Genomic DNA, 57671 nt, shown 5'->3' on the forward strand with positions numbered 1-57671 from the left:
TAAAATGCAGAAAGATTTACTCTATTTATCCACCGACAGCAAGCAGATTATATTGCCTGCAAGCGGACACTATATTAATCAGGATCAGCCAGAAATCATAGAAGAAGCTGTAAATGATATGGTTAAAAAAATTACGGTTAAGTAAAAAGATCGTTATTTTCTCTTCACACTATCAGGGCGGCTTCAGGTTAAACTTTAATATATTTTCAATAGATTTTTAAGATTAAAATATTAAATTTGATAGAATTAATCGGTAGTTTATGAAGTTAATTGAGTTAGCTAAGGAGCTTAATGTTTCGGCAGAAGCCATCAAACAGTTTATCCAGGATTTTGATCTTGAACTGGGGGTCTGTATTAGTACCAACTTTGAAGTGAAGGAAGATTTTGAAAAATTTGCCCGTGAGAACCTGGATTTTTTAAAGCTTTATGAAAAAGATCTGGACAAAAATAAAACGGTGGAACAGATCGCTGAGGTGATCCATCAGCCCAAAGAAAAAGTGGAAGAAGCTATTAAGGAAAACAATTCCAATATTTTTGATAATGGCTTTTTCCGGTCATCAGTTTCAAGTTACGGGATTGATAATAAACTTGGTGGAAATTATCAGTTTGTTTATGATTATTTCGGACAGAAAACGAGTCTCCAGCATAGGGATTTTATCGGGTACAGAGATTTATTCTTTTATATATCTGGGGTTTTGGAGCCATTCCTGAATCCTCAGCAGATCAAAGACTGGGGTATTCATAAGCCGGCGGGAATTGTTCTGTACGGGCCTCCGGGAAGCGGGAAAATATTTTGGGCGACTAAAATTGCCGAGATTATCGGATATCAATTCAAAGAAGTCAAAAAACATTACTTGGGAACCTCCTTCATAGACGGAAATAAAACCAATTTCAATGATTTTCTGCTCACGATGATGAAAGAAGAAAAAGTCCTGCTTTTCCTGGATGATTTTGATGAGATCATGATGGAGAGAAAAGCGGAAACAGATCTGGCTTCCTGCAATCTGGAAACCCAGGAACTCATCCTGCATTATATCGGGAAATTTGAAAAAGAAGAGCTGCTGATGGTAGGTTCCGCCAATTCTGTTTCGGAGATTGATGAAGAAATTCTTGCTCCGGGAAGATTTGATGTCATGATCCCTGTATTTCCACCCAATGCAGCAGAGCGTTCGGAAATCATTCTGTATGCGATGACCAGAGAGCTTGAGGAAGATTCCCTTCTTTATAAGATTCTAAAAAATAACAAAGCTGATAAAGTTCCGTTCTGGCATGAGATCTCGTCCAAAATGAAGGCATTCAGCAATACCATGCTCATTGATTTTACACAGAGTCTTAAAAAACGACTTAAAAATCAATATCGGAAAACTAAAAATGAAAATCTTAAGATCGATCAGAATCTTTTGAATGCAGCGCTAAGGGATGCCGCCGGAAAGCTTACCGAAGAATACCTGGACCAGGTGGCAAGATTCCTGGCAGATGCTGTTATCAATAATTTCGACGAATTCAAAATCAGAATTCAGGCTCTGAAAAAAGAACTGGATACTTATAAAGCTGTTGAAGAACCGAGAAGGGCAATCGGGTTTCAGCATAATGGGGAAGAAGGTGATGGCGGTGCGCAGGGGTGAGTGTGGTGTGGGAGGGTTTTTGAGTTGGAGAGTTGTAGGGTTGGAGAGTTGGAGAGTTGTTTGGGGTTTAGTTTAAATTCTAGTTTCAGTCTAAATCGGATGTCTGAAATCCGGCATCTGAAATCTTCACGCTTTCTCATGAATATCAATACTTTTTATATTGTACAAAAATGAACAGCATCTGGGAACTGGAAACCTTTTACAGAAAAAGAGATATCGTCATTATCGGGGCCGGATTTTCCGGGCTTTGGACTGCTATATCCATTAAAGAGAAATATCCGGAAAAGTCGGTTTTAATTATTGAAAGAAATACCGTTCCACTGGGAGCTTCAACCCGGAATGCCGGTTTTGCATGCTTTGGAAGCCTGACGGAAGTGATCGCCGATTCTCAGAAAATGGGGTGGGAAAAGACACTGGAGTTGGTTAGGATGAGATTTGAAGGTCTCCGGAAGATCAGAAAATATTTTAAGAATAATGAAATAGATTTTGAACTGAACGGAGGATATGAAATTTTAAACAATGATGAGCCTTTACAGCAATTAGATACAGTAAATGAAAAAATGAAAGCAATAACCGGCCTAGCGGAAACCTATTTTCTTAACCAGGAAAAAATCAAACAATTCGGTTTTGGAAAATCTGAATTTCTGATTGAAAATCCCTGTGAAGGAAGTCTGCATTCCGGGAAATTATTGCAAAAATTATTAGAAAAATGCCATGAATTAAAAATTGAATTCCTTTTCGGAACAGAAGTCGGAAATATTGTTGAAACTTCAAATGAAATTGAAGTTCAGCTTTCAGAAAGTCTTTCCATTAAATCCAGTCAAATTATTCACTGTACCAACGCTTTTGCATCAAAATTTTTAAAAAGGGAAGAAATAATTCCTGCCCGCGGACAGGTTATTTTGACAGAACCGGTTGAAGGATTGAAGCTTAGAGGCACATTCCATTATGATGAAGGATTCTATTACTTCAGAAACCTTGGAAACAGAGTTCTTTTGGGTGGCGGACGGAATCAGGACTTTAAAACGGAAGAAACAACAGCTTTTGAGACCACAGAATTTCTACAGAAGCATTTGGAAAGCTTTTTAAAAGAAGTTATTTTACCCGGGCAAGACTTTAAGGTTGCACTTCGTTGGTCAGGAATTATGGCTATGGGTTTAGAAAAAACACCCATTGTGAAACAGCTTTCAGAAAGACAGTTTTGTGCCGTAAGGCTTTCAGGAATGGGAGTGGCACTGGCTCCGGAAATAGGAGAAATGATGGCTGGGATGGTGTAGATTTTAGACATCAGACATCAGACATCAGACATCAGACATCAGATTTTAGGTTTTAGTTTGAGGTTAAGCGAAGGTTTAAACTGAGATTTATAAGACTGTTTCATTTAAAGTTTCATAAATAAATTGAATTGATGAGGTGTTAAAAATGTATAAATACACAATTTTTTTATCCGTATCGACAATTCCGTTAGCTGTATTGGGCATATTTTTTGCGGGTGGAGGGCATGGAAATTATTTTTTGCTTTTACTGCTCTTTCCCTTTAGTCTGCTTGGAACACTCTTTAATGAAGGAATTTCTTTTATTTTTATAATTATAGGCTTGTTGCAACTTCCTATCTACGGCTTCCTGCTGGATAGATTTACAGTAAAAAAAGCATTTCCCATTATTATAGGGATTCATATTATCTTTATGATTTTTCTTTTTTTATTGAAAAGAGATGAGCTTTTCTAGTTAAGTGTTTTCCCACCAGTGCATAATTTCATTTGTTATTTTTTTTGAATTAAATTCATCCCGATAAAGGCCATAACCCACACATAATTCTGATTCTATGATGCACTGTATTTTCGGCATATCTGCTCCTTTTTCTAATTGCTGAAGTACTTTTTCTGCAAGATGGGCGCAGAAGTTTTTATTCATTCCCAAGGTTATGTTCATTGATATAATGAACTTTTTTAACAGTTCAAAATTTGTGTTGTGATCATTAATTAAAATATTCATGTAGTTTATATCCATACAATACCATTTTTAAGTGAGACAAATATAGATTTAAATGGTAAATCTGATAAAAATTTTAGACACTGGATTTCAGACTAAGACTTAGATTAAAATAATTATTGAACTCTATTCTCAAACCCTACAACTCTCAAACCCGAATCCCGCACCCCGAAACTCTAAACCCTCAAACGCTCCAACTCTAAAACCCTCCCACACACAAACTCAAACTCTCAAACCCCAAAAAAATCCGTATTTTTGTATAAAATAAAAAATTCGTGATCAACAACGACCAGATAAAAGAAGTTCAGTCCAGAATAGGAGACTTATATAAATACCTTCAGATCGAAAAAAAGAAGATAGAAATAGCGAATGATGATGAAAAAACAGCTGCTCCCGAATTTTGGGACAACCCAAAAGAAGCGGAAGTATTTCTGAAGCAGCTCCGTTCCAGAAAAAGATGGGTAGAGGATTATGAAGAAATTACTACCCAGTTTGAAGACCTGCAGGTGCTGGCAGAATTTGCCAGAGAAGATCCGGATTCTGAGAAAGAGCTGGATGACACATTTCCAAAGCTTGTTGAAAAAATAGAAGACCTGGAATTTAAAAACATGCTTTCCAATGAAGGGGATGAACTTTCTGCCGTTCTCCAGATCACAGCAGGAGCCGGAGGTACGGAAAGTTGTGACTGGGCTTCGATGCTGATGAGAATGTACACCATGTGGGCCGAAAAGCAGGGCTATAAAATCCGTGAGCTTAACTATCAGGAAGGGGAAGTAGCCGGAGTGAAAACCGTTACACTGGAGATCGATGGTGAATATGCCTTCGGATACCTGAAAGGGGAGAACGGGGTACACAGGCTGGTAAGGATTTCTCCTTTTGACAGCAATGCCAAGCGGCACACAAGTTTCGTTTCAGTATACGTTTACCCTTTGGTGGACGATACCATTGAAATTAACATCAATCCTGCTGATATTTCCTTTGAAACCATGAGGTCTTCCGGAGCCGGAGGTCAGAACGTAAACAAGGTAGAAACTGCCGTACGTCTTCGCCACGCACCCACAGGAATTATTATTGAAAACTCCGAATCACGTTCGCAACTTCAAAATAAAGAAAAGGCAATGCAGCTCCTTCGTTCAAGACTTTACGAAATGGAACTTGAAGCCCGTATGAAAGCAAGAACAGAGATAGAAGCCAATAAGATGAAAATAGAGTGGGGAAGCCAGATCCGGAACTACGTGATGCATCCGTATAAGCTGGTAAAAGATGTCCGTTCCGCTCATGAAACTTCAGATGTGGATTCCGTAATGAACGGGAATATCACACCATTCCTGAAAGCCTTCCTGATGGCCGATGGTACGGCTGTTTCAGACGATGATATGGACTTGTAAAATATCATGTCCGTATTTTAGTTAAAATCTTATAATTAATTTTTGTTTAAGACTTTTTACGCTTACTTTTGTTGTTAATCGTTATATATGGAAGATTTCAATAGCTGGAGAGATTTGATGAACCCCGAATTTTATATCAAAATGGGTGGGTTCTGGCTTATTTTATTTATTGTTTTTGCTGAGACAGGTCTGTTTGTAGGATTTTTCCTGCCGGGAGATTCATTGCTGTTTGTTTCAGGAATTTATGCTGTTGAAATTATCAAAGAGACTTTCGGCTCTACAGGGAGCGACTTTTTAGATACAACTATTCTGGCTTCCTGCGTAGCGCTTGCTGCCATTATTGGAAATGAGGTGGGCTATTACTTTGGTGTGAAAACAGGTCCTGCCTTATACAAAAAGCAAGATACCATGCTTTTTAAGAAAAAATACCTTTATCAGGCCCACGATTTTTTTGAAAAACACGGGGCACTGGCAATTATTATGGCCAGATTTTTACCGGTGGTGAGAACCTTTACTCCAATTGTTGCAGGTATCGTAAAAATGGACAAAAAAGAATTCCTGAGAGATAATGTTATCGGGGCAGTTCTCTGGTCATTCGTCCTGATCTTTGCCGGACATTATCTGGACAAACTTTTCCAGGAGCAGTTCGGAATCAATTTAAAAGAGAAACTGGAACTGATCATTATTATCATTGTTCTGGTAACGACGCTTCCGGTAATCATCAAATTTGTTTTCGGGAAGAAAGAAGACTTCTCTAAATATGAAAACAAGGATCCTGAATAAGACTGCAAATTTGTTTAAACCATTAAGCAGAATTTAGGAATAAAGTATAATTAAGATAAATCATTCTGATTTTTAAGGCTTTTAGAGGCTTATAACTTATTATCTTAATGGTTCAAAAATAAAAGCTTAAACAAGCTTTACAAAAAAAGAAAAATAATCTGCTTCCGGCAGGTTATTTTTTTACCCATTCCAGAATGTTCGGATAAATAATACTGTCTCTTTTCATTTTGCTGAAAAACCTCGGAACGTGGCCTGTTCTTTCCATAAAAATGAATTTGTGAGGCACATTCTGTTTTGTAAGCGCAGAATCCATGGACAATCCCTGATGCTGATTCACCAGAAAATCATTATTCCCCTGGAATAATAGCGTGGGAACGTTGGATATATTGGCAACCGGGCTCGCTTCTTTAAAGGCTTCAGAGATATTTTTACGGTCAAATTTTGTTCCTACCACCTTCTGGAAAGTGGGAGAAGTATATTTTGAATAAAATGAATTAAGGTATTCCGGACTGTAAAAATCCGTCGGACCACTCATGGAAATGATCTTTTTAACCTGTTCAGGATGTTTGTATCCGTAGAGCAGGGCAAGGTGTCCGCCGGCACTTTCCCCAAGCAGAATATAATTATCGGGTTGAAGTTCTGCTTTTTCGGCCAGGGAATTAAACTTTTCAATGGCAGCACCAATATCTTCCAGTTGCTGCTTATAAGTAATATTTTTGTGTTTTGAAACCAGCCTGTAATTCATATTGATGCTCGGGATCTTGTTTTCAAAAAGCATTTTCTGAACCTGGATCATATGTTCCTTCTTTCCGAGAGTCCAGGCACCTCCATGTACGATAAGAACTACAGGCGCATCCTGTGCATAATCTAATGGAAGAAAAACATCCATTTTATGTCTTTTATGCTCGCCGTATTTTAAATTATATATTTTCTGCTGTCCGCCGGTGCCTACCCAGACCCTGAATTTTGTATTACATGACTGCAGCATGAAACTAAGGCATCCTACAACAAAAAAATGGTATCTGAGAACAAGCTTTTTCATAAGATAAAATTAGGCAAAATGTAGATGGAAACCGAAGATAAAAACGTGATTTTTATGACCCTAGTTAATGATTCTGTGCCTCCTTTTTAGTTAGCTTCCATTGGTTGCCAATATATGAGAATGTATAAAAATAATGACCTCGGGGAATATTTCTTATTTCAACAATTACGATATCCTTATTGGCATAAAGACCAAAATCTACTTTTAATCTCGTATTATAGGGGTGGAATTCAGCTTTCTGCTTATTCCCGCGATAATAATATACCATTACATTTCTTGCCGGTTCAGAAGCTTGCGGAAATTTTTCTATAAAATCATAATAGCCTTCCTGTTTGTAGTCATTTAAGAGAACATTATTAATTGGCATTCTTCCAAAGTCATAAGTGGGAAAAAGATTTTTCTTTAGTTTTTTGGCAGCATAATCAAACGTATCTTTTGTCCAGAAAAGCTGGTCGAGAAATAAACTTTTACTGAATTCTAAAGTAGACATCGAAGCACAGTTGCTTATGTTATCATTGATAAAAGTACTGGTATGTATACTTACTGATATATTGTTTTTGGGGAATAATTCTTTTGGAATACTGTTGAATATGACCATTCTCAACGCTTCAAACTTTTCTTTTTCCCGGGTATGTTTTTGTTTAAATTCTTTTAAAATATTATCCTCCTTTTCAAAAAACTCTTTACAATCATCTGAAGCGCATCCATTAGCCTCAGGAACACCGGGAACCGCAGGACAGGCATCGTCTTTATCCGGGATACCATCGCCATCAGTATCCGGCCACGGACAACCGTTATTTTCAGCATTACCTTTTTCGTTGACACATCCATCTTCCTTATCAATAACACCGTCACCGTCATTGTCTGGCCACGGACAGCCTTTAATTTCTGAGAAACCACTTTCTTTCGGATATTTGTCCAGATAAAAAAAAATACCGTCCTGATCTTCATCCGAAAGGCAGGTCTTTTTAGAATATTGTTTTTTACATTTTCTGAACTCTTCTTTATTTTTTATTTCCTGAGAATATAAGCAGAGTGCTGAAAACAGTAAAAATATAAAATATCGTTTCATTTTTTAATCCAGATCTGTTTATTGTTTCTCTCCTGTTTTCATTTTCTGCCAGCATTCTTATTATAATGCTTACAGTGCATGGTATTTTATTTTTTAAACAGGGTAAAAGTAAGCAGAGTTTTGTTCAGATAAATGCATCATCATCAGAAATATTTAAAATTAATATCCAGAAACAAATAAAAACAGATTATAATAATTATTTTTGCCCGACTTAACATAGATTAAAAAAATATTAAAATATGGCATCTGGTTTTTTTGCAATTTTAGATGATATTGCGGCACTAATGGATGATGTGGCGGTTACAAGTAAAATAGCTACACAGAAAACGGCGGGTATTCTTGGAGATGATCTGGCTGTGAATGCAGAGAAAGCCACAGGTTTCCTTTCTTCACGGGAAATTCCGGTTTTGTGGGCAATTACAAAAGGCTCGTTCATCAACAAACTGATCATTCTGCCTGTTGTTTTTTTGCTCAACTGGCTGTATGCTCCGGCAATTAATTATGTATTGATTCTCGGAGGATTATATTTAGCTTTTGAAGGTGTTGAAAAAATTATAGAATTTCTTTTTCACCGCGAAAAGGAAGGTCATGAAGTTGTGGAAGAAATTGTAGAAGATGAAAAAAGTGACGAAGAGATAGAAAAATCGAAGATAAAATCGGCAGTTACTACAGATTTTATTCTGTCAATTGAGATTGTAATTATTGCTTTGGGAACAGTTTTGGAAGAAAGCCATCCTTTCATTACACAGATTTTAGTAACGAGTTTAGTAGCATTCATTGCGACCGTAGGAGTTTATGGAATTGTTGCTTTGATCGTAAGAATGGACGATGCAGGATTTAAATTAATCAAAAAAAGTAATGATAAAGGATTCTTCGGAAAGCTTGGGCATCTATTGGTGAAAGCCCTTCCTATCGTTATTAAAGCTTTGGGAGTTATCGGTACGATTGCCTTAATTATGGTAGCCGGCGGAATTTTTGCCCATAGAGTAGAATTTCTTCACCATGTTTTACCTTCCTGGTCTTCTAATGAGATTCTTACTATTTTAAAAGAAATTATTCTTGGCCTTGTAGGAGGTTTATTGGCTGTAGCGCTTTTTACGATCGGAAAGAAAACGTATTCACTTGTGGCTAAAAAGTAAATCTGGATAACATGATAAAACAAAGCCGTATCACATCTGTGAATACGGTTTTTATGTTTTTTTACACAGAAGATAAAAGGCTGGTTTAACTTGTACTGTCACTTGGGTAAAGGTATATTTGCAAAAAAAAATAAACATGACAAAAAAAATATTCTATGTAACCTTTTTATTTTCCTCATTATTTTCAAATGCGCAGACCCTGGATACTACTTTCGGTACGAATGGATTCAATTTCACTAATCCGTCAACAGTTTTTGACAAATCAGGTGATTTCCTCATAGAGGCAGATAACAGCATGATTGTGCTCGGAAATGTAGGTCCAGGATCAAAAAGAGCTATTTATAAAGTAGATGCCAATGGAAATCTGGATACATCATTTGGAACCGGAGGGGTACAGATTACTCAGAATCAATCTTCCCAGTATAAAATCATTAAATTAAGTTCGGGTAAATATTTAACGATCGGAAGTGTAGGCCATACAAACAACCAGAATTTCTTTATTGAAAGATTCAATACAAACGGTACTTTAGATACAACGTTTGGAATCGAAGGCGGACTTGCTGTCAATATGGGGTATCCTGCTAATGTGGAAACCATTGATGTTGCTTTCAGTGCCGTAGAATTATCAGATGGAAAAATCATTGTATGCGGTGGGGCCGAATATGGATATCCAAAAAGGAGATCATGCCTATTAAAATTGAATCAGGATGGTTCCGCAGATACAACCTTTGGGACTAATGGAAAACTTTATTTTACCATTAACACCGGAGTATCTCAGGAAAGAGTAAATGCCCTAAGCATTCTGATAGCTAATAATAAACTTATTGTTGCCGGAATAGGAAGAATTAATGATACCACTGACAATGTAAACGGGCCTGGTGATATTTATGTGGTAAGATTAAATATGAACGGGACTATTGATACAACTTTCGGAACCAATGGCAAATTGATTTTCAATCTTGGGAATCCCTTTGAGTTTGGAAATATGATTCAGGATCCTAACGGAAATTTTTATATCGCAGGCTCTGCCTTCAATAATGGTATCAGAGACTCCTGGGTGGCAAAAATAAATTCTGAAGGCCAGTTTATCAACAGTTTTGGAACCGCAGGTATTGTAAAACGGAAGGTGGTCAACATCCCGAATGTTACAAGTGAAGTACCGAACTCTATACTTTTGGGTAATAATGGGATCTATGTAGGAGGTACATTTTATTTTACAGGAAGTTATTTGGATTATGACTGGATGTTTCTGACCAAATTTAATTTTGACGGAACTCCCGACCTGTCATTTGGAACTAACGGATTATTCAGACTCCCAACCTCTAATTCTGTCCGAAGATTATCCGCGATGAAATTTGACAGCAATAAAAAAATCCTGATTTCTGGAGATTCCACTCATGATGACAGACAATTTGCGCTGGCCAGAATTACTATAAATAATGAATCTCTAAGTACAGGTGAAGTAGCGGGGAAAACAGAACTCTCATTCTATCCAAACCCTGTGACAGATTTCCTGTATATTGATTTAAATTCTGAAAGTACGCCGGAAAATTTATCCTTATACAGCATGGATGGAAAGCTGATTAAACCCCTGGAATATATCCGACAGGGGGATAAATTGAAGGTTGACCTTCAAAACTATGTGTCCGGAACGTATTTGATTCACATAAAATATGATAAGAAAGATCAGACTCTAAAGATTATAAAAAAGTAAACTTAGAATAAAAGCAGGTTTAAATACTTTTGAAACCTGCCGTCAATGTTTTACTTATATCAAAAAAAAGAGGCTTTTTAAAGCCTCTTTTATATTTTAATTGAATAAATCTTTCACTTTATCAAAAAAAGTTTTTTCCTTTCCGGAAGGTTCTGCAACCATTTCTCCGCTTAACATCTGCTTTTCAAAGAAATCTTTCTGTTCTTTCGTCAGTTTTTGCGGCGTCCATACATTAATGTGGATGAACATATCACCTTTTCCATAGCTGTCGATGCTTGGGAGGCCTTTCCCTGCCAGTCTCAGGATCTTTCCGGACTGTGTGCCCGGATCAATGGTAATTTTCACTTTACCGCCTACCGTAGGAACCTCTTTCTTAGCTCCTAAAGCTGCTTCTGCGAAAGAAATATACAATTCCTGGTGAAGATTATCTCCCTCTCTCTTAATCGTTTTATCTACTTCCTCTTCAATGATCACCAACAGGTCTCCGGGAATTCCTCCAAATGGAGCATCATTTCCTTTTCCTCTTACATTCAGCTGGATACCGTCTCTTGCACCGGCAGGAATATTGATAGAGATTTCCTCCTCATCTTTGATTAGTCCCTGTGCATTGGCTCCTGCTGGAATTTTATCGGCTACTTTCCCGATTCCCTGACAGGTTCCACAGGTAGTCTGTGTCTGCATCTGTCCGAACATCGTGTTCATAACCTTTAGCTGAACACCGGAACCGTTACAGGTAGGACATATTTTTGAAGTGGCACCTTCCGCCATCTTCATTTTTTTTACTTTGATGGTTTTCTGGGTTCCGTTTACCATTTCTTCAAGGCTCAGCTTGATTCTGATTCTTAAATTAGAACCCTTCACCTGCTGACGTCCCCCGCCATTTCCACCAAAACCTCCGAAGCCGCCACCGAAAATATCTCCAAACTGGCTGAAAATATCCTCCATGTTCATACCTCCGCCGAAGCCTCCGCCTCCGTAACCGCCATTACCACTCATTCCGGCATGGCCGAACTGGTCATATCTGGCACGTTTCTGGTCGTCGCTCAGTACTTCATAAGCCTCTGCAGCTTCCTTAAATTTTTCTTCAGCCTCTCTGTCTCCCGGATTTTTATCTGGGTGATATTTGATGGCCATTTTTCGGTATGCCTTCTTTATCTCGTCGGCCGATGCAGATTTACTGATCTCAAGAACTTCGTAATAATCTCTTTTTGACATGTTGATTATAATTGATTACTGATAAATAATAACTGTTGCGTATGGCTTAAAGCCTGCTGCCAATCAATTATCTATCATCATTTATCATTTATTTAATATTAGTTTCCTGTTACTACTTTTGCAAAACGGATCACTTTATCACCTAAAATATATCCTGTTTCTATAACATCTACGATTTTGCCTTTCAGATCTTCAGACGGTGCCGGAATTTGAGTGATCGCCTCATGGAAGTCTACATTGAATGTATCCCCTGCATTAACTTCCATAGGTTTTAAGCCTTTTTCTGTAAGTTTGTTTTTGAATTTCTGATAGATCAGCTCCACACCCTGAAGGTCAGATGTATTTCCGTTTTTAGCAATTTCTTTTAAAGCTCTTTCGAAATCATCCAGAACTCCCAACATAGAAACCATCATATCCTGATTGGCATACTGGAAGAATTCCATCTTCTCTTTCGCCGTTCTTTTTTTATAATTTTCGAATTCAGCGTATAATCTGATGTAACGGTCTTTCTCTTCTGCCAAAAGTTCCTCTGCAGAAGGTGCTGCTGTCACATTTTCCCCAGACACTGCTTCGTCCTGAATGTTGTTTACTTCCTGATTATTGATGCTTTCTTCGTTAATATCCTGATTTTCCATAATTCAATATTTATTTAAATAGTTGTTTGACAAAGAACCTGCCAAATACAAAAAATGGACATTAAGGCAGAAAAATAGATAGGTAATTGATTTGTGAATGGTCAATTTTGCTTCGCAATTGAATAGTCAATTGCTGTATGTTATAAACTTCACTATTGACGATTCACTATTGTTTTATTGTGAATGGTCAATTTTGCTTCGCAAGTGAATGGTCAATGGCTGTCTGTTGTAAACTTCACCATTGATGATTCACCAGCCACTGTTGTGCATTTTTTTATTGTGAATGGTCAATTTGCTTAGCAAGTGAGTGGTCAATGGCTGTATGTTGTAAACTTCACTATTGACGATTCACCAGTACTTTTATTATGAATGGTCAATTTTGCTTCGCAAGTGAATGGTCAATGGCTGTCTGTTGTAAACTTCACCATTGATGATTCACCAGCCACTGTTGTGCATTTTTTTATTGTGAATGGTCAATTTGCTTCGCAAGTGAGTGGTCAATTGCTGTATGTTGTAAACTTCACTATTGACGATTCACCAAGTCAATTGCTGTCAGTTGTAAAATTCACCATTGACGATTCACCATTCACTGTTGTTTTATTGTGAATGGTCAATTTGCTTCACAAGTGAAATGGAATAATTTGTCTGGGAAAAATTCACAATTCACCATTGATAATTCACGTTTTACTACCCGGAAAAAGTCTGGTAAAGCAAGTACAGGTTTAAAATAATGATCACAAAAGAAATAATCCAGACCCCTATTTTCATTACGGGCTTATTTACAAATTCCCCCATTTTGGCTTTGTCATTGGTAAACATCACCAAAGGAACCACGGCGAAACTCAGCTGCATGGATAAGATGACCTGGCTTAAAACCAATAAATCCGTTGTTCCCTGTTCGCCGTAAATAATAGCAACGATTAAAGCCGGGATCACGGCAATGAGTCTTGTGATCAGCCTTCTCAGCCATGGTTTTAATCTGATGTTTAAGAAGCCTTCCATCACGATCTGCCCTGCAAGAGTTCCCGTCAGGGTAGAATTCTGTCCTGATGCCAGTAGAGCAATGGCGAAAGCAATACTTGCCATAGAAGCCCCGAGAATTGGAGTCAGCATTTTATATGCATCATGAATGTCTGCCACATGCTTGTTTCCTGTAGTATGGAAGGTTGCGGCTGCTAAAATAAGTATGGCTGCATTGATAAAGAAAGCGAGCATCAGTGAGACTGTACTGTCCAGCGTTGCAAATTTTATCGCTTCTTTTTTGCCTTCTCGGTCTCTTGAGTAATCTCTCGTCTGAACAATACTGCTATGGAGATATAGATTATGGGGCATAACCGTAGCCCCCAGGATTCCGATAGCGATATAAAGCATTGCGGGATTTTGAATGATTTCCTTTTGAGGAACGAGCCCGCCAAGAATTTCATTGAAAGCCGGCTGTGAAATTGCAATTTCATAAATAAAGCATGCTAGAATAATAAAAATAAGTCCGCCAACAATACTTTCTATCCATCTGAAGCCTTTAGCCTGAAGCAAAAGAATGATCAGGACATCCACTGTTGTGATCACAATTCCCCAGGTAAGAGGGATGTGAAACAACAGGTTTAATGCAATGGCAGAACCGATGACCTCGGCGAGATCACAGGCGGCAATGGCTATTTCACAGAATATCCATAAAATAAAATTGGTGGTAGGGCTAAAGTGATCACGGCAGGCCTGTGCCAGATCTCTTTCGGCAACAACACCTAATTTTACAGATAAATGCTGCAAAACCATTGCGAAAATATTTGAAATAAGAATCACGGAAAGAAGGGTATACCCGAACTGGGCACCTCCGGCAATATCCGTTGCCCAGTTCCCCGGGTCCATATATCCTACAGCGATCATCAGTCCGGGCCCGGCAAAGGCTAGGTATTTTCTCCAGAAATTACCTTTACGGGGTACTTTTATAGATGAATATACCTCCGGGAGGGAATGGGATGTTTTATCTTTACGCCAGGCGTTATTTAATTTAAGATTCATAAATGTTAGAAATGACTAACAAATTTAATTAAATAAATATAAATGTGAAAGCAAAGGGATAAAAAAAATCCCGAAAACTAATTTCCGGGATTCTATTTTTAAAGATTTTAAAATCTATTTGGCAAATCTTACAGACATTCTTCTGTCTGCGGCTCTTTCTGCGTCAGAAGCTTTAGCATCTACTTTCGCAAATTTGCTTCCGTAACCTTCTGCTCCTAAAACCTGATTTCCAACGCCTGCTTTTGCTAAAGCATTTTTGATGAAATCAGCTCTGGACAGAGACAGTTTTACGTTGGCAGCTTCATCTCCTACTTTGTCAGTATACCCTCCGATTTTGATTTTTGCATCCGGGAATGCTTTCAAAATTGCTACCAGATTATCAAGCTGTCCCTGGGAACCTGCTTCAAGTTCAGTAGAGCTTCCCATTTTGAAATTTACATGGTCAAAATCATACCATTTATCTTTTAATGCTGCATCATCAGCTGCATTTTTATAATTTCCTGATTTCAGGAAGGTAATCATCTGGTCTTCCATACCGCCTTTATAGCCTTTCAGCATAACACCATTAAGATCAATATTTTCATCAGTTCTGGCTGCCGGGGCTGTAGCTGTTGAAGTATCTGCAGGCATGGTGGTGGCTGTATCTGTTTTTACTCCTGTAGAATCAACTACTGTAGTGGTAGTGGTTGTTTCTTTCTTTTCACACTGCTTCCATATGAAATAAGCAGCAGCGATTAAAAGTAAAAGCGGAAGCAACCATTTCCAGATTGAACCTCCGCCTTCATTATTATTTCTGTCAGGATCGGTCCCTGCAGATGTTGTACTTCTTGTAACTTCTATTTTCGGCTCCTCACTTACAGCTGGTCTAATGGTATCATTGTCGTTATCAAATTTATACCCTTTTGCCCAGTCCCCAATATTCAGAGATGCCAGGGAAAGTCCTGCCGGTAAAAGTGAAGACACGATCCCTTTTTGCTCGCTTAACAGGTTTGAAATCCCTGATTTATCTAAGTTATTATCAGCAACATATTTTCCGATAGAACCTACCGTAGCTCCTGTTACCAGATTCAATAGTGAACCGGATGAGTTATTGCTGATTCCTGCATAACTAGCAATAGCATTTACTATTCCACTGATCTTATCTCCAAAAATAGAGGTCAGCAGACTGGAAATGATAGGGCTGGTGGATGCACCACTTAATAAATTTCCTAAAATTCCGCTTGAAGAAGCATTGCTGATTGCATCCAAAACTTCCGGGTTATCAGAATTGTTTGCCAAGCCTCCCACAACTGCAGGAAGCATACCTCCAATTGCTTTTGAAATACCAGACTCGCTTTCTCCAAACTGAGAAGCTGCTTGCGAAACTAAAGCGGGACCTAACTGTCCTTTAATTAAATCAATGACATTTAAAGACATAATAAATTATTTTTAAGATTAATGTTAAATAAATTTAAACAAAAATCTGTCCAAAGTCACTTTTTTTGGATATTTATTTAATTTCCGGCAGTAATTTTGAAAATCAGCAAAAAATTTTAGTAAGCTTTTGCGAATAATACGCGTCTTGCAGAAGGTTTCCCGGTAATCAGAGAAATGCCCTCTTCAATATCATCATCTAAAGGAATACATCTGATTGTAGCCTTTGTTTCCTCTTTGATCTGCTCTTCTTCTTCAGCGGTTCCGTCCCAGTGTGCATAAATGAATCCTGCTTTTTCTTCAAGAACTTTCTTGAATTCTTCATAATTATCCACTTTTGTAATATTGTCTTTTCTGAAGCTTAATGCTTTTTCATAAAGTTCTTTCTGAATAGTCTGCAATAATTCTTCGATGTAAGTGTCAATCCCTTCAATAGAACGAACTTCTTTTGTAAGATTGTCTCTTCTTGCGATTTCCACGGATTTGTTTTCCAGATCCTTAGGTCCCAGGGCAATTCTTACCGGTACACCTTTTAATTCATATTCTGCGAACTTCCATCCCGGTTTGTTATGCGTATCGTCATCAAATTTTACTGAGATACCTTTTATTTTTAATTTAGCCACAATATTAAGTGCCACTTCGCTGATCTGTGCCAGCTGCTCTTCTCCTTTGAAGATGGGAACAATAACCACCTGGATCGGAGCCAGCGTAGGAGGAAGTACCAATCCGAAATCATCGGAATGGGTCATGATCAAAGCTCCCATCAGACGCGTGGATGTTCCCCATGAAGTAGCCCAGGCATATTCAATTTTACCTTCTTTATTGGTGAATTTTACATCGAAAGCTTTCGCGAAATTCTGGCCTAAGAAGTGAGAGGTCCCTGCCTGAAGTGCTTTTCCGTCCTGCATCAATGCTTCAATACAGTACGTTTCGTCAGCTCCTGCAAATCTTTCAGACGGTGTTTTTAATCCTTTAACAACAGGCATCGCCATGAATTTTTCTGCAAAATCGGCATATACATCATTCATTTTTTCAGCTTCTTCCACTGCTTCATCTTTGGTGGCATGGGCTGTGTGTCCTTCCTGCCAAAGGAATTCTGCTGTTCTGAGGAAGAGACGTGTTCTCATTTCCCAACGGACAACGTTAGCCCATTGGTTAATCAGGATCGGAAGGTCTCTGTAAGACTGTATCCAGTTTTTGTATGTATTCCAGATAATGGCTTCGGAAGTAGGACGTACGATAAGCTCTTCTTCTAATTTGGCATCCGGATCTACAATAAGTTTATGTGGATTGTTGGGGTCTGTTTTTAATCTATAGTGGGTAACTACTGCACATTCTTTAGCAAAACCTTCTGCATTTTTTTCTTCTGCCTCAAACAGGCTTTTGGGCACAAAAAGCGGGAAATAAGCATTAACGTGACCTGTTTCTTTGAACCTTTTGTCCATTTCATCACGCATTTTTTCCCAGATTGCATAGCCGTATGGTTTGATCACCATACATCCTCGCACTCCAGAGTTTTCAGCTAAGTCAGCTTTTACCACCAACTCATTATACCATTTGCTGTAATCTTCGCTTCTTGAGGTTAATTTTGCCATTATTTTTTTAATTTTTTTAACTTTTGTACATTATTGTAATCTAAAAATAAAAATCTATTTTTGATAGATTTTTCTACCGGTGTTTTGGTACATTTTTGGTACAGATTGCAAATATAATTTAAATTAAAAATCTTTACGTTATCATGAAAAGAAATATACATAAAAATTTGCTCGGTCTGTTAAAATCCAAAGGGATTTTGGCAATATCAGGCGGATTACTGCTTGTGTCCTGTGGCGCCCAGATGGGTGGATATACAGAGACCGATGGGGTATACTATGACCCTAATAAAGATACGCTGCCAGAAGGTGTGATCATCAATGAAGGTGGTAACAGGGTAGGGGAAAACTACGATTATTACCAGGACTCTAATGTAATCCAGAATGCTGAAGCTAATTCTAGAGAACAGGACAACAGATACAGTACATGGAGCGATAATAACTGGAATACGAATGCTACCGATTCAGACTGGGGTGCATTTGCCGGAGCTCAGACTAACTATTACGATAATTCCTGGGGCTCTCCCTGGGGATGGTACGGTGGTTACAGCCCTTACTGGGGGATGAACCGCGGCTGGGGAATGAATATGTCCTGGGGCTGGGGTGGATCGTTTGGATGGGGAGGATCATTCGGCTGGGGAAATCCTTACTGGGGATACGGCTATTCTCCTTATTGGGGCGGATATTATGATCCGTTCTGGGGTGGCGGTTACGGTTACCCATATTGGGGCGGTTACGGTGGTTACTGGGGTAATAGCTACAGACCGGTTCATAGAAGAAGCGGTGGCGGAGGATTCAGTAATCCCGGGCTGTCAAATGCTGTGTACAGAACCAATACCTATAGAGGCGGTTTCAGAAACAGTGGAAACGGTTTCCGAAATACATCAACCAATAACGGTTTCCGAAACGGAAGTACAAACGGAGGCTTCAGAAACGGTTCATATAACAACGGCGGTTTCAGACAGGGAAATACAAACGGCGGTTACAGAACACAGCCACAATCAGGCGGATTCCGTAATTCAGGTTCTCAGCCAAGACCTAATTATAATTCTCAGCCTAACTATAATAATGGAGGTTTCAGATCCAATGACAACGGAGGTTTCAGATCAAGCGGAGGTTCTTCAGGCGGTTTTAGAAGCGGAGGCTCTTCAGGTGGCGGAGGTATGAGATCAGGCGGTGGAGGCGGCGGCTTCAGAGGCGGCAGATAATTTCAAACTTAATAACTATTAAAAAAATAATGTTAAAAAAATCTTTAGTATTAATGAGTGTTTCTGCTGCATTTTTTGCACAGGCACAGGATGTTTCTATATTGAGAAATACTGTAGATGTTTATTCCAGTAGTCCTATGGTGGGTTCGTCAAAGTTTAATGCAATGGCAGGAGCTAACGGAGCATTAGGAGGTGATGCCAATTCACTGCTGACCAACCCTGCAGGTTTGGGGGTGGCTATTTCCGGAGAAGTTTCCGGAACGGTATCTATTGCAGGAAATAAAAATAAAAGTACATGGGGAGGATCTTCCATTGATTACAGCAAAACCAATACTGATCTTGGAAATGTGGGAGGTGTAATCGCTTTCCCTTTGATGACTGAAACAGGCTGGAAGTTTATTAATATCGGGATCAATTATTCCAATCAGTCATTGGATAATTATGTAGAATCTCCGGGAAGCAGTAATGTTATCAAGGATTTTGATGCTAATAATAGTTCATCATTCGCAGGACATGCCTATAACAGATACGGAAATCTTTCAAAAACAAGCTTTGGTGTTGGGGCAAATTATAATCATAATTTATATATAGGTGCAGGATTGAATTTCTTCAGTGCATCTATTGACCAGTATGATACGGCGGCTTTTCAGTCACTGAGTAATGGTTCTTTGGAATATTTCAACAGACAGAATACACCGATGTTGGAAAGATCTTCCGGCTTTTCGGCATCTTTAGGGGTGATCGGCAAGCTTAGTCCTAATTTCAGAATCGGAGGTGCTATAGAAACTCCAACGTTCTGGCGTATAGACAGAACTTACAGCTTCTATAATGATCCGAATTATGGTGACGGCAGCGGAGCCGAATCAAGAGATCTTACAACACCGCTTAAAGCGACAGTGAGTGCCGCATTTGTTGCCAGCAAAAACTTTTCATTAAACGTAGATTATACTTTAGGATTAACAAGACCTAAATATAAAGTAGTATCAGGTGCTGAAAGCGAACTGAACAGCTTCTTTAAAGACAATTATAAGAACCTTTCAGAAGTAAGAATAGGTGCCGAGTACAGATTGAAGCAGTTCAGATTAAGAGGTGGTTATTCTTACATGTCTAATCCTTTTGATGCTTTAACAGTGACTCAGGTAAATCCGGATGCCTCCACGTCTGACCAGTCATACAGCAATATGATGCTGAATAACAGAAACCTGGCCTCATTCGGTTTGGGTTATGATTTCAAATCATTCTATATAGACGCATCTTATCAGTATGTGACGTCTACCTACAGCAACCCTTTCTTAAGAGGTATTGAAACAGGAAACCCTTCTACTGATACGGCGTATTATTCTGATACAAAAATCATGTCATCAGACTATTTTGCTGTTTCGGAAGTGAAAAATAACAGGAATAACTTTTTTATTACATTCGGCTGGAAATTCTAATCCAGATGGTGTAATGAGTGATTAAATTGAAGGCTCCGGATTTTAATCCGGAGCTTTTTTATTGTGTTTGATAAAAGATTAATGAGAATGTCCGGCAGCCGGATGATGGTGAAAAAGATGCATGACCAGTGCCAGTGAAACACCAATAATTACCAAGCCGATCTTCATCCAGTCGATGTTGTGATTCTTATTGCTTTCAAAAATGATCACAGAAGAAATGTGAAGAAATATTCCACCTACAATAGCCAGAAAATAAGGCTGCAGGTCAGGATTGAAATAATTTCCAAGCAGCATTCCCATTGGAGAGGCAAGAGCAAACAAAGCTACAATCAGCATTGAAGGATATGGTGAAGTTTTGGACTCTTTTTTTCTGTTGAATAAAAAGGCTCCAAGAATAAATGAAATAGGAAGATTGTGAAAGACAATTCCCAGAAGATAAGGCGATAGCTCGTGCTTTTCATTAGCTAAAGGAATTCCTTCTATAAAAGCATGTACAAACAACCCTACCATCAATGCAACAGGAAGGATATTGTGCTCACTGTGGTGATGAAAATGCCCGTGTTCGAAACCTTTGGTTAAAGCTTCCAGGATCATTTGGAGCAGTACACCCGCAATCACGAAAATTCCGAGGCTGCTTCCGGCTTCAGAAGTGTATACCTGCGGAAAAACCTCATTCAGGCAGATGGTGATCAGAAATCCGGCACTGAGTACCAACAGATTTTTTGCCAGCTTTTCTTTTTTTCCGAAATGCTTGCCGAGGAATACTCCTGTAATAACACTTAATATCAGTAAGATAACTGTTATCATGCTTTTTTCTTAAATAAATTGATGCAGCGTGTTGAAACTTCACGGTCAAATTCATTCAGCTGATAGTCGCCCCAGATGTTTACTTTTTCAAAGCCGCAGTCTGCTGCATAGGAATTGATAGCCTCCAGAGTATGAAGCTTTACTTTTTCAAAGAAATGGAAAGGCTTCCCGTCCGCTTCAAAACGGATGTCTTTAACGATATGTCTTCCTTCGATCTTTTTCAGGATTTTAAAATCAATATCGCCTCGGGTTATGGTAGTCTCAGGAATTAAGTTTTTTCTTACATATTCTTCATTCAGATAATCCAGAACAAAATACCCTCCCGGCTTTAAGACATTATAAACTGACTCGAATACTTTTTTGTCATCACTTTCGTTATCAAAGTATCCGAAACTTGTGAACAAATTGAATACAGCATCCATAGGATCTGCATCAATCGGGTTCCGCATGTCGTGAACATTAAAAATAAGTGTCTGGGTTTCAAACTGTTTATCGAATTCAATGCTCTGTCTGGAAAGATCAAGTCCCAATACATCATATCCCAGTTTATTCAGAAAAACGGAGTGTCTTCCTTTACCGCAAGCCAGATCAATAATCTTGGATGAAGGGGGTAACTGAAGGTGTTCAGTAAGCTTCGTAATGAAATTTTCGGCTTCCGTATAGTCCCTGTTACTGTAAAGAAGATGATAATAAGGTGTATCAAACCAAGATTCAAACCATTCCATAATGCAAAAATAACTAAATTTGTGCGGTTAAAAGCAAAGTATTTAAATAATGAAATACCAAAAGATCCGATTAACAGCAAAATTAGACTTGTAATCTTTTCATTATTAAATCATTAAATCTTTTAATAAATATTTATGGACACAGAAAATCTAAAGATTCAGATAAAGACATTCTTCGGACTGGAGCAGATCCTTGCGGAAGAAATTAAAAAATTAGGCGGGAAAAACGTTGAAATTAAAAACCGTGCGGTCAATTGTGAAGGCGACCTCGGTTTTCTTTATAAAATTAATTATTCTGCAAGAACGGCATTGAAAATTTTAATTCCAGTTTTTGAATTTAAGGCATTTAATCAGCATCAGTTTTACAATAAGCTTTCTGCCATTGCATGGGAAGAATATATGGATGTAGATCAGTCTTTCGCGATTGATTCCACTGTGAACTCCGAAACATTCAAGCATTCACAGTTTGTGACTCTGAAAATGAAGGATGCTATTGTGGACTATTTTCAGGATAAATTCAAAAGGCGTCCCGATGTAGAAACGAAAAGTCCTGATATCAAATTTCACCTGCATATCGACAGGGAATTGGTCACTATTTCTTTAGATTCTTCAGGAGATCCTTTATTTAAGAGAGGTTACAGGAAAGAGCAGGGTGAAGCGCCTATCAATGAAGTGCTGGCAAGCGGAATGCTGCAGCTGGCGGGCTGGGACGGAAAAGGAAACTTTTTGGACCCAATGTGTGGTTCAGGAACGCTTCTTATTGAAGCTGCCATGATTGCAATGGATCTTCCTGCCCAGATCTTCAGAAGAAGGTTTGCTTTTCAGAACTGGGCGAATTATGATGCGGATCTTTTTGCCAAGATCAAAGAAGTACGGGTAAACAGAGTGCGCGAATTAACCGGGAAGATTGTTGGATATGATATTGATAACAGAATGCTGAATGCGGCCAGAACGAATATCGAAGCAGCAGAAATGGAAGATGTGATCCAACTGAAAACACAGGATTTCTTTGAATCCAAAAAAGAGCTTTTCCCGCTGCTTATGGTTTTCAATCCGCCTTATGATGAAAGAATTTCTATTAATGACGATGATTTCTACAAGAAAATAGGAGATACGTTCAAGACAAATTATCCTAATACATTAGCCTGGCTGATCTCTTCCGACCTGGAGGCGGTGAAAAAAATAGGCCTGCGTCCTTCCAGAAAGATTAAACTTTTCAACGGAAAGCTGGAAACAAGATTTCTTCAGTACGAAATGTATGAGGGCACGAAAAAGCTGCATAAGATTGAAAAAGATTAATCAATTCCAAATAAAACCTTCCCATTATGGAAGGTTTTTTGTTATGTGAATATTTTTAATTTCTCTTTATTACGACTTTGAAAAGATAGCTTCATCGAATCAACGAAGTTGATTTTGTCTTTGCCATCTCAAATATGAAATAATACTAATAATCTTTGCGTAAAATTTATGCCCGCAGATTTAGCAGATTACACAGATCTTTATATTTTAATTGATCAGATTAAAGCAGAGGGAACAAGTCCATATTGCTTTTTGAAGGTATAAGAGAAATGGGAGAGATCTTCAAAACCTACTTCCAGAAATACATCCGAAGGCCTTTTACGCTTCTCTTTTAAATGATAATAAGCCAGTTCAAGGCGCTTTTGGGTAAGCCACCGCTGAGGTGTGGCCTGAAAAACCTTTCTGAAATCCCTGTTGAAAGTGGAAAGGCTTCTTCCCGTAAGGTATCCAAATCTTTCCAGAGACATATTGAACATGTAATTCTTTTCCATGAATCCCACCAGATCAATTTTTCCCGGTTCTTCAAAGTCGGTCAGGACAGCATCTATATCTTTATCGATTTCCCTGAGGATGCTTATGGCTTCTGTAATTTTTAAGGAAGCAATGTTTTCCGGGAAAGGTCCTTTCATCTCAAAATAAGGGACCAGGGAAGCCAGACAGCTTTTTAATAAAGGATGACTTTGGAAACTGTGAATTTTGGATTCCAGGCAAATGGTTTTATGGCCCGATTCAATGGAAGCATAAAACTGTTTCAGTCTTTCTGTGGTGAGATGCATCACTACAGCTTTATGCGGAACCCCGTCTTTAGGATAATTGATGATCGTGGCGAGATGATTTCTCGGAATCAGGAAAATATCTCCCGCTTTGAACAGATATGTTTTATCAGCCTGGATAATTTTGGTTTCTCCGGAAATAAGCCAGACCAGCATATGGTATTCAAAAACCGCTTCTGTTTTGAAGAGCTTGTCGTCGTAGGTGGAAAGCTTGATGTCCGGGGTGATGTACTGTATCTGGAAATCCATGATCTGTAGTTTATAGGTACAAATGTATTTAAAAATGGATTATTCTGCATCGAATTTGAAGCCCAGCATTTCTTCGCTTAATTTCCATAACCTTTGCATTCTCCCTGTCAATGAAATAAGGCTTCACGCCACGGATTGTTGCCGGTTCATCATATCTGTACTCTATCTGTTCAAAATCTATTCCTCTGATGATTTCCTGAGCTGTTGACGCTGCATTAAATCCTGAAATGATCGGTTGTTGTAAATTATTAAGTCTCATTTTTAATTGTTTTAAAATTTTCTTGAGACAAAGTTATGGAGGGAATAGGTTTTTGGTGTTGTTTAAAGTGTCAATTTATTTTGTTTAGAGTTTCAGTTTAAATTACTCAATAAATAATTTATGCATATACAAGTCTTATTTCTTCAATGTCTTGTTTCTTTATATCTAAGAGCGTTGTATGTAATTCTTCAATAGATTCCTGTAAATTCTGGTCTGTTATTATTCCTTTATTTATTGGATATAAAGAAAGTGAATTTTCTTTCTGATATTTTATGACCTCTTCATATTGCATATTTACCATTTTATTTATATCATTATTTGGATTAAAAATCAAGTGGTCAAAATAATTTTTATTATCCCTGATTTTATTTTGTAATTCTGAAGTCTTATCAATTAATAATTCTGTTTTTATCCAATAGCCATCTGGATCCAAACCATTTTTAAATTCTTCATCATAATCCTCTAATTCAAACTCCATTTCAGGATGGTAAGTTTTTTGAAAAATACTTAAGTCAATATTTAATATTTTTTCAACTTGTGATACAATACTTTGCTCTTCATATCCTCCAATTTGTTCAAAAAAGTACGACAAGACTTCCGGAAAGTTAAAATATTCAGATTCTTCAGTTTTAGGCTCAATGCTATAATCTAATCCCATAAGCTAGTTTTGAAATTTTTTAATTTGTGTTGTTAAATTTTTATAGGATATAAATGTAAATAATATGAAATAATTTTATTTTGCAAAACAACTTAAATTATTTCTTTAATATCGTGAGAAATACATGGTTATCAATTAATAATTTATTTTATATTGAAAAAATTCCGAAAAAGTATTTAAACAATTAAAAAAAGAATTTTGAAATTATTTTTATTAAATTTTAGCTGTTTTTACACGTAATAGAAAAATATTGAAATGTTATTTATAAAGTTTCGTTATATATTCATGAACAAGTTTGCGCATTCATCCGTGAATAAGTAATTTTGAAAAATTTTCAATTTGAGACCTACCATTTCCATTATCGTTGCTATTTTCAACCGAAAGGACGAACTTTTTGAGCTGCTGAATTCTTTGACTTTTCAGACGGATAAGGAGTTTGAGATGATTATTGTAGATGATGGATCTTTTATTGATCTTAAGCCTACCATTCAGAATTTTGATGGGATACTGGATATCAAATACTTTAGAAAAGATAATTCCGGTCCGGGCCTTACCAGAAATTATGGAGCAAAGAGGGCTCAGAATGACTGGCTGATTTTTGTAGACAGCGATGTGATTGTAGAAAAGGACTATATCGAAAATATTAAAAAAGACATCGAAACCATTCCATGTGATGCCTTTGGAGGTGCGGATAAGGCTCACAAAGGTTTTAACCTGATGCAGAAAGCTATTTCCTATTCTATGACCTCGGTTTTTACAACAGGGGGAATCCGGGGAAGTAAAAAATCAGTATCCAGATTCCAGCCGAGAAGCTTTAATATGGGAGTAAAGAAAGAGGTCTTTGAAAAAGTAGGCGGTTTTTCAGAAATGAGGATCGGTGAAGATCCGGACCTGTCCATGACACTTTGGGAAAACGGTTTTACTACGGCATTCTTTGATGATATCGCGGTGTACCATAAGCGTAGAGTAGATTTGGGCAAATTCTCCAAACAGGTCTATCAGTTCGGATGTGCGAGACCTATTCTCAATCAGAGACATCCCAATTATGTAAAGATTTCATTTGCATTTCCGACACTTTTCATGGTAGGGTATATTTTAGGGTTTATTGAATATTTTCTTCTGGGAAGAGGCATTATCCTTGCATTTTACGGGTTGTATACGTTTCTTGTATTATTCCATGCGATGGTGGTGACGAAGAATATAAGCATTGCCGGAATGGCAGTGATCTCAACTTATATTCAGATGTTTTCCTACGGATATGGTTTCCTGAAATCGTGGGTGCTTCTGAACATTTTGAGAATGAAGCCTGAAGATGCCTTCCCAAAACATTTCCATATAAAATAGATGATGTTTTTTCAATCAAAGATAAAAATTAATCTTTGATTCATTCGATTAAGCTGCCGTATAAATGCGTATCTGTTACTTAAACAAAAAAACATTTTTTGAATCGAATAGGCCATCTTGAATTCGCGCAGGTTTAGAATTTTTAGAGAACAAAATTTATTTTAGTGGAAGATTCCAGTCTTGAATTTTTTGTTCTTTTGTTTCAAAACAAAGGGACATTTAAAAAAATAAAAGCTGACAGAAGTTCCGGCAGCTTTTATAACAATAAATTAGGATATGAATAGGGTTTCATGGTTGAGAATGCCTGTTTTTAGCATGCATTCCCGCATTTTTTCATAAGTTCTGGCGATATCATGATCCAGCCCGATCGAAAACCTGATCAGCCCGTCCGATATGCCCATTGCTTCACGCTCTTCTTCAGGAATCTCCGAGGAAGTCGAACTTCCCGAGCATGAAAATAAAGTTTTGTAGAATCCCAGGCTTACAGCCAGATAGCCTAAGTTTTCCTGCTGCATCATTTCCATCAGCTCATTGGCTTTGTCGGTGGTTCCCGCATCTACCGTCAGCAGTCCTCCGAATCCGTATTCCTCGTACATCATACTTTTCATCAGTTCATGATCCTTGTGGGATTTCAGGCCCGGATAAGATACTTTCAGCCCGTCTTTTTCAAACCTTTCGGCAAGATACATTGCGTTGTGGCTGTGCTGCTTCATTCTGATGTGGAGTGTTCTCAGGTTTTTCAGGATACTGGCAGATCGGAAGCTGTCCATAGTAGGTCCCAGCAGCATACAGGCCCCGTTATTTACATTTTTGGTATCATTAATAAATTCCTGTGTTCCGCAATATACACCGCCTACCGTATCACTGCTTCCGTTAATGAACTTGGTTAAACTATGAATTACGATATCAGCACCTAATAATGTAGGTGAAACAGAAAGAGGGGAGAAGGTATTGTCTACGATCAGTTTCAGATTGTGTCTTTTACAGATCTCTGAAAGTTGTCTCAGGTCCGCCACTTCAAGAAGCGGGTTGCTCACACTTTCGCAGTAAATAACTTTCGTATTGGGAGTTATAGCGTTTTCTACAGACTCAAAATTGCTGATGTCTACAAAAGTGGTGTCAATATGAAAAGGAGGGAGGAAATTTTTAAGGAAAGCATAAGTTCCGCCGTAAATCGTTCTGCTGGAAACAATATGGTCACCGCTTTTACATACCTGCATCAATACAGAAGTAATAGCGCCCATTCCGGAAGCCGTCACATTGGCAGCTTCTGTGTTTTCCATTTTGGCCAGTGCCTGTGCCAGGTACAGATTCATCGGGGATGAATGCCTGGAATATAAATAACATCCTTCAGCATTTCCTTCAAATGTATCAAACATGGTTTTTGCAGAAAGGAATGTATAGGTAGAGCTGTCAGAAATAGATGGATTCACTCCTCCGAATTCACCAAAATACTGCAGATCCTGGATCTCATTGGCTGCATTAAAATTTTCCATAAGCTTTAGATTTATTTCTCGGCTTAAATATGCTCTGTTTTCATAATTATTACAAGATATATTTGAATATGTAGAATATAAATCTATAATTTATGCTTTGAATAGAAAATATGTTTATTATATTTGAATTTGTTAAACTTTCTCCAAAAAATTATCTATGAATTTTGACGAAACGGATAGAAAACTGCTCCTTTTACTTCAGGAAGATTGTAAGCAAACCACCAAAGAACTGTCTTACAAGCTTAATTTGTCTGTAACGGCAGTTTATGAACGAATAAAAAAGCTTGAAAACCTGGGAGTAATCTCAAAATATGTGGCCTTGCTGGACCGCCACAAAATAAACCGGGATTTTATTGTGTTATGCCATATAAAATTAACCCAGCACAAAAAAGAATTTGTGCTGCAGTTTGAAAGAGAAGTCATGAATCTTGAGGAAGTCACAGAATGCTTCCATGTAAGCGGGGACTACGATTATATCCTTAAAATAGGCGTGAAAGACATGGAGGATTACCGTAATTTTATGCTGACCAAATTAACGGCCCTTCAGCATATAGCAAGCACTCACAGCTCTTTTATGATCTCTGAAGTGAAAAATACAACGGCGATTGTTCTGTAATTTATACGAGGACTCCGTTTTTTGAAGCGATAGGTTCCGGAAGATCGTCATGTTCGCCTATCATTTGAAGGACATCAATCTCAATGGTTCGGCATATGGAAAGCATCGGAATATCAAACATCATTCCTTCAAACGGATTTTCCGAATAGTCACCGACGAGTTCCATCACAATATAGATCCATCCTATAATAACACAGAAAGGGACACTTAGCAGTATTCCCCAGTTTCCCAATTTGGCGAATTCGTTCACAAGCCCTAATGGAAGAAGCATAATGAAGATGACATTAAAAATAAAGGCTGTGCTCGCAAACTGTCTGGGTGAAGGGAATTTTTTTATTCTTTCCGCCTGTCCCTGATAATCATAAAACAGGTTGAGGGCATCCTGAAGCTGCATCTGATTGAAATCTGTGATGTTTCCTGAATTTTTCAGATCATTGACCTCTTTTGCCTGTTTAGAAATCAGATAGGTGGCAAAATTCTTATATTCCGGCTGCAGGTCCAGTTCCTTTTCCGATAGGTATTTATGAAGGAAAATAGGGGTTCTTCCATAATCAGGAAAACCTGCCTTGATCAGCCTGTGCCTTCTGACATTAATATCCCCGAAATGTCTTTTCTGGGACATATGCTCCCATTCTGTAGGAACCAGTAACTGTTCACGGAAAGTATACAGCCAGGCAATATGACGGTAGGCAATTTTCTTTTTTATGATTTCAGTCTCACTGTTGTCTTTTCCGGTTGTATTAAATGCATACAGCATGGAAACGAAAGAACGGCTGGAATTGACGATTCCGCCCCATATTTTCCTTGCTTCCCACAATCTGTCGTATGCCTGGTTGTTTTTAAAACCTACATAAAAAGCTTCTGCAGTACCAATCAGAGCTACAGGTACCCACGGAATGATCATCCATTTCCATTTAAAAAAATAGAAAAGGGCTGCCACTAAAGTGCACCATGCCGTAAGCCAGATAATGTGGCCGCCTGCAAGGTTTAGAACTTGTTTGTAATTGAAATATTTGGTGGTGATCATAATGCTGCATGAAATTTGGTGTGCATATAAACAAAAGAAATACCAAAAGCGGTATTTTAAATGTTGATTAAATGTAATAAAAAAACCTCTAAAAATTAGAGGTTTCATATAATTAATATAGCTGATTAATATTGCAGCATTTCTTCGATCTTTTTGCTGAGCTTTTCAGCATTCGGAAGCATTTCTTTTTCCAGTACCAGGTTGATAGGAACTGCCGGAACATCCAGAGAGCCCATTGTTTCTACAGGGGCATCAAGATATTTGAAGCAGTTTTTCGAGATACGGTGTGCAAACGCTTCTGCAAATGAATTGTTAAGTTGTTCTTCTGTAAGAACGATACATTTTCCATGTGCTTTTACTCTTTCGAAAACAAGCTCTTCATCTAAAGGAATGATAGTTCTAAGGTCGATTACTTCAACTCTTCCGTTGAAATTTTTCACAGCCTCTTTTGCCCAGTAAACTCCCATTCCATAGGTGACAACCAATAAAGTTCTTCCTTTTTCAGTTTCATTTTTATCTGCTTCAATGACTATTTTACCTTTTCCTAAAGGAAGGATATAATCTTCTGCCGGCTCAATGGTTTTGGCATCTTCAGTCCCCGGAACTTTACTCCAGTACAGGCCTTTGTGTTCCAGCATGATCACAGGGTTTGGATCATAATAAGCTGCTTTTAATAAACCTTTGAAATCGGCAGCATTGCTTGGATAAGCGATCTTGATTCCTTTAATGTTGGCTAAAATGCTTTCAACACTTCCGCTGTGGTAAGGTCCACCGCCTCCGTAAGCACCAATTGGTACACGGATGATATTGCTTACAGGAAATTTTCCCTGACTTAAATAACTTGATTTTGAAATTTCAGTGATCAGCTGGTTGATTCCCGGATAAATATAATCAGCAAACTGAACTTCTACGATAGGCTTTAAACCTACGGCACTCATTCCCGCGGTTGACCCGATGATATAGGCCTCCTGAATAGCTGTATTGAATACCCTTTTGTTCCCGAATTTTTTTCCTAAAGTTACTGTCTCCCTGAAAACTCCCCCGATCCTTTCTCCTACATCCTGTCCGTAAAGAAGGGCTTCAGGATGTTTCCACATCAGCTCCTGAACGGCATGAATGGCAGCATCTACCATAACGATTTTTTCGCCACCTTCTGGTTCGCGGGTTCCTGTTTCCTCAGTAATCGGAGTAGGGGTGAAAACGTGCTTCATCACTGTTTCCGGTTTTGGATCTTCTGCATTTTTAGCTCTTTCAAAAGCTTCCTCAGCTTCCAGACGGGCTTTTTTAGTGATCTGCTTTAAAAGATCTTCGTCAGCTCCTGATTCAAGAAGGTGTTTTCTAAGGATCTCACCCGGATCTTTTGCTCTGTGTTTGGTTAAATCTTCTTCGTCTCTGTAGAATTCTCTTCGAACACCTGATGTATGATGGCCGATAAGAACTGTTTTAGCACAAACCACAAGGGGTTTTCTTTCGGTTCTTACAAAATCAACAGCTTTTTTCATGGCTTCGAAACTTTCCACGAAATCAGTTCCGTCCACACGCATTCTGCCAAGACCTGTGAAACCGGCTACGAAATCGTAAGCGTCACATGTTCTTGCTTCCTCTTTGGTTACAGAAATTCCCCATTCATTATCCTGTACAAGGAATATGATAGGAAGCTGATGAAGGGCCGCAAACTGTAAAGCTTCACTTACTTCACCTTCCGTTACCGAATTGTCTCCAAGGCTGCAGATTACAACCGGATTGTTCTCGAAGCTCTGTAAATTGAATTCCTGAATATATTTTATCCCCTGCGCAACACCAGTAGTAGGAATAGTCTGCATTCCTGTAGCCGAGCTCTGGTGAATAATTTTGGGCTTATTTTCGTCTCTGCTTGAAGGATGGGAATAATAAGATCTCCCTCCTGAAAATGGATCTTCCGCTTTTGCCAGCAGCTGCAGCATAAGTTGGTACGGCTCAAAACCTATTCCTAAAAGAATACTTTCATCACGGTAATAAGGAGATATCCAGTCTTCTTTTTTTAACTGATAGGCTGTTGCCAGCTGAATGGCTTCATGACCTCTTGAAGTGCTATGAACATATTTGCAGATATTTCTGTTTTCCTCATAGATATCGGCCATTGCCTTAGCAAGCATCATATGATTGTACGCTTTAAGCAGAATATCCTGAGAAACCTTTTCGTGAAGTGTATTTTCCATAGGAAGCAAATATACATAAAAAACAAAATACTAACAAGCGTTAGTATTTTGTATGAATTCTATGTAATATGGGATTATTCCTTGATTACTTTTTTAGAGATAACATCTTTGTCTGTTCTTATTTCAATGATGTAAATACCCTTGGTGTATGCAGATAAATCTATAGATTCTTTCTCACTGTTGATCACTCCATTCTGTAATTTTTTGCCGGAAAGATCATAAATTACGAAAGTAGACTTTTTAGGGGCTTTCAGTATATTTACTATATCTTTTGTAATGGTTGGTGCTATTGCGATACCGCTTAATGCATTGGTTTCGCTGGTTCCTAAAACAGGTTGCGTCTGGCCTGTAGCTATAATAGAATAGTTTTGAGGAGCATTGGCACCGGCATTGTTTTTTAAGGTTCCTTTGTTGGTAATCTCAATTCGGTAAGTTCTGCCTGCTACCGGATTATTTATCATCACTTGTTCCACATTATCTACTGTATTATCTGCCTTTGTTGCAGGTGTCATTGGAGAAGTAGCATTCAGTTTCCAAGGGTAATAGATTGTATTGTTTGTTGTATCTATAATCCTTAAATCTAAATCGTTCACCAATCTTGAAGATCTGTTGTTGTAAGCTTGTGCCCATGTTAGGTTGGCAGGAATAACATATTCAGGATCAATCCATGATATAGTAACTTTTAAAGGCTCACTGCCTGATGCTACAATATTCTTTGTGTTTGGAGTACCGCTGGTTAATGTTTCGTTATTAAAAATAACAGTATTATTAGCTTTTCCTACTAATAATTCAGCACCTTTTTTAGCATTGATGTATCCCCATCCAAACCATGGATCTGGACCTACATTCCCTGCTTCTGAAGCTGAATGAATCATTAACGTTTTTGCACTTGCAGCATTTAATAACTGGTTTGAAAAAAGGTCTTTGTTGATTTGAGTCCATAGGCCGATAACGCCGGTTACTACTGGCGCGGAATAAGAAGTACCACTTCCGTAGCTATATAATGTACTGCCAACAGTATCTTCTGCTGTAGCGGCAGAAAATACATCAGTACCTGTAGTTGAAATATCTGGTTTGATTCCTCCGTCATCTCTTGGTCCTGCACTGCTATAGTCAGAATGAACAACATCAGAAGCAGTAGTATATTTAAAGTTATTGGTAGAAATTACATCCGTAGCTCCAACAACGATAATGTTTTTGGCTAAAGATCCAGGTCCGATACAATCAGCTCCATTGCTACAGTTTGTTGTAGGAAGTGTATCTGTTGCAGCAAACTGAACTTGGACACCATTATCATCGGTATAATATTTAGGAAAAGCAGATGTTCCTGGATAATCAGGTCCGTAACCAAAATAATTACCAGAAGATTTCACAATAATATAAGAAGGGTTATTATATACAATCTGATCATAGTTTTGATCTTGACTGAAATAAGTCCCCTGCAAATCCATAGAAGTAGAAGGGCTTTCAAAAACACCTGGCCAAACCCATGCATTTGCACCATTTACAGTTTTAACATCCCAACCTTGATTGGTCCCATATGAGTGATTAGACAAATTAGGCTGGGCAACAAGTATTTTTTGAAATACAGTACTTGTTGTAGTATTACCAGGTAATGTAGTGGTTGCAAATCTATAAGAATCCATTGTAGAATTGATAGCAATTCCTCTTGTGTTTCCACTAAGGCCGCCTCCACTTACATTGATACCTCTACCACCGATAAAGCTTGCTACCCCTGTTGAGTGTGCACTGTATATATTAGTATCTGCTTCTTTGTTTGTGATTCTTCCAGCGGCATTATCAAATGCTGGATGAGCAGCGTAAATCCTTCCTCCGTCAAAAATAGTATATTTAATACCTTCACCATTATAAGCGTTGGTTAATCCTACTACACCACCTGCTGTATTGAGGTTGTCAGCATTAGCATTCAAAACTTGTCTGTTATCTTCGTTTTGATAAAAGTACGGCTTGCCATTTGGAGTAAATCCGGCTAAATTACTTCTTTGTTCTTCAATTTCTTTTAAAGTCTCTGAAGATCTGTCTGCTCCGTAATGCTTTGAAACATAAGAGTCAAACTTTGCAGCATTCTCCTTGTTTTGTTTTTCAAACTCTCTTTTTAATCCCTCATTGTTTTGCGCACTTAATAATGTTATTGCCAAAGTGCCGACCAAAAGTAAATGTTTCTTCATAATGGTTAGTGAAATATTAAAATTTATAAGTCAACAAATATATATTAAAATATTGAAATTGACTTGTTTGTAATATAAATTATTTGTTGTTTTATTATAACTTAAATATATTTTTATTTGTTTTTGGTTAAATAGTTATTTTTTGGATGTTTTTTTATTTTATGAATCTGAAAAGGAGGTCTGAAAATGAAACTTTTATTACTGCTAGAACGGAATTATGGTGCCAATTATTAAAAAAAATGAAGTAACTTTACATTCTCTTTTTTAAAAAAGTTAGAAACTAATATGTATTTAATTTTTGACACAGAAACAACCGGCTTACCTAAAAATTTCAATGCACCGCTTTCAGATTCCGATAACTGGCCAAGAATGGTCCAGATTGCATGGCAGGTCCATGATGATGAAGGTAATTTAATTGAAAACCAGGATTATATAATAAAGCCTGAAGGATATGATATTCCCTTCAATGCTGCAAGAATTCACGGAATTACCACCAAAATTGCCAATGAAGAAGGACGGGACCTACAAGAGATCTTGGAAGAGTTTTCTAAAGTTCTAGACAGGGTAAGAGTAGTATCCGGGCACAACGTAGAATTCGATTACAACATTGTAGGAGCAGAATTTTACAGAAAAAATTTAAAAGACAATCTTCAGGATAAGCCTAAAGCCGATACAATGGTTTTAGGCACAGACTACTGTAAACTTGGTGGTGGTAGAGGAGGAAGATATAAATCTCCGAAACTGGAAGAGCTGTACGAAAAACTTTATGGTCACAAATTTGATGAAGCCCACAATGCTGCTGCCGACGTAAATGCAACTGCCCGCGTATTCTTTGAAATGATGAGAATAGGCGTGATCCCTGCCGAAGTACTGAAGACTACCGAAGATCAGCTGGCCTATTTTAAAACACTTTATCCGGACCCGATAAAGCCGTTTAATATTGTTATCAGAAGACAGGTTGCAGAATTTAATAATAAGAAAAAGCAGTCTGATTTTGGAAGTATTGATGAAATTGATATTGGGAAATATTTCAATTTTAACAGTCACAGTGTTTTTTCTACATTAATGGCTACTTCAAGTATTAATGATCTGATCAAAAAAGCTTCTGATGAAAACTTCCCGGCTGTAGGAATGGTGGATATCGGAAATATGATGGGTGCCTTTAAATTTGTTTCCGCAGTAGAATCTGCCAATTCAGACAGATCGAAAAAACATAAGGAATTTCTTGCAAAGAAACAGGAAGCAGAAGAAAATGCAACTGAATTTACGGAACAGGAACCTGTTTCAGCGCCGCTTATTCCTGTTGTAGGGTGTGAATTTTATATTTCAGACCGGTACGAGCAAAAGCAGTTTACAAAAGATGATCCCGACAGAAGAACCCAGGTAGTCCTTTTGGCAAAGGATTTTAACGGCTATAAAAATCTGGCTAAACTTTCGAGTATAGGATTTTTAAAAGGGTTTTATTTTGGAGTTCCAAGGATCAGCAGAGCGCTTATCGCTGAATATAAAGAAGGATTGATTGCTTTGACCTCCGGGATTTTAGGAGATATCCCGGATGCCATTCTTAATACCGGGGAACAAAAAGGAGAGGAACTCTTCAAATGGTGGAAAGATACTTTCCAAGATGATTTCTATGTACAGCTTCAAAATCATAACTTGCCCGAGGAAGAGCATTTAAATGAAGTTTTACTGTATCTGGCAGACAAATACAATACTAAGATACTTGCCCAGAACGAAACGTTCTATACCCATAAAGATGATGCGAATATCCAGGATATCGTTAGCTGTATCAAGGATGGAGAGAAATTAGCTACCCCTGTAGGAAAAGGCTTCGGAAAACGGAGGGGACTTACCACAGGAGAGTATTATATTAAAAACAGTGATGAAATCAAAGAAGCATTCAGGGCTTATCCTGATGCTTTTGAAGCCTACGACGAATTTCTTGCAAAATTTAGCCCATATACCTTAAAAAGAGATGTTCTCCTTCCTAAATTTGATATTCCGGGAGAATTCATTCACGCAGAAGATGCTACGGACGGAGGAAAAAGAGGAGAGATGGCTTACCTTACACACTTAACATATGAAGGGGCAAGAAAAAGATATACCGAAATCACAGAAGAAATTAAAGAACGTCTGGACTTTGAGCTTGATGTAATTGCCAACACCGGTTATCCGGGCTACTTCCTTATTGTACAGGATTTCTGTAACGAAGCCCGCAATATGGGGGTTTGGGTTGGTCCCGGCAGGGGATCTGCTGCAGGATCTGCAGTAGCTTACTGTATAGGAATTACTAATGTTGATCCCATTAAATATGATCTCCTTTTTGAGAGATTCCTGAATCCGGAAAGGGTCTCAATGCCCGATATTGATATTGACTTTGATGATGAAGGACGTGACAGGATCATTAAATGGGTAATTGAAAAATACGGACAAAACCAGGTAGCACAGATCATTACCTATTCGGTTTTAGGTGGTAAATCGGCCATTAAAGATGCCGGAAGAGTGTTGGATCTTCCGATTCCGGATACGAATAATATAGCAAAACTGATTCCTGCCAGTCCGGGAATGAATATTGCCAAAGCTTTAGCTAAATATGATAAGCTGAAGCCTGAAGAGCAGATGCTGGTGGATGAAATGAGAATGGTTCTGGGCAATCCTGATGATCCGCGCTTCAATGTATTGGCAAGTGCCAAGAAAATGGAAGGCTGTATCAGAAATACGGGAATTCATGCCTGTGGGGTAATCATCACACCTGAAGATGTAAGTAACCTTGTTCCGATAACGATTGCGGCAAAAGATGCCGATATTTTGGTTTCCCAGTTTGACAACTCCGTAGCGGAAAGTGCAGGACTTCTGAAAATGGACTTCCTGGGTCTTCGTACCCTGACGATCATTAAAGATGCGATGAAGCTGGTTAAACAAAGGCATAATATAGATCTTGATCCGGACGAGATTCCGCTTGATGATACAAAAACATATCAGCTGTTTAAAGAAGGAAGAACCATTGGGATTTTCCAGTATGAAAGCCCGGGAATGCAGAAATATATGAGAGAGCTTAAACCTACCGTTTTTGCCGATCTTATTGCCATGAACGCACTTTACCGTCCCGGTCCTATCAAATATATCCCGAACTTTATCAACAGGAAGCATGGAATTGAAGAAATCGTTTACGACTTACCTGAAACTGAGGAATATTTAAAAGAAACCTACGGAATTACCGTTTACCAGGAGCAGGTAATGCTTTTGTCACAGAAGCTGGCCAATTTTACCAAAGGTGAAGCCGATACGCTGAGAAAAGCGATGGGTAAAAAGCAGATTGATGTTCTGAATAAAATGTATCCGAAATTCATTGAAGGAGGTAAGAAAAACAACCTTGATGAAGACCGTTTAAATAAAATATGGAATGACTGGAAGGCTTTTGCAGAATATGCCTTTAACAAGTCTCACTCTACCTGTTATGCACTGATTGCCTATCATACCGCTTATCTGAAAGCCAATTATCCGGCTGAATATATGGCGAGTGTAATGAGTAATAACATTAACAATACAGATTCCATTACCATGTTTATGGAAGACTGTAAAAGCATCGGGGTAGATGTTTTAGGGCCGGATGTGAATGAATCCCAGTATAAATTCTCGGTAAACGAGAAAGGACAGATCCGTTTTGGCCTTGGAGCCATTAAAGGAATAGGGGAAGGACCGAGTGAAGCTATTACAAGAGAGAGAGCTAACGGAAGATTCAAAAATATTTATGATTTCTTTGAAAGAATCCAGCCTTCACAGATGAATAAAAGAGTGGCGGAAAGCTTAGTACTGGCCGGGGCTTTTGACGAACTGGGCTCCTACCACAGAGGTCAGTATTTTGACATTGATATGGCCGGAAAAACCAATCTTGAACGATTGATCCGGTACGGGCAGAGCTTCCAGGAAAGCAAAAATGAAATGGAGCACTCACTTTTCGCAGATTTTGCAGATGAAGTGCAGATTGAGCAGCCTAAACTGCTGCCGTGTCCCGAATGGCCTAATATGCACAAGCTTAATAAAGAAAAGGAAATTATCGGCTTCTATCTGTCTGCCCATCCGCTGGATGAATTCAAATATCAGTTCCAGTTTATGCAGGGCAGGCTTTCCAAAAAAAGTGTACTTGAAAAAGAAGAGGAAAAACCAATTACCGATGAAGTTCCTGTTTTAGAGAAAGATTCCCTGGATGAAACGGTGGATCTTATAGAAATTGTTTCCGATGAAATGTCCATAGTAGATGAAGAAATCATAGAAGAAGTGACTAAAAAAGCCGAGCCGAAGGGTAATTTTATGTTTTTGAATCTGGATGAGGTGGATGCCTACAAAGAGCAGGCTTTTTCCAATAAGCAGGAAGAGCTCTTTGAGGAAAAAAAGAAAGACTGGAAAACAGTTCAGAAAGAAAGAGAGAATGGTGGTGGCGGTAAAGAATACACGGTAGCCGGGCTGATCACGGAGTATAGAGTACAGGACGGATTCAGGAGTGGTGAAAAAGTAGCTTTTGTTACGTTGGAGGATTATTCAGGATCCTATTCTTTCAGGCTGGGAGACAGGGATTATATGCGTCTGAAGGAGAAATTGGAAGTCCAGAGATTCGTTATTTTTAAAATAAAATTTGCACAGGTGAAGGACGGAAGGGTTTTTGTGAACGTAAATGAGGTGATTGAACTTCAGGAAGCTTTTGAAAGATTCGCCAAAAGCATATCTCTCGTAATGGATGTAATGGATGTCCGCCCTGAAGATCTTGACTTTTTCAGAACGGTTCTCGACCGGAATAAAGGAAATCAGAAGCTTAAATTCTTTATTAAAAATATAGAAGACGATTCGCAGATTGAAGTTCAGTCCATGAAACATTCCGTAGATCTGAATGGTGATCTGATTAAGGAAATTCAGCTTCTTAATAAATATGAGTTTTATTTGAACTAAATATCTGCAAAACAGATAATTTGAAGTGGCTCTTTGAGCCACTTTTTTGCTTATATTAATGATAAGTTAATATTTGTTTAATATTAGTTTTATTGATCTTTAGTACCACATGAAAAAATATCTCAAGTTGAGATTGGGGAATTAAAATATTGAAAATCATTTGATTAAATACAATTCATTAATTGTTGAATTGTTGAAAAAAATTAAATAACCGTTTGATTATTTGCATGTATTTAGTTGTTTGTTTAGTTATTATTTAGAAAATTATCAAAAATTTTGATATTAATTGAATATTTTTTCTACATTTACTGCCTAATTTTAATTTTACTACGTATGAAAAAACTATTTCTACTCTTTTCAATTTTGACAGGTATGATAACCTGCCAATTGTATCAGGGACAAACTTTCACTGTAAATACGTGTTCAACGAATGTTGATAACATGACGTATTCGGTATTGAGAAGTAACACGACAGCCAATGATAAACAGCGTATGGCTTTTATTATTCCAGCTTCTCAACTGGATAATATCGCTAATGGTACTATCACGTCAACTTACTTTAAAAGAGCAACAGCTTCAGGAAGCTTAAATGCAGGGGCAAACTTTAGAATTTATTTAAAAAACACGACTGCTACAGATTTCGGATCTGGATCTCCGGATTGGGATACTGAAACCGTTTCTGCCACTCTTGTGTATGATTCTAATCCTCAAACTGCGGCAGGAAGTACTGCAGGATATAAGCAATTCCAGCATTCTGCTAATTTTGTTTACACCGCAGGAAGTAACCTTGCTGTTTATACAGAGTATGTACAAACTACTGCTCAGGCGTCAACTATTTATTGGCAGTATGAATACAGCAGTCCATGTATTAATACTTCAAATAGTAATACTACAAAGTATGTAAGTGCAACAGCAGCTTTTGGGGCTACACTTAGTTCATCTAATTATAGAAGACCGGTGATTGCGTTTGATGCTACTGTACCGCCTCCGACAACACCTCCTGCTTGTACAACAATTTCTGCACCTGCAAACGCAGCGACAGGAGTTTCTGTGACACCAACAATTACTTGGGCTGCAACGCCTCTAACTTCTAGTTATGTGATCAACATGGGTACTACACCTGGTGGAACCGATATTATGAACGGAGTAGATGTAGGAAACGTAACATCATATGTTATTCCTGCTGCAACACCATTGTCATATTTAACACAGTATTATGTAACGGTGATGCCTAAAAATGTTGTAGGTATGGCTACGGGTTGTACTGAGAATACATTTACAACTTTGGCAATGCCTTGTCCAAGTGTAAGTTCACCTGCTGCTGCTGCAACGGGAGTTTCTACAATCCCTACAATTTCTTGGGGAGCGGTTTCAGGAGCTACAGGATATAGACTTACTATGGGTACAACTTCCGGAGGTACAGATGTTTTAAATAATATAGATTTGGGTAATGTAACTTCATATACATTTGCTTCTGCTTTGACTCCATCTACTATGTATTATTATACTGTTACATCTTATAATGCATCTGCAAACTCGGGAACGTGTACTGTAAGATCATTTACAACAACTGCAACAGCTCCGCCTGCAAACGATAATTGTGGAGGTGCTATTGGTTTAACAGTTAATCCGGATCTAGCTTGTGGAGCTACAACAGCTGGCAATACACTAGGTGCATCTTTATCTATTGCAGCCACGCCTTGTAACGGAAATCCTGATGATGATGTTTGGTATAGTTTCGTAGCAACTGCTGCTTCACATATTGTTGCATTATCAAATGTAGTTTCAACAGGAACAACTTCAGCTTCGGATATGTATTTTCAAGTATTAAGCGGAGTGTGTGGTTCTCAGACCAGTGTTTTATGTTCAGATCCTAACACAGCTACTGTAAGTGGTTTAACTCCGGGACAAACATATTATATAAGGGTATATACGTATTCTGGTGCAGGATACAATACTAGTTTCAATATCTGTGTTGGAACACCTCCGCCGCCACCGGCAAATGATAACTGTGCAAACCCGACTCCTTTAACGGTAGGAGGTACATTCGGTGCTAATGCAATTACGGCTACAAATGTTGGTTCCACTGCTGATGGTACAGCACAATCTTGCCAGACAAGTGCTACTAATAACGTTTGGTATTCTGTAGTGGTTCCGGCCTCTGGAACATTGAAAGTTGAAACAAATTCAGTTGCAGGTTCTACTTATACGGATTCAATTATAAATGTATTCAGTGGAGCATGTGGATCATTAACAGCTGTAGCTTGTGATGATGATAGTTCTGCAGATGGTAACTTCTCATTGGTTACATTAACAGGTCAGACTCCTGGAGCTACCTTATTGGTAAGCGTTTGGAGATATTCTTCAGGAGCAGGTACAGACGGAAAATTCCAAATCTCTGCTTACGATGCATCACTTTTAGCAACTTCAGAAGTTTCGGGAGCTAAAAATGAACTTAAAGCATATCCGAATCCTTTTGCAGATGTCTTAAATATTTCAGATATCTCTAAAGTGAAATCAGTATCCATTGTTGATCTTGCCGGAAGAGTTGTAAAAACAATCGATAACCCTTCTTCAGCTCTTCAGTTAGGAGATTTGAAACAAGGAATGTATCTTGTAACTTTAAACATGAAAGACGGATCAAAACAAACGATCAAAGCAATTAAGAAATAAATCTTATTTGATCATAATTAAGTATAATAGCAGCCGAAAGGCTGCTATTTTTTATGAAATAGAGCTATTCTGTTTTCGTTTAAATCTATCTCCGGTTTAGTCCGGGAGAGGATGTATTGAATAATCTGAATATGAAAATTAGATCCAGCCAAATCATAAAAGTAATTTAAAAAATTAGTATTGATGATCTGGTTTAACCTGAGTTAAGGGTAAGAAAATACTTGAAACCGATTTTATATACTGCCAAGGTAAGAAAAGAACATTTTCCGGTATGTAGGATACAATGTCATTTCATTCAGCAAAGAAATACTAAATATTTCCTGTGTACTGCTTATTTATTTATAAGTGAAACGGTTTTGTTTAACTTAAAAATCAACTGAATGATTGGTAAATCTTTGTCTATCAATGTGTTTATTTTTAGTCTTTATTCCTAATTCAGATTATTTTACTGAAACGACATTATAGCTGTCAATTTTTCTTTTAAAAAAAGTATTATTATGTTTTTTTCATTAAATTTGTTAAAAATGTAAAATAATATTATATGAAAAAGTTTTTACTTGCGAATTTATTAATGATCAGTACATGTGCGTTTGCTCAGACCTATTGTACACCTGAATTTTTATACGGATGCAGCGGTGGAGATATGATTGATAGCTTTACCATTCCGTCAGCGGGATTTAGCGACCTTGATACAGATTGCTCCCAGGATGGATATGGAGATTATACTGCTCAGACTATTGACGTAAATGCAGGTGTTGTTTACCCTTTCTCCATTACTCATAATTATGGCAGTCAAAACGTACGTATCTGGATTGATTTTGATAATAACGGAACCTTTGATGATGCTGCACCGGAACTGGTAGCTGAAGCTTCCAGCGGGGATGAAGCGTTTACCAATGGCTTGATGTCAATCCCATCAACAGTTACACCCGGATCTTATCGTATGAGAGTAGGAGACCGATATTCAGTCCAGCCCCAACCTTGTGATAATACGGGTGGCTATGGTGAGGTACATGATTATACTGTAATGGTAGGAGCTGTTCCAAGCTGTCTCGCTCCAAATAATTTATCATCAGGCAGTGTTACAGCGAATTCGGCCTCTATCTCCTGGACAGCTCCCACCAGTACCGTTGGAGTAGGTTATGAATATTATTATTCTGAAACGGATACATTACCAACAAGTGCTACTGTAGCTACAGGAAGTGTAGGAGCATCTGCTTTATCGGCTACGTTATCTCTAACTTCTGCCACTACTTATCACGTATGGGTAAGATCTGTATGCAGTGCCACTGATAGAAGCGCATGGTCTCTGGGAACATCATTTACCACTGACTGTGCGGTTGTAGTACCTGTAAATACTTATACCAATGATTTTTCCACATTCCCGGGAAATTGCTGGGAACAGGCTTCAGGTGGAGATGCTAGCACAGGGCCTGATGATACAGGAGAATTATGGTTTTACGGGGACTTCCTGAATGCCGGGGATGGTAACAAAGCTGCTAAAATAAATCTTTATTATGATCAAACTAAAGCTTGGCTAAAGACTGTACCTTTCAATCTTTCAGCAGGAGGATACAGGGTTAAGTTTGACTATGGACTTACAGCATATTTCAATACTGATCCTTCCGCTATGGGATCTGATGATATTATTCAGTTCTTAGTATCTGGTGACGGAGGAGCTACATGGACGGCGCTTCAGACATGGGATGCATCGAACGCACCATCCAATACTTCTACAACGTATTCTTTTGATTTAGCAAATTATACAGGAGCCAATACAATTTTTGCATTTTATGCTTCCGAAGGTGATGTAAATGATACTGAAGATTATGAATTCTTCGTTGATAATTTTAAAATAGAATCTGCAAATCTGGCAACATCTGAAGTTTCCAAAGCAAAAGAAACTATTAAGGCATATCCAAATCCTTTCACTGATGTATTGAATATTTCAAAAGCAGAACTGGTAAAATCGGTTTCTATTTCTGATGTTTCCGGACGATTGGTGAAAACTATTGAAAATCCATCTTCTGCTCTTCATTTAGCAGATCTGAAACAAGGATTGTATTTCGTTACTTTAAATATGAAAGACGGTTCCAGACAGATGATCAAAGCGATCAAAAAATAAGAATAAATAATACATTTATACTAAGAAAGACGGCAATATTGCCGTCTTTCTTATATTTACCTATCTACTATTACGATCACTTATCGGGTATGGGCTGTATATCACCTGTATTCATATGCTCAAAGACAGTCGGGAAAAACATTACAAGTACAAAATAAATAATGATCATTAATACGATTAAAGAGAAAAGGATAATGACCAGACTGTTCGGCTTATTTTTCTTTTGTGGTTCCATGATTTTTATGGTATTTGGTTAATAGATTAATATCAATACCAAATACTAAGCTAATTTCTTGCCACACTGTTTGCAGTATCTGGCATCATCATCTATATCTTCATTCCCGCACTGTTCACAGATCTTTTCCAGGTTCTGTCTTTTATTGCGCATCTCTGCCGTTACAATTCCTGTAGGGACTGCGATAATGGAATAACCTGCAAGCATTAAAATAACCGCGAAAAATTTACCCATCGGTGTGATGGGAGACACATCTCCATAACCAACTGTAGTCACCGTAACCACAGCCCAGTAAATAGCCTGCGGAATAGTTTCAAAGCCCGGTCTTCCGCCTTCCACCATAAACATGAGCGACCCCACGATCACTGAAAAAATAATCAGGAACAAAAGGAAAATATAGATCTTTCTGGAGCTGTTCTTTAAGGCACGGACGATGAGGTAGCCGTCATTCATAAAATCCAGTAGATTGAAGATCCTGAAAATCCTCAGCATTCTCAGCATCCTGAATATCAGGAAGTATTTTGTAACAGGAAAAAAGAAACTCAGGTAAAAGGGAACCAGCGCAAGGAAATCGATGATCCCGAAAAAGCTGAAAATGTAATTTTTTTTATTCTTTAAAACACTGATCCGCATCCAGTATTCAGCTGTGAAAAAAATAGAAATGACCCACTCAAGGATCAGAAATGTATAATGGAACCTTTTGTCTAGCTGGGGTACACTCTCCATCATAATAATGGCGGTGCTTATAAGGATCAGAGATAATAATGTGATGTCAAATAACTTTCCGAGCTTAGTATCGGCCCGGTAGATAATCCTGTAAAGAAATCTTTTCCAAAGCTTGTCTTCGGGAACAAGATTATGTTCTCTTTCCATTTTTTAATGTTTTTTAAAATTAACAAATTATCGTTATTTTCGTAGCAAACATACAGAATAAAATGACAATAAGCGAAGTAATTTCAAAAATAGAAAACCGTATTCCTCTGCAGCAGGCAGAAGATTTTGACAACGTGGGACTGCTGTGCGGAATTCCGGACCGAAATGTCAGCGGCATACTGGTATGCCATGATGCACTTGAAAATGTTATAGATGAGGCCATTCAGAAAAACTGTAACCTGGTTGTATGTTTTCATCCCATTATTTTTTCAGGATTAAAATCTCTGACTGGGAAGAATTATGTAGAAAGAGCAGTACTAAAGGCCATTGAAAATAAAATTGCCATTTATGCCATACACACGGCATTTGATAATGATTTCTTTGGGGTAAACCATCAAATATGCAGCCAGCTGGGATTAAAAGATCTGAAAATCCTTCAGCCTAAAAAAAATAATTTGAAACAGCTGAGCGTCTTTGTACCCAAAGATTATTCGGGAAAGGTAAAAGAAGCGCTGTTTGATGCAGGAGCGGGGAATATAGGCTTTTATGACGAATGCAGTTTTACTTTGAGCGGAAATGGAACATTCAGACCGGTTGAAGGTTCAAACCCATTCTCCGGGCAGCGGAATATCCGTGAAAATGCGGATGAAGATATGATCTCCGTTATTTTTGAAGACTATAAAAAAGGAAAAATCATTTCAGCAATGAAGGCTGCGCACCCTTATGAAGAAGTGGCTTATCAGATATACCAGCTGGATAATGAGAACCAGTATTCAGGTTTGGGAATGTATGGCGATTTTGAGGAAGGAATCGATGAACAGGATTTTTTAAAGCTGGTGAAAGAGAAATTCAGTCTGGAAGTTATCAAACATTCTGATTTTACCCGTAAAAAAATAAAAAGAGTAGGGGTTCTGGGTGGCTCCGGAGCCGGAGGAATAAGGTCTGCTATGGCTCAGAAATGTGATGCTTATCTCACCGGAGATATCAAATACCACGACTATTTCCTGTCAGAATCCAAAATGCTGATCTGTGACATAGGGCATTATGAATCAGAACAATTCGTTACTCAACAATTATTTGAAATTTTATCACAAAAATTTAGTACATTTGCAATTTCAAAATCTATTGAAAAAACCAACCCAGTAAATTATTTCATTTAAATATGGCAAAAACCAACGATATTTCAGTTGAAGAAAAATTAAGAGCTTTATACGATTTGCAGATCATTGATTCAAGATTGGATGAAATCCGAAATACCAGAGGAGAATTGCCAATTGAAGTTGAGGATCTTGAAATTGAGATCGAAGGACTTGAAAAAAGAGCTGAAAAATTTCATGCAGAGATCAAAGATCAGGATGACCAGATCAAAACAAAACATGAAGTGATTAACCATGCAAAAACGTTAATTGAAAAATACAAATCTCAGCAGGATAATGTAAGAAACAATAAAGAGTTTGAAGCATTAGGAAAAGAAATGGAATTCCAGGATCTGGAAATTCAGCTTGCTGAAAAAAGAATTAAAGAATTCGGAGTTAAAATTGCTCACAAAAATGAAACGTTAAGCGAACTTAACGAGAAAATCAGTGACCTGAAAAACCATTTAAAATTCAAAAAAGAAGAATTGGATGGTCTTGTATCTGAAACTAAAAAAGAAGAAGAGTACTTAATAGAGCAGTCTAAAGAGTATGCCAGCAAAATTGACGAAAGATTGCTTGCTTCATATAACAGGATCAGAAGGAGCTCTCCCAACGGATTGGCTGTTGTAGGATTGGAAAGAGGAGCACCGAAAGGGTCGTTCTTCACTATTCCTCCTCAGAAGCAGATGGAAATTGCTCAGAGAAAGAAAATCATCATCGATGAGCACTCCGGAAAAATTCTTGTAGATGACGAATTGGTAATGGAAGAAAACGAAAGAATGAAATCTGTAATTAAATTCTAATTGCAATTCAAAATAATAAAAATGTGCTTCAGAAATGAAGCACATTTTTTATTGTGTAAAAGTAAAATAAGCTGCTTCATTTCCGAAACAGCTTATTGCATTTTATTCGTGATGTTCGTACATTTTGTTGTACAGATCCATAAATTTCTCTTTTATTGCTTTTCTTTTAAGCTTTAAAGTAGGAGTAAGCAGTCCTGTATCAATGGCCCATACTTCAGGGGTCAGCTCAATTTTTTTGATCTTTTCCCAGTTTCCGAGATGCTCATTGATGCTTTCTATTTCCTTTTCAATTCTTTCTTTCAATTCAGGGCTTTTTGCAATTTCTGCAGGGGTGGAACCTATATTTATATTGTTCCTCATTGCCCAGCTTTTAGCAAACTCAAAGTCAGGCTGTACCAGTGCACACGGCATCTTTTCGCCATCTCCAACCACCATAATCTGCTCAATAAACTTGGAAGCTTTTGCCTGGTTTTCAATCGTTTGCGGGGCAATGTATTTTCCGCCTGATGTTTTAAACATTTCCTTCTTACGGTCAGTGATCTGAAGGAATCCTTCACTGTCGATATGCCCGATGTCTCCTGTTTTGAAAAAGCCATCTTCGGTAAAAGTTTCTCTCGTCATTTCTTCAGCTTTAAAATACCCTTTGAAAACAGAGGGGCCTTTTACCGTGATTTCACCGTCTTCCTGGATCTTTACCTGCAGATTATCCAATGGTCTGCCGACGGTACCGATCTTCATCTTATCAAAACTGTTTACAGAAATAACCGGTGAAGTTTCGGTTAAACCGTATCCTTCTAAGATAGGAATTCCGGCATTCTGGAACATCAGGTTTAATCTTGTGGACAAGGCTGCAGAACCGGAAACCAAAGTGATGATTTCTCCGCCCAGTCCTTCTCTCCATTTAGAAAATACCAGTTTATCAGCAATGATTCCCTGTAATCCTGAAGGTTTGGAGATTTCTTTTTTCTTGCTGATTAAATTTAAAGCCCAGAAGAATATTTTTGATTTTATTCCGCCGGCTGAAGAACCTGTGTTGTAGATCTTATCATATACTTTTTCCACCAGTCTGGGCACAACACTCATATAATGGGGTTTTACTTCTTTTACATTTTCCCCCATTTTATCAATGCTTTCAGCGAAATAAATAGAAAAGCCATTGTACTGGAAAAGATAAAAAAGCATCCTTTCGAAAATATGACAGATAGGAAGGAAGCTCAACACCCTTGTATCCTTGTAATCCAGGCTTTTTTTCTTGGGGATTCTTGGAACGGAGCCCAATACATTGGATACAATATTGTGATGGGTAAGCATCACGCCTTTTGGTTTCCCCGTGGTTCCTGAAGTATAAATAATGGTAGCCAGATCCTCGGAATTAATGGCATTGGAAAGATCTTCCACCTCGGTCTGGGTGGAATCGTCCTCACCAAGATCCAGAATTTCTTTCCAGTTGGCAGCTCCGCTGATATTGTCGAAAGTAAAAATTCCCTGTAGTGAAGGGATGTTGTGTTTTACCTTCATCACTTTGCCAAGCAGTTCCTTATCAGATACAAAGCAATACTGTATTTCAGCATTATTGAATATAAATTCATAATCTTCAGCAGAAATACTCGGATAAACGGGAACGGAAACTACACCGATCTGGGACAGTCCAAAATCCATAACAGCCCATTCCGTGCGGGAATTGGTAGTGATAAGAGCAATCTTGTCTCCGGGTTTTATCCCCAGTTTCAAAAGTCCCCTGGATATTTTATTTCCCTGACTGATAAACTCCAGCGTTGAAGTTTTTTTCCATTCACCCTGATATTTCGTTACAAACATATCCGTTTTAGGAAATTGATCTAAGGCATAGTATGGAATATCGAATAATCTTTTGATTGTCATGATTTTTTAAGCAATTTTTAAAGAATTTTAAATATAAGCATTTTTTTTAATTGTAGTAATCAGAAATCATCAATCGGGAATTAATTGAATGCCAGCCATAATAAACAGCCGATTTCAGGACTGTCAGCTCAAACTTCAATCCCGCTAATTTTAACTTCAATCTCAACCTTTACATCAGCTTTATTCTAACATTTATCTTTGTCTTTACCGCCCTGAACTTCCTGATATCCGCAACCTACTCCTAATTTCCAATTCTATTTTCAGATTTCGTTAAAAAGTGTAAATTTACGGCTATCTAATTATTATTTTTTATGGACTTTAATTTATCGGAAGAACAGCTGATGATTCAGCAGGCTGCAAGAGATTTTGCACAAAATGAACTATTACCTGGAGTTATTGAAAGAGACCGCGACCAGAAATTTCCTACAGAGCAAGTAAAGAAAATGGGTGAAATGGGCCTTTTGGGAATGATGGTTGATCCTAAATACGGTGGCGCAGGAATGGATAGCGTTTCTTACGTTTTGGCAATGGAAGAGATCGCAAAAATAGATGCTTCCGCAGCTGTGGTAATGTCCGTAAACAACTCTCTGGTATGTGCAGGTCTTGAAAAATTTGCTTCCGAAGAACAAAAAGTAAAATACCTTACTCCTCTTGCTAGCGGAAAGGTAATTGGCGCTTTCGCATTATCCGAGCCTGAAGCAGGTTCTGATGCTACTTCCCAAAAAACAACCGCAGAAGACAAAGGAGATTACTACCTTTTAAATGGTATCAAGAACTGGATCACCAACGGAGGAACAGCTTCTTATTATATTGTAATTGCACAGACAGATCCTGAGAAAAAACATAAAGGAATTAACGCTTTCATCGTTGAAAGAGGATGGGAAGGTTTTGATATTGGCGTGAAAGAAGACAAATTGGGAATCAGAGGAAGTGATACGCATTCTTTGATCTTTAATAACGTTAAAATACCGAAAGAAAACAGAATCGGAGAAGACGGGTTCGGATTCAATTTTGCAATGGCAGTATTGAATGGAGGGAGAATAGGTATTGCTTCTCAGGCTTTAGGTATTGCTGCAGGTGCTTATGAATTGGCTTTGAAATATGCTAAAACAAGAAAAGCTTTTAAAACTGAGATCATCAACCACCAGGTAATTGCATTTAAACTGGCAGATATGGCTACCCAGATCACTGCGGCAAGAATGTTATGTTTCAAAGCTGCGTGCGAGAAAGATGCAGGTAAAGACATTTCTGAAAGCGGTGCAATGGCAAAACTATATGCTTCTCAGGTGGCAATGGATACTACCATTGAAGCCGTTCAGATCCACGGTGGATACGGATACGTGAAAGAATACCACGTGGAAAGAATGATGAGAGATGCGAAGATCACGCAGATCTATGAAGGTACTTCCGAGATCCAGAAAATTGTGATCTCCAGAAGCATCGCAAAATAAATTAAATATAAACACTGCTTATGAAAAAAACTTTGTGGATCAGCCTCGGTGTAATCCTTCTTCTGATAGGGGTAACGGTATGGTATAAATACTATTTCGTCTTTGGGGAAGGGGTGAAGTCCGGCTATCTGAATTATGCCATGAAAAAAGGCTATGTTTTCAAAACGTATGAAGGAAAACTTATCCAGGAAGGTTTTGGAAAAGGAAAGACAGGAACCATTACAAGCTATGAGTTTGAGTTTTCTGTAGAAGATCCTGAAATTTTTAAGCAGCTGGAAACCAACAGCGGCAAAACTTTCGATCTTCATTACAAAGAATACAATGGAGCGCTTCCGTGGAGAGGCAACACAAAGTTTATTGTAGACAAAGTAGTGAACATGAAATAGCGAAAGGCTCCCGATCGGGAGCCTTTCTTTTACAAACCACTTTTATAATATACTTAATTAATCTGAATACGTGATGAATTATGAATATTTAAATATACAAAGAAGAAGCTTTTCAGGGATTTTATTTTTATTAAAATAATATTAAAAAACCTGCCGGTTTGTCCTGTTTATTGGGAATTACCATCAGTTTTTTTCTGTTTTTTCTTCTTGTAGAAATAATATCCTATTCCACCGATCAGGAATAAAGGCCACAGCGGAAGGAGGAAAAGAAACGCAGAAGTGATCACATTCCAGCCCGATGAAACTGCTGCCAGTGATTTATCACCGAAAGTTTTAGGTTCTTTTTCATAATCCGATTTATCCGTAAGGGTTACCGTTATGGTACACAAGGTATTCTCTGAGTAATTGTTTCCGGAAACCTGTATGTTTTTAGTTTCAATATCACCAATGTCGCTCAGATCATCCATTAACCCGTCAAAATTACGGATCGGAACCTTAATATCCATATAATATACTCTTTGGCTGTTTTCTTCGTAAGAAGAGCTTCTGTCAGCGGATTCTGTGGTTATATAGGAAAGCTCTTCGCTTTTTACGTAACCGTTATTTTTTATAGTTTCTTCTTTTACAAGCTGCTTTACCGTTTCTGCGTTGTCAGCTTTTACAGAAAGAAGGCCGGTTTTTACCATTTTATTTTTCAGCTCATAGCTATCGTTTTTTGGCTTGTCTTTATAGATGATTTTGGTTTCTTTGATCACCTTTGGAGCCGGTACATTAACCACGATCTTCTCAGTTTTTTTCTCTGCTGAATCCTTTTTCTCAATTTTAGATTCCAGTTTTGTTGAAGCAATTTTGTCGGTTAAAGAATCTACCATCCTGGAGGTGTTTTCCATTTTCTGCTGAATTTCGCCTTTAGCATCCTCAAAATCTTTTATTCTGATATTGGCCGAATCCAGAACTTTGTCTGTGGTATTACCTATAGAATTGACGGTTTCATTCACTGCAGCAGCAGCACTGTCTGCGGAATGTAAAGTATCTTTTATCCGGGATTCTGTTGTTTCCCCTTTTTTACACATAATAAAAGTGCCCGATACAGCAAGAAGTAATATGAACTTTTTCATAACATTAATTTTTTGATGAAGTAAAATTAGTGGTGAACGGAGGCTATTTTTTGTAAATGGAAAGTAATATTCTGGTAAAGTATTAAACGTTTGAAAATCATTATTTTATATGTGTTTTACAATTGTTTTACAAATTGTTTTTTTTTGTCTTCAGGACAGAAGATGGTGTTGATCAGATTTGTTTGAATAATTAAAGTAAGCAGATATTGAATGTCTCATTTTGAGAATGTTAGTAATTGGAAATGATTGCGGAATAAGAATTTTGTGTCTAAATTTTTTTTATATTTGTTATTATGGGTATATTTATTAAAAGTTTCCTTTTTTTGAATTTTTTCAGCTTTCTGATGATTAATTGTGCTGATTATAAAAATATTACACAGATGAATTATCAGAATGAAAATAAGGATAAGGTAGAATTTACCGAGATCAGGAGACTTAATCTTAAGACTGATCTGAAGGAATATACAGTCATTACTTCTACAAAAGGAATCAAAGAGCTGTATATGAAGCTCAATGATTCAAAATATTCGAGGTCCGCGCCGATACCTGTTTTAGAAGAAGGAGAATATTTTTTGGTTTTAAAACCGAAGCTCAAAAAAATAAAAAACGGCGATATCGAAATTGAAAAACTGGAAACCAACGGTTCAACACTGAATGTTTTTTATAAAGAAATTGAAAACCAGGAATACACAGAAAAAAAACAATCTGATCCCATATTGATCCTGAAAATTATGGACAGTCCTAAAAAAATTAAATTAACCATAAAATAAATACAATGATGAAAAAAAAATTATTATTTCTGACAAGCCTTCTGCTTCTTTCCGGAACAGCCGTGGCTCAGCAGAATGCCTGGAGTAAAACCTCACAGAAAAACGTAAAAGAAACAAGAGAAAGAGGCATAAGAACTTCAGAATACCAATTGGTACATTTAAATACTGACGATCTGAAACATCAGCTTTCCTTGGCCCCGGACAGGAATCACCTTTCCTCAGAAAAAGGAATCCTTGTGAAGTTTCCCAATGATCAGGGAACATTTGATACCTATGAAGTATTTGAAGCATCTACAATGCACCCGGATTTACAGTCAAGATATTCTGATATACGATCTTATGTAGGACAAAAAGTAGGGGATCCTGCTACCAATATCAGATTTACTTATGATCCGTATTTCGGACTGAATGCCGCAGTGAGGGGAATAAAAGGAATGTACTATATAGATTCATATTCCCAGGATAATAAAACCTATATAGTATATGACAGAAAGGATGCGGTTTCCCAAAGCCGTTTCAACTGTCTGTTTAAAGGAGATTCACCTTTAATTGATCTTGCTCCGGATGTACATGGTAAAACCGTTGTAGACGGGTTGATGCGTAAATACAGGCTGGCTATTACCACCACAACAGAATATACTGCTTATGCTGCCCAACAGGCTGGGGTAGGTTCCGGAACTAACGCGCAGAAAAAAGCAGCCGTACTTGCAGCAGTTAATTTAGCGGTAGCCCGACTTAACCAGGTATTTGAAAATGAAATTTCCGTGTCTTTACAGCTTATTGCCAATACAGATCTGTTATTTTTCATTACTTCTGATACTTTTGATGCGTTAGATGCCTATCAGATGATCGATGAGAACGTTACAGTGACCAATAATGCGATCGATGTCAATAATTATGACATCGGGCATGTATTTTTCCAGGCTTCGCAGGATAATGATAACGGCCTTGCTTATACTCCTGCGGTTTGCGGCAGTGTAAAGGCCGGAGGGGTTACAGGGTCTGCAGCTCCTGTAGGAGATCCTTTTGTCATTGATTATGTTGCGCACGAAATGGGACATCAGTTTGGAGCTAACCATACTCAAAATAATTCCTGTAACAGAAATGATGCGACCTCAATAGAACCGGGAAGTGCAAGTTCCATTATGGGGTACGCAGGAATCTGCTCTCCGAATGTACAGAACAACAGTGACGCCTATTTCCATGCGGTAAGTATCCGCGAGATGTATACAAGAATTACCGGATCGGGCGGAAACTGCTCAGTCAATACAGCATCAGGAAACAATGAGCCTACTGCGAATGCAGGACCTGATAAAACAATTCCAATGGGAACCCCATTTGCTTTAACAGGTGTGGGTTCTGATCCGGATGGCGATGCTATTACCTATAACTGGGAACAAATTGATGCCGGTGCGGCAACAATGCCTCCAAGACCTGCCAATGCCGTAGGTCCAATGTTCAGGTCAATGTGGGCGACAACATCTCCTACAAGATACTTCCCAAAACTTTCAACAATTATTTCAGGATATGACGGAACGATTAACACCGCAACAAATCCTAAATCATGGGAAAAGCTTTCAACAGTAGCCAGAACTTTAACTTTCTCATTCATGGTAAGAGATAACAGACCTATTGTTGGTGGACAGACAGGGCGCGATGACATCCAGCTCACTGTATCTGCCGCTGCCGGGCCGTTTACAGTAACTTCCCAGAATGCAGGGGGAGTTGTCTGGAATGCAGGAGCTCCTCAGACCATTACATGGAATGTAGCGAATACCAATGCTGCTCCCGTAAATACAGCAAATGTAACGATACTGCTTTCAAAAGACGGAGGACTTACATTCCCTTATACGCTGGTGGCCAGTACACCAAACAACGGGTCTTATGCGTTCAATGTTCCGGGAGGATTAGGAACGAGCTCAACAGCAAGAATAATGATCAAAGCGATTGATAATGTATTCTTGAATGTGAATACAACAAACTTTACCATCAATTCTACATTAGGAACCAGCGAAACTGAAAAGGCTGAAGAAGGAATAAGAATTTATCCGAACCCTTCAAAAGGAATTTTCACCATCGAAACCGAAGCAGGCAATGGTATTTCGTACACGGTATATGCAATGGACGGAAAACTGGTTAATGCGACCAAAGAAGTAAAAGGAAGTAAGATTCGTGAAGAAGTTAATCTGTCCTATCTCCCTTCAGGTGTTTACATCGTTCAGGTAGATAAAGACGGTCAGAAAATTTCAAAGAAGCTGATCATTAAAAAATAATTCAGGCTTTTGACATAAAAGAAACCGTTCAATCGATATGATTGAACGGTTTTTTATTCTTAATAGAATTTAATACTAATCATTATTAAATTCACTGATAAAATGCAGCTTCACATTCGGGAATTTTTCCTGCGTCATATGAATGGTGAACGAAGAATCCGCCAAAAATACAAGCTGGTCATATTTATCTTTTGCAAGGAAACGCTGCTTTAATCTCGCAAATTCCTTAAACTCCTCAGATTTTTCATCCGCTTCCACCCAACATGCCTTATGCATCGAAAGAGGCTCATAGGTACATTTTGCACCATATTCATGCTCCAGACGGTACTGGATAACCTCATACTGAAGAGCACCCACAGTTCCGATGATCTTTCTGCCGTTCATTTCAAGGGTAAATAACTGGGCAACCCCTTCATCCATCAGCTGATCGATACCTTTTGCTAATTGTTTAGCTTTAAGCGGATCACTGTTGTTGATATAACGGAAATGTTCCGGAGAAAAGCTTGGAACCCCTTTGAAACTTAATTTTTCACCCCCCGTCAATGTATCACCAATCCTGAAGCTTCCTGTATCATGAAGGCCCACGATATCTCCGGGGAAACTTTCATCTACAACCTCTTTTTTGTCTGCGAAGAAAGCGTTCGGAGAAGAGAACTTCATTTTTTTGCCTTCTCTTACCAACAGATAATTTTCATTTCTTTTGAATGTCCCCGAAACAATTTTTACGAAGGCAAGCCTGTCTCTGTGCTTCGGATCCATATTCGCATGGATTTTGAAAACGAATCCTGTAAAATTATTTTCTTCCGGTTTTACAAGACGTATATCACTTTCTTTCGGCTGTGGCATCGGCGCAATTTCAATAAATGCATCCAGTAATTCACGTACTCCGAAATTATTTAAGGCTGAACCAAAGAAAACCGGCTGTAAATCACCGTTCATATACTCCTCACGGTTGAATTCAGGATAGACTGACTGGACAAGCTCAAGCTCATCCCTCAGGTTTTGGGCTGCTTTTTCACCGATCACCTCATCTATCGAAGGATCATTGATATCATCAAACTTAACCGCTTCACCTACCCTCTGTTTCTTTTCTTCCAGGAACAGCTGGATATTGTTTTCCCAGATATTATAAATTCCCTGGAAATCACTTCCCATACCGATGGGAATAGATAACGGAACCACTCTTAATCCCAATTTCTGTTCAACCTCATCCAAAAGATCAAACGCATCCTTACCCTCACGGTCAAGCTTATTGATGAAAACAAGCATAGGGATGTTTCTCATCCTGCAGACTTTTACCAGTTTTTCAGTCTGTTCCTCAACCCCTTTTGCAACGTCAATCACAACGATTACAGAATCTACAGCCGTTAAAGTTCTGTACGTGTCTTCAGCAAAATCCTTGTGACCAGGCGTATCCAGAATGTTGATTTTGTGGTCTCTGTATTCAAAGGCCAATACGGAAGTCGCAACGGAGATTCCTCTCTGTCTTTCGATTTCCATAAAGTCGGAGGTAGCTCCTTTTTTTATTTTGTTGGACTTTACCGCACCGGCTTCCTGGATCGCTCCTCCGAAAAGAAGCAGCTTTTCTGTAAGCGTCGTTTTTCCGGCATCCGGGTGGGAAATGATCCCGAAAGTCTTTCTTTTTTGTATTTCTTTGATTAAGTCTGACATAGTGTATTTTGAAGTTGCAAAAATCGGGATTTTTTATGAGGTTTCAAATAATTTGCAGGAATAAATGGATGATAGTTTGGTTTATGACAGAATACATAAGCCGGCAACCTTCCGGGCAAAGTTACTGAGACTGAAAAATGGCCCGTTTTATTTGAACTAAAATCTAAGTTATTCAGATATCTTTTTGTTCTCTGTCAAATGACTTTCCAGATTGTACTGTTCGGCCGTGCGCTGTCCTATTTTAAGTTCCGGACGGAAGGTTTGGATGCCGTTCAGAAAATGGCGGTACAGTTCAAATTTGTTTTTGATGCTGAAAGAATTGTTATCCAGATCAATACTTTCTTCCTTAATCTGACCCGTTTTGTCTTTTTTAAAGATCCTCAGTGTTATTCTGAAAGAAGGCTGGGAATGAATTCTGTGGCTGATGTCAGGCAAATATACATCGTTGGAGTGATGCAGGTCAGCATACAGTGTTTGGTGAATCATTTCATTCCGTATATTATAAACAGATACACCTTTTTCATCAACGATGATTCGCCGGAAATACTTCTTTTTGAAATTAACCATTAAGTAAATCAAAAAAAGGCAGCATAAAACGAGGCAGGCTTCAGCAAAAATAAGAATGAAAAAATGTAAGGCTCTGTATTCCATGTTATTCATAAAACCAGATCCGGAAATTTCACGGAAAATAAAAAATATAACGACCGCTACCGAAATAATGACCAGCCAGATCAGGCTCCCGGCTAAATACATCAATGGCCGGTTGATCTTGGATTCCATTACTTTAAATTTCTCTTTCATACAGAAGGGTTGAAATAAAATACAAGCCACAAAATAAGTCCACAACTTAAAAGCGCAGCTGATATGATGATTAAAAATAAATACCTGCATTTTCCTGTTCACTGGAAAAGTCTTTTCAAGGCTCATTTTTTGCAGTGATTCGGATGAATAGGCGAAAATAAGTATTTCCTTTTTTAGTTGCTCAAGGCTTTCAAAAAAATTATCTTTGTTTTTATAAATTTTTTACAGAGAAAAGCATGGAAAATAGCAGGTATCCGAAGTTTACCTTCACATGGATCGGCGGTATTGTTTTAGTGTCAGGGTTATTCATAGGAACAGTGGCTGTTTCTTTTTTCGGAAGTTTCTGGAAAATAGCTTTCAGGGAAAACCTAGAACTGAAAGACTGGTTTATGATGCTGACCAATGCAGCAGGTTTTTTGACGGCTATTGCTTTCTTCGATTTTTTTATCGTCAGACCTTCAACCGGAAAAAAACTGAACTTCAACTTTTCTCCAACCAATTTATATACCTATCTCCTGGTATTTCCTATGATGATAGGCATGATGCTGATCTCGGAATTCATCACGTCTCTTATCCCTGTCACAGGGCCATTCTGGGGAAAGTACTACGAATATTTCT

The 57671-nt window shown here is 38.1% G+C and carries 45 protein-coding genes (1 of these 45 running past the window's edge); 22 read left to right on the forward strand and 23 right to left on the reverse strand.

What is annotated here, in order from left to right; all coding sequences use genetic code 11:
* Nucleotides 1-260: 260 nt before the first annotated feature.
* From IX38_RS10920 to IX38_RS10930, 3 genes are all read left to right on the forward strand, one after another.
* Nucleotides 261-1625, forward strand: coding sequence for an AAA family ATPase (locus tag IX38_RS10920; protein WP_034704820.1), 1365 nt, complete (start codon nt 261-263; stop codon nt 1623-1625).
* A 170-nt stretch (nt 1626-1795) separates the two neighbouring features.
* A complete protein-coding gene (locus IX38_RS10925; protein ID WP_034704821.1) occupies nt 1796-2902 on the forward strand; it encodes an NAD(P)/FAD-dependent oxidoreductase in 1107 nt (368 codons plus the stop codon).
* A 145-nt stretch (nt 2903-3047) separates the two neighbouring features.
* On the forward strand, nt 3048-3353 hold the full coding sequence (locus tag IX38_RS10930; RefSeq protein WP_034704823.1) for a hypothetical protein: 306 nt from the start codon (nt 3048-3050) through the stop codon (nt 3351-3353).
* Here IX38_RS10930 and IX38_RS10935 read toward each other — a convergent pair whose 3' ends face one another.
* Complete coding sequence (locus IX38_RS10935; RefSeq protein ID WP_034704824.1) at nt 3354-3635, reverse strand: hypothetical protein; 282 nt, start codon at nt 3633-3635, stop codon at nt 3354-3356.
* Between the two features lie 257 nt (nt 3636-3892).
* Between IX38_RS10935 and prfB the strand changes: the two genes are divergently transcribed.
* Entirely contained in the window at nt 3893-5005 is a 1113-nt protein-coding gene (gene prfB / locus IX38_RS10940) for a peptide chain release factor 2 (RefSeq protein WP_034704825.1), read from the forward strand.
* Between the two features lie 87 nt (nt 5006-5092).
* On the forward strand, nt 5093-5788 hold the full coding sequence (locus IX38_RS10945; RefSeq protein ID WP_034704827.1) for a DedA family protein: 696 nt from the start codon (nt 5093-5095) through the stop codon (nt 5786-5788).
* 172 nt (nt 5789-5960) lie between these two features.
* On the opposite strand, the gene IX38_RS10950 is transcribed toward IX38_RS10945, so the two are convergent.
* Nucleotides 5961-6830 carry an alpha/beta hydrolase gene (locus IX38_RS10950; RefSeq protein ID WP_034704828.1) on the reverse strand — a complete coding sequence of 290 codons (870 nt, stop codon included), beginning with the start codon at nt 6828-6830 and terminating at the stop codon, nt 5961-5963.
* Between the two features lie 64 nt (nt 6831-6894).
* Nucleotides 6895-7902: a thrombospondin type 3 repeat-containing protein gene (locus tag IX38_RS23450; RefSeq protein WP_034704829.1), complete on the reverse strand. Its 1008-nt coding sequence runs from the start codon at nt 7900-7902 to the stop codon at nt 6895-6897.
* A 239-nt stretch (nt 7903-8141) separates the two neighbouring features.
* Between IX38_RS23450 and IX38_RS10960 the strand changes: the two genes are divergently transcribed.
* Together IX38_RS10960 and IX38_RS10965 are read left to right on the forward strand one after the other, a co-directional pair.
* Nucleotides 8142-9041, forward strand: coding sequence for a DUF808 domain-containing protein (locus IX38_RS10960; protein ID WP_034704831.1), 900 nt, complete (start codon nt 8142-8144; stop codon nt 9039-9041).
* Between the two features lie 136 nt (nt 9042-9177).
* Nucleotides 9178-10755, forward strand: coding sequence for a T9SS type A sorting domain-containing protein (locus IX38_RS10965; protein WP_034704834.1), 1578 nt, complete (start codon nt 9178-9180; stop codon nt 10753-10755).
* Nucleotides 10756-10851: 96 nt separating this feature from the next.
* On the opposite strand, the gene dnaJ is transcribed toward IX38_RS10965, so the two are convergent.
* From dnaJ to proS, 5 genes are all read right to left on the reverse strand, one after another.
* The gene (gene dnaJ / locus IX38_RS10970) at nt 10852-11970 is read right to left on the reverse strand and encodes a molecular chaperone DnaJ (RefSeq protein ID WP_034704836.1); all 1119 of its coding nucleotides are present in this window, start codon (nt 11968-11970) and stop codon (nt 10852-10854) included.
* A 98-nt stretch (nt 11971-12068) separates the two neighbouring features.
* Complete coding sequence (locus tag IX38_RS10975) at nt 12069-12605, reverse strand: nucleotide exchange factor GrpE (protein WP_034704839.1); 537 nt, start codon at nt 12603-12605, stop codon at nt 12069-12071.
* 687 nt (nt 12606-13292) lie between these two features.
* Nucleotides 13293-14624, reverse strand: coding sequence for an Nramp family divalent metal transporter (locus IX38_RS10985; protein WP_034704843.1), 1332 nt, complete (start codon nt 14622-14624; stop codon nt 13293-13295).
* Nucleotides 14625-14738: 114 nt separating this feature from the next.
* Nucleotides 14739-16040 carry an OmpA family protein gene (locus IX38_RS10990; RefSeq protein ID WP_034704844.1) on the reverse strand — a complete coding sequence of 434 codons (1302 nt, stop codon included), beginning with the start codon at nt 16038-16040 and terminating at the stop codon, nt 14739-14741.
* 116 nt (nt 16041-16156) lie between these two features.
* Entirely contained in the window at nt 16157-17632 is a 1476-nt protein-coding gene (proS, locus tag IX38_RS10995; protein ID WP_034704847.1) for a proline--tRNA ligase, read from the reverse strand.
* Nucleotides 17633-17775: 143 nt separating this feature from the next.
* Here proS and IX38_RS11000 point away from each other — a divergent pair, with 143 nt between their 5' ends.
* Nucleotides 17776-18837 (forward strand): hypothetical protein, encoded by a 1062-nt coding sequence (locus IX38_RS11000; protein ID WP_034704849.1) that lies wholly within the window; start codon nt 17776-17778, stop codon nt 18835-18837.
* Nucleotides 18838-18866: 29 nt separating this feature from the next.
* Complete coding sequence (locus IX38_RS11005) at nt 18867-20273, forward strand: OmpP1/FadL family transporter (protein ID WP_034704851.1); 1407 nt, start codon at nt 18867-18869, stop codon at nt 20271-20273.
* A gap of 78 nt (nt 20274-20351) precedes the next feature.
* Here the strand turns inward: IX38_RS11005 and IX38_RS11010 are convergent, their stop codons facing one another.
* Together IX38_RS11010 and IX38_RS11015 are read right to left on the reverse strand one after the other, a co-directional pair.
* Complete coding sequence (locus IX38_RS11010; RefSeq protein ID WP_034704985.1) at nt 20352-21077, reverse strand: ZIP family metal transporter; 726 nt, start codon at nt 21075-21077, stop codon at nt 20352-20354.
* Nucleotides 21077-21805: an SAM-dependent methyltransferase gene (locus tag IX38_RS11015; RefSeq protein WP_034704854.1), complete on the reverse strand. Its 729-nt coding sequence runs from the start codon at nt 21803-21805 to the stop codon at nt 21077-21079. Before IX38_RS11015 ends, IX38_RS11010 begins: the two co-directional genes overlap by 1 nt.
* A 135-nt stretch (nt 21806-21940) precedes the next feature.
* Here IX38_RS11015 and IX38_RS11020 point away from each other — a divergent pair, with 135 nt between their 5' ends.
* Nucleotides 21941-23104 carry a THUMP domain-containing class I SAM-dependent RNA methyltransferase gene (locus IX38_RS11020; protein ID WP_034704857.1) on the forward strand — a complete coding sequence of 388 codons (1164 nt, stop codon included), beginning with the start codon at nt 21941-21943 and terminating at the stop codon, nt 23102-23104.
* A gap of 215 nt (nt 23105-23319) precedes the next feature.
* On the opposite strand, the gene IX38_RS11025 is transcribed toward IX38_RS11020, so the two are convergent.
* From IX38_RS11025 to IX38_RS11035, 3 genes are all read right to left on the reverse strand, one after another.
* Nucleotides 23320-24126 (reverse strand): AraC family transcriptional regulator, encoded by an 807-nt coding sequence (locus tag IX38_RS11025; RefSeq protein ID WP_034704859.1) that lies wholly within the window; start codon nt 24124-24126, stop codon nt 23320-23322.
* A gap of 28 nt (nt 24127-24154) precedes the next feature.
* Nucleotides 24155-24385, reverse strand: coding sequence for a hypothetical protein (locus IX38_RS23190; RefSeq protein ID WP_034704861.1), 231 nt, complete (start codon nt 24383-24385; stop codon nt 24155-24157).
* Between the two features lie 118 nt (nt 24386-24503).
* Nucleotides 24504-25043 carry a hypothetical protein gene (locus tag IX38_RS11035; RefSeq protein WP_034704863.1) on the reverse strand — a complete coding sequence of 180 codons (540 nt, stop codon included), beginning with the start codon at nt 25041-25043 and terminating at the stop codon, nt 24504-24506.
* Nucleotides 25044-25382: 339 nt separating this feature from the next.
* On the opposite strand from IX38_RS11035, the gene IX38_RS11040 reads away from it, so the two are divergent.
* Nucleotides 25383-26387 (forward strand): glycosyltransferase, encoded by a 1005-nt coding sequence (locus IX38_RS11040; protein WP_034704865.1) that lies wholly within the window; start codon nt 25383-25385, stop codon nt 26385-26387.
* A 269-nt stretch (nt 26388-26656) separates the two neighbouring features.
* On the opposite strand, the gene IX38_RS11045 is transcribed toward IX38_RS11040, so the two are convergent.
* On the reverse strand, nt 26657-27883 hold the full coding sequence (locus IX38_RS11045) for an aminotransferase class I/II-fold pyridoxal phosphate-dependent enzyme (RefSeq protein WP_034704868.1): 1227 nt from the start codon (nt 27881-27883) through the stop codon (nt 26657-26659).
* Nucleotides 27884-28040: 157 nt separating this feature from the next.
* On the opposite strand from IX38_RS11045, the gene IX38_RS11050 reads away from it, so the two are divergent.
* Nucleotides 28041-28499 (forward strand): Lrp/AsnC family transcriptional regulator, encoded by a 459-nt coding sequence (locus IX38_RS11050; RefSeq protein ID WP_034704869.1) that lies wholly within the window; start codon nt 28041-28043, stop codon nt 28497-28499.
* A 1-nt stretch (nt 28500) separates the two neighbouring features.
* Here IX38_RS11050 and IX38_RS11055 read toward each other — a convergent pair whose 3' ends face one another.
* From IX38_RS11055 to IX38_RS11065, 3 genes are all read right to left on the reverse strand, one after another.
* A complete protein-coding gene (locus IX38_RS11055) occupies nt 28501-29526 on the reverse strand; it encodes a bestrophin family protein (protein WP_034704871.1) in 1026 nt (341 codons plus the stop codon).
* A 125-nt stretch (nt 29527-29651) separates the two neighbouring features.
* Nucleotides 29652-31724 carry an alpha-ketoacid dehydrogenase subunit alpha/beta gene (locus tag IX38_RS11060; RefSeq protein WP_034704873.1) on the reverse strand — a complete coding sequence of 691 codons (2073 nt, stop codon included), beginning with the start codon at nt 31722-31724 and terminating at the stop codon, nt 29652-29654.
* A 74-nt stretch (nt 31725-31798) separates the two neighbouring features.
* Nucleotides 31799-33913, reverse strand: coding sequence for a S8 family peptidase (locus tag IX38_RS11065; protein ID WP_034704874.1), 2115 nt, complete (start codon nt 33911-33913; stop codon nt 31799-31801).
* A 285-nt stretch (nt 33914-34198) separates the two neighbouring features.
* On the opposite strand from IX38_RS11065, the gene dnaE reads away from it, so the two are divergent.
* The 3 genes from dnaE (at nt 34199) to IX38_RS11080 (ending at nt 43655) form a co-directional block, all read left to right on the forward strand.
* Complete coding sequence (dnaE, locus tag IX38_RS11070) at nt 34199-38857, forward strand: DNA polymerase III subunit alpha (RefSeq protein ID WP_034704876.1); 4659 nt, start codon at nt 34199-34201, stop codon at nt 38855-38857.
* Between the two features lie 333 nt (nt 38858-39190).
* Nucleotides 39191-41530, forward strand: coding sequence for a T9SS type A sorting domain-containing protein (locus IX38_RS11075; protein WP_084680254.1), 2340 nt, complete (start codon nt 39191-39193; stop codon nt 41528-41530).
* A gap of 541 nt (nt 41531-42071) precedes the next feature.
* Nucleotides 42072-43655: a GEVED domain-containing protein gene (locus tag IX38_RS11080; protein WP_034704881.1), complete on the forward strand. Its 1584-nt coding sequence runs from the start codon at nt 42072-42074 to the stop codon at nt 43653-43655.
* A 76-nt stretch (nt 43656-43731) separates the two neighbouring features.
* On the opposite strand, the gene IX38_RS22990 is transcribed toward IX38_RS11080, so the two are convergent.
* Complete coding sequence (locus IX38_RS22990) at nt 43732-43890, reverse strand: hypothetical protein (RefSeq protein ID WP_165570727.1); 159 nt, start codon at nt 43888-43890, stop codon at nt 43732-43734.
* Nucleotides 43891-43935: 45 nt separating this feature from the next.
* Complete coding sequence (locus IX38_RS11085; RefSeq protein ID WP_034704883.1) at nt 43936-44763, reverse strand: ion transporter; 828 nt, start codon at nt 44761-44763, stop codon at nt 43936-43938.
* A 62-nt stretch (nt 44764-44825) separates the two neighbouring features.
* On the opposite strand from IX38_RS11085, the gene IX38_RS11090 reads away from it, so the two are divergent.
* Nucleotides 44826-45923 (forward strand): Nif3-like dinuclear metal center hexameric protein, encoded by a 1098-nt coding sequence (locus IX38_RS11090; RefSeq protein WP_034704885.1) that lies wholly within the window; start codon nt 44826-44828, stop codon nt 45921-45923.
* Between the two features lie 2 nt (nt 45924-45925).
* Nucleotides 45926-46702 carry a zinc ribbon domain-containing protein gene (locus IX38_RS11095; RefSeq protein ID WP_034704887.1) on the forward strand — a complete coding sequence of 259 codons (777 nt, stop codon included), beginning with the start codon at nt 45926-45928 and terminating at the stop codon, nt 46700-46702.
* Between the two features lie 102 nt (nt 46703-46804).
* Here IX38_RS11095 and IX38_RS11100 read toward each other — a convergent pair whose 3' ends face one another.
* Nucleotides 46805-48583, reverse strand: coding sequence for an AMP-dependent synthetase/ligase (locus IX38_RS11100; protein WP_034704889.1), 1779 nt, complete (start codon nt 48581-48583; stop codon nt 46805-46807).
* A 311-nt stretch (nt 48584-48894) separates the two neighbouring features.
* Here IX38_RS11100 and IX38_RS11105 point away from each other — a divergent pair, with 311 nt between their 5' ends.
* Together IX38_RS11105 and IX38_RS11110 are read left to right on the forward strand one after the other, a co-directional pair.
* Nucleotides 48895-50034 (forward strand): acyl-CoA dehydrogenase, encoded by a 1140-nt coding sequence (locus tag IX38_RS11105; RefSeq protein ID WP_034704890.1) that lies wholly within the window; start codon nt 48895-48897, stop codon nt 50032-50034.
* Between the two features lie 20 nt (nt 50035-50054).
* Nucleotides 50055-50420, forward strand: a complete 366-nt coding sequence (locus IX38_RS11110) for a hypothetical protein (RefSeq protein ID WP_034704893.1) — start codon at nt 50055-50057, stop codon at nt 50418-50420.
* Nucleotides 50421-50587: 167 nt separating this feature from the next.
* Here IX38_RS11110 and IX38_RS11115 read toward each other — a convergent pair whose 3' ends face one another.
* Nucleotides 50588-51538, reverse strand: a complete 951-nt coding sequence (locus tag IX38_RS11115; RefSeq protein WP_034704896.1) for a DUF4349 domain-containing protein — start codon at nt 51536-51538, stop codon at nt 50588-50590.
* 380 nt (nt 51539-51918) lie between these two features.
* On the opposite strand from IX38_RS11115, the gene IX38_RS11120 reads away from it, so the two are divergent.
* Nucleotides 51919-52308 carry a hypothetical protein gene (locus IX38_RS11120; protein ID WP_131368662.1) on the forward strand — a complete coding sequence of 130 codons (390 nt, stop codon included), beginning with the start codon at nt 51919-51921 and terminating at the stop codon, nt 52306-52308.
* Nucleotides 52309-52313: 5 nt separating this feature from the next.
* Complete coding sequence (locus IX38_RS11125; protein ID WP_051884642.1) at nt 52314-54581, forward strand: reprolysin-like metallopeptidase; 2268 nt, start codon at nt 52314-52316, stop codon at nt 54579-54581.
* Nucleotides 54582-54656: 75 nt separating this feature from the next.
* On the opposite strand, the gene IX38_RS11130 is transcribed toward IX38_RS11125, so the two are convergent.
* Nucleotides 54657-56252 (reverse strand): peptide chain release factor 3, encoded by a 1596-nt coding sequence (locus IX38_RS11130; RefSeq protein WP_034704902.1) that lies wholly within the window; start codon nt 56250-56252, stop codon nt 54657-54659.
* Between the two features lie 168 nt (nt 56253-56420).
* Nucleotides 56421-57053 (reverse strand): hypothetical protein, encoded by a 633-nt coding sequence (locus IX38_RS11135; protein WP_131368663.1) that lies wholly within the window; start codon nt 57051-57053, stop codon nt 56421-56423.
* A gap of 236 nt (nt 57054-57289) precedes the next feature.
* Here IX38_RS11135 and IX38_RS11140 point away from each other — a divergent pair, with 236 nt between their 5' ends.
* On the forward strand, nt 57290-57671 hold the 5' portion of the coding sequence (locus tag IX38_RS11140; RefSeq protein WP_034704906.1) for a CPBP family intramembrane glutamic endopeptidase. The gene runs 449 nt beyond the window's last position; only the first 382 of its 831 coding nucleotides appear in the window; its start codon is at nt 57290-57292; the stop codon falls past the right edge of the window.

Origin of the sequence: Chryseobacterium luteum (genome assembly GCF_000737785.1) — a bacterium.
Classification (GTDB): domain Bacteria; phylum Bacteroidota; class Bacteroidia; order Flavobacteriales; family Weeksellaceae; genus Chryseobacterium; species Chryseobacterium luteum.

What these genes read in the sequence shown, in the direction of transcription:
- IX38_RS11115 (WP_034704896.1), bottom strand. Translation starts at nt 51,538, where the DNA reads ATGAAAAAGTTCATATTACTTCTTGCTGTATCGGGCACTTTTATTATG.
- IX38_RS23450 (WP_034704829.1), bottom strand. Translation starts at nt 7,902, where the DNA reads ATGAAACGATATTTTATATTTTTACTGTTTTCAGCACTCTGCTTATAT.
- proS (WP_034704847.1), bottom strand. Translation starts at nt 17,632, where the DNA reads ATGGCAAAATTAACCTCAAGAAGCGAAGATTACAGCAAATGGTATAAT.
- IX38_RS10930 (WP_034704823.1), top strand. Translation starts at nt 3,048, where the DNA reads ATGTATAAATACACAATTTTTTTATCCGTATCGACAATTCCGTTAGCT.
- IX38_RS10950 (WP_034704828.1), bottom strand. Translation starts at nt 6,830, where the DNA reads ATGAAAAAGCTTGTTCTCAGATACCATTTTTTTGTTGTAGGATGCCTT.
- IX38_RS11125 (WP_051884642.1), top strand. Translation starts at nt 52,314, where the DNA reads ATGATGAAAAAAAAATTATTATTTCTGACAAGCCTTCTGCTTCTTTCC.
- IX38_RS11055 (WP_034704871.1), bottom strand. Translation starts at nt 29,526, where the DNA reads ATGATCACCACCAAATATTTCAATTACAAACAAGTTCTAAACCTTGCA.
- IX38_RS11050 (WP_034704869.1), top strand. Translation starts at nt 28,041, where the DNA reads ATGAATTTTGACGAAACGGATAGAAAACTGCTCCTTTTACTTCAGGAA.
- IX38_RS11015 (WP_034704854.1), bottom strand. Translation starts at nt 21,805, where the DNA reads ATGGAATGGTTTGAATCTTGGTTTGATACACCTTATTATCATCTTCTT.
- IX38_RS11100 (WP_034704889.1), bottom strand. Translation starts at nt 48,583, where the DNA reads ATGACAATCAAAAGATTATTCGATATTCCATACTATGCCTTAGATCAA.
- IX38_RS11005 (WP_034704851.1), top strand. Translation starts at nt 18,867, where the DNA reads ATGTTAAAAAAATCTTTAGTATTAATGAGTGTTTCTGCTGCATTTTTT.
- IX38_RS11020 (WP_034704857.1), top strand. Translation starts at nt 21,941, where the DNA reads ATGGACACAGAAAATCTAAAGATTCAGATAAAGACATTCTTCGGACTG.
- IX38_RS10965 (WP_034704834.1), top strand. Translation starts at nt 9,178, where the DNA reads ATGACAAAAAAAATATTCTATGTAACCTTTTTATTTTCCTCATTATTT.
- IX38_RS10945 (WP_034704827.1), top strand. Translation starts at nt 5,093, where the DNA reads ATGGAAGATTTCAATAGCTGGAGAGATTTGATGAACCCCGAATTTTAT.
- IX38_RS11080 (WP_034704881.1), top strand. Translation starts at nt 42,072, where the DNA reads ATGAAAAAGTTTTTACTTGCGAATTTATTAATGATCAGTACATGTGCG.
- IX38_RS11095 (WP_034704887.1), top strand. Translation starts at nt 45,926, where the DNA reads ATGGCAAAAACCAACGATATTTCAGTTGAAGAAAAATTAAGAGCTTTA.
- IX38_RS11090 (WP_034704885.1), top strand. Translation starts at nt 44,826, where the DNA reads ATGACAATAAGCGAAGTAATTTCAAAAATAGAAAACCGTATTCCTCTG.
- IX38_RS11110 (WP_034704893.1), top strand. Translation starts at nt 50,055, where the DNA reads ATGAAAAAAACTTTGTGGATCAGCCTCGGTGTAATCCTTCTTCTGATA.
- IX38_RS11130 (WP_034704902.1), bottom strand. Translation starts at nt 56,252, where the DNA reads ATGTCAGACTTAATCAAAGAAATACAAAAAAGAAAGACTTTCGGGATC.
- IX38_RS10960 (WP_034704831.1), top strand. Translation starts at nt 8,142, where the DNA reads ATGGCATCTGGTTTTTTTGCAATTTTAGATGATATTGCGGCACTAATG.
- IX38_RS10935 (WP_034704824.1), bottom strand. Translation starts at nt 3,635, where the DNA reads ATGGATATAAACTACATGAATATTTTAATTAATGATCACAACACAAAT.
- IX38_RS11085 (WP_034704883.1), bottom strand. Translation starts at nt 44,763, where the DNA reads ATGGAAAGAGAACATAATCTTGTTCCCGAAGACAAGCTTTGGAAAAGA.
- IX38_RS11075 (WP_084680254.1), top strand. Translation starts at nt 39,191, where the DNA reads ATGAAAAAACTATTTCTACTCTTTTCAATTTTGACAGGTATGATAACC.
- IX38_RS11060 (WP_034704873.1), bottom strand. Translation starts at nt 31,724, where the DNA reads ATGGAAAATACACTTCACGAAAAGGTTTCTCAGGATATTCTGCTTAAA.
- IX38_RS10920 (WP_034704820.1), top strand. Translation starts at nt 261, where the DNA reads ATGAAGTTAATTGAGTTAGCTAAGGAGCTTAATGTTTCGGCAGAAGCC.
- IX38_RS11135 (WP_131368663.1), bottom strand. Translation starts at nt 57,053, where the DNA reads ATGAAAGAGAAATTTAAAGTAATGGAATCCAAGATCAACCGGCCATTG.
- IX38_RS11000 (WP_034704849.1), top strand. Translation starts at nt 17,776, where the DNA reads ATGAAAAGAAATATACATAAAAATTTGCTCGGTCTGTTAAAATCCAAA.
- dnaE (WP_034704876.1), top strand. Translation starts at nt 34,199, where the DNA reads ATGTATTTAATTTTTGACACAGAAACAACCGGCTTACCTAAAAATTTC.
- IX38_RS11025 (WP_034704859.1), bottom strand. Translation starts at nt 24,126, where the DNA reads ATGGATTTCCAGATACAGTACATCACCCCGGACATCAAGCTTTCCACC.
- IX38_RS11035 (WP_034704863.1), bottom strand. Translation starts at nt 25,043, where the DNA reads ATGGGATTAGATTATAGCATTGAGCCTAAAACTGAAGAATCTGAATAT.
- IX38_RS11045 (WP_034704868.1), bottom strand. Translation starts at nt 27,883, where the DNA reads ATGGAAAATTTTAATGCAGCCAATGAGATCCAGGATCTGCAGTATTTT.
- dnaJ (WP_034704836.1), bottom strand. Translation starts at nt 11,970, where the DNA reads ATGTCAAAAAGAGATTATTACGAAGTTCTTGAGATCAGTAAATCTGCA.
- IX38_RS10925 (WP_034704821.1), top strand. Translation starts at nt 1,796, where the DNA reads ATGAACAGCATCTGGGAACTGGAAACCTTTTACAGAAAAAGAGATATC.
- IX38_RS10985 (WP_034704843.1), bottom strand. Translation starts at nt 14,624, where the DNA reads ATGAATCTTAAATTAAATAACGCCTGGCGTAAAGATAAAACATCCCAT.
- IX38_RS23190 (WP_034704861.1), bottom strand. Translation starts at nt 24,385, where the DNA reads ATGAGACTTAATAATTTACAACAACCGATCATTTCAGGATTTAATGCA.
- IX38_RS11105 (WP_034704890.1), top strand. Translation starts at nt 48,895, where the DNA reads ATGGACTTTAATTTATCGGAAGAACAGCTGATGATTCAGCAGGCTGCA.
- IX38_RS10990 (WP_034704844.1), bottom strand. Translation starts at nt 16,040, where the DNA reads ATGTCTTTAAATGTCATTGATTTAATTAAAGGACAGTTAGGTCCCGCT.
- IX38_RS10975 (WP_034704839.1), bottom strand. Translation starts at nt 12,605, where the DNA reads ATGGAAAATCAGGATATTAACGAAGAAAGCATCAATAATCAGGAAGTA.
- IX38_RS11065 (WP_034704874.1), bottom strand. Translation starts at nt 33,913, where the DNA reads ATGAAGAAACATTTACTTTTGGTCGGCACTTTGGCAATAACATTATTA.
- IX38_RS11120 (WP_131368662.1), top strand. Translation starts at nt 51,919, where the DNA reads ATGAATTATCAGAATGAAAATAAGGATAAGGTAGAATTTACCGAGATC.
- IX38_RS22990 (WP_165570727.1), bottom strand. Translation starts at nt 43,890, where the DNA reads ATGGAACCACAAAAGAAAAATAAGCCGAACAGTCTGGTCATTATCCTT.